This window comes from Propionimicrobium sp. BV2F7, from assembly GCF_000510445.1.
Taxonomy (GTDB): domain Bacteria; phylum Actinomycetota; class Actinomycetes; order Propionibacteriales; family Propionibacteriaceae; genus Propionimicrobium; species Propionimicrobium lymphophilum.
In genome coordinates this window covers 57,672-114,740 of sequence record NZ_AZIS01000004.1, presented here as the reverse complement: position 1 = coordinate 114,740, position 57,069 = coordinate 57,672, and the positions used below count along the sequence as shown (strand labels likewise).

Sequence of the window (57,069 nt, the reverse complement as noted above, 5' to 3'; positions counted from 1 at the left end):
CCCCGCGGGTGCGGGGCTCTTTTGCTCTGTGAAGCAAACCGGCAAAAACAATTTCAGGGTTAACTTGCGCTGAATTTGTTTATCAGTTGGCTCGTCGGCTAAATTAGTTCGTCGGCTGGCCCCGATAGCTCAGGTGGTAGAGCGCATCCTTGGTAAGGATGAGGTCCGCAGTTCAACTCTGCGTCGGGGCTCTGTTGGTGGCAGACCCGCAACCGCGTGGGTTAACCAAAAACCGCCCTTGCCGGGGCGGTTTAAGTTTCCTTAGGGATGTTGCCGGCAATGGCGGGATAGCTCAGGCGGTAGAGCAAGCGGCTCATAATCGCTGTGTCACGGGTTCGAGTCCCGTTCCCGCTACGAACGATTGAGCCGAGCAAAATGCTCAAGCTTGCTTGAGCATTTTCGAGGCGATTGAGTTCGTTTGAGTCGATTTAAGATGAGACACGAACGATTGAGCCGAGCGAACTGCTCAAGCTTGATTGAGTATTTCCGAGGCGATTGAGTTCGTTTGAGTCGCGAAGCGATGAGATACGAACAACAAAAGGCCAGATGCCCGGAGCGTTTGGCTAAAGCTCGAATCGCGGGGCTTGTGTCGGCAGGCTCTACGACGAAGGCATTTAGATAACGCAGACCAATAGAGAAGGTAACGATGGCTAAGAAGTCTGGGGACGTTCGTCCTAAGATCACGCTCGCTTGCACCGAGTGCAAAGATCGCAACTACATCACCAAGAAGAACCGTCGCAACACTCCCGACCGCCTCGAGGTGAAGAAGTTCTGCCCGCGTGACAACAAGCACACGCTGCACCGCGAGACTCGCTAAATAACTTTTTAAAAAAGCCGCCTTCGGGCGGCTTTTTATTTTGTCCAACCATCTAGTAGACGCTTACAGTCCGCAGTCTTTCGTCTCTGGCTAAACTGGCACACGTGGCTATTTCGTCAGAACACATTGGACGCTCGTACCCGTCCACTTCCGTATACGAGGTGAACGCCGAGAAGATCGCCGAATTTGCGACGGCTCTCGGTGACGATAATCCGGCATATTTCGGCGACGACCCCGTCGCCCCGCCAACGTTCCCCGCGGTCATCGCGTCCAAGGCCTGGGGGCCATTCTTCGACGACCCGGACCTGGGCTTGGCGTTGCATCGAACGATTCACGCCGATCAGCGTTTCGACTATGAGCGTCCGCTGCGCGCTGGAGATCGCGTGAGCGCAAAACTAACCATCACCAAGGTGCGCAACCGCGGCAACGTGAACATGGTCACCATCGACGTAGAGATTTCCGACGAGCAGGGTAAGCGTGTCGTGACCGCGACCAGCCAGTTGATCCACACCGCAGAGGAGCAGCAGTGATTGACGTTCAGATCGGCCAGGAACTGCCCTCGCTAGAGATCGAGGTCACCAGAACCACAGCGGTCATGTATGCGGGTGCGTCCGGGGATTTCAACCCAATCCACCACTCGGATCACGCCGCACAAGCAGTCGGCATGCCCCAGGTGATAATTCACGGCATGTGGACCATGGGTGCGGCACTTCGGGTGGTCACCGATTGGATCGGCGACCCGACCAGGGTGGTTAACTACTTCGTCCGCTTCACCAAGCCGCTTCCGCTCCCTGACGACGGAGTGGGGGCGAAGATGCTCGTCACCGCCAAGGTGAGCGCCGTCGACGAAGGCCTTGCCACCATCGCCATCGAAGCCAAGAATGGTGAAGAAAAACTTCTAGGAGCCGCGAAAGCGCAGGTGCGTCTTGACTAGCATCAATTTGAATTTCGATCCGTCCGATTCCAGCGCTTGCCACGTCGAGAGAGGCTCGGTGGAGAACCTGAGCCGTTGGCAGCCGTCCGCTGATTCGAGCCTGGCCGCTCGCACCACCACCAGGGTGGGCGGACCCGCGAAGAAACTCGTCGTAGCTAGAAGTTCCGAGGAGATCGTCGACGCGGTAAAGGCCGCAGACGAGGCTGGCGAGCCGCTGCTGGTTCTGTCAGGTGGCTCCAACATGCTAGTCAGTGACGAGGGTTTTGACGGCACTGTGGTGCAGGTTGCGTCCAGGGGCGTCACCTTCGATCAATCCGACTGTGGCGGAGCTATGGTTCGCGTCGCAGCGGGAGAGGTGTGGGATAACTTCGTCGAGTTCACGATCACCCAGGGCTGGGTGGGCCTCGAGGCGCTTTCGGGTATCCCCGGCCTGGTAGGCGCGACCCCGATTCAAAATGTCGGAGCTTACGGTCAGGAGGTCGCCACCACCATCGCCCGCGTTCGCACCTGGGATCGCCAGGCAGGGGAGCAGCGCACTTTCACCTTCGACCAGTGCGGCTTCGGCTATCGAGACTCGATGTTCAAGCGTTCCCTGGCAGAGATGGGCGAAGGAGCAGTGACCGGGCGGTACGTGGTGCTAGAGGTCTGGTTCCAGTTCGAGCTTGGCTCGATGTCCACCCCGATCGCCTATAAACAGCTGGCAGAAGCGCTGGGCGTCGAGATCGGACAGCGGGCGGACGCGCGCGAGGTTCGCGAGGCGGTTCTCAAACTGCGTGCCAGCAAAGGCATGGTGCTCGATGAGGCTGATCACGACACCTGGTCGACGGGTAGTTTCTTCACCAACCCGATCCTCTGCGCAAAAGACGCCGCGAAACTTCCTGACGAGGCGCCCAAATTCGAGCAGGCCGACGGATCCGTGAAATCTTCTGCCGCCTGGCTAATCGACCACGCGGGTTTCAAGCGCGGCTATCCAGGCGAGGGCGCGGCGACGCTGTCCACCAAACACGTCCTCGCCCTGACGAACAGGGGAGGCGCGAGCGCCACCGAGCTCGTCGAATTGGCGACGAAGGTGCGCGACGGAGTCGAAGAGACCTACGGCGTTAAACTCGTTCCCGAACCCGTCCTCGTCGGATTGAAACTGGGGTAGGCGAAGCGAAAATTGCAGCGCCGATGCAAGGTCCATTTTTCTGTTGACAAATTTGGCGCTAGACTACTGATCTTGGTGGCTCAGTTGCGGCTGTTTACAGCAGGCCGGGGCTGTAAACCACCCCTTGAATAGGGCAATAGCTCAACTGGCAGAGCAGCGGTCTCCAAAACCGCAGGTTGGGGGTTCGAGTCCCTCTTGCCCTGCAAAGCGGGGCGGATAAGTCTCGCACGCGGGTTTCGACTGAAACCCGCTTTTTAAGATCGAATAGCTTTCGTATCGGCTCCGATGCGAGACGCAGCGCAGATAAGGAAAACGGTGGCTGATAGCAACAAGCGTCCAGACGACTCGGTAGACGAGCCGTCCAAAAAGACGTCCCCTTCCGCCGAAGAAAAGACCTCAGATCTTGCTGCCGCCAAGCCGGTAAAACGCAAGCACACGCAGGCCCCTGTCAAGAAAGCCAAGCCAACCAAGAAGCGCGGCGAGGTAGCTGAGAACGAGAGCGTCGGCCCGATTAGGTTCGCCAAGCAGTCCGTTAGCGAGTTGAAGAAGGTCGTATGGCCGACCGGCGACCAGACACGCCAGTATTTCATTGTGGTTTTGGTCTTCGTTCTGTTCATCATGACTGTCGTCGCCGGGCTCGACGCCCTGTTCGGCTGGGGCCTCCTGCAGGTCCTGGGCCGCTGATTAGGAGATTTTCATGACTCAGACCCCTAACGACGATCAGGATTTCCTCGAAGACGGCCAGCTCGCTGGCGAGGTGAACGAGGAAACTGGCGAGGTGGACATCGATCTTTCGGCGCTCGGTCTCGGCGAAGAAGAGCCCGAGACAACCGAAGAAGCAGAGATCAACCTGAACTTCGACGCTGACGAGGAAGAGGAAACTCCCTCCGAACCCGAGATCAACCTCGATGCCCTTTCCGAAGACGAAGAGTCCGAAGAAGCCGAAGATGCGGACGACACCGAGCAGGCCTTGGAGCGCGAGCTGGCAGCCCTTGAGGACGAGCTTCGCACCAAGCCCGGCGACTGGTACGTCGTGCACACCTACTCGGGCATGGAAAACCGCGTAAAACAGAACATCGAGGCCCGAATCGTTAACTTCAACCTCGAGGACGAAGTCTACGAGGTCATTGTCCCGACCGAAGAGACCGTCGAGGTCCGCAACGGTCAGCGCAAGAACGTCACCCGCACATTCATGCCGGGCTACGTCCTCGTTCGCATGGACATGACCGACGAGGCCTGGCAGGTCGTTCGTCACACTCCGTCCGTTACGGGCATCGTTGGCTACGAGAACCAGCCGGTTCCGCTGTCCATCGACGAAGTGATGAACATGCTCAAGCCGCTTGTTGTTTCCAAGGTTGCTGCAGAGACGAACGCTCGCGCCAAGAAGGTCGACAAGATCGTTGTCGCCGACTACAAGGCGGGCGATTCGGTCATGGTCACTGACGGCCCGTTCGCTGGTGTTCACGCGACGATCGTGGAAATCAACGCCCACAATCAGAGGGTTCGCGCAAACGTCGAGATTCTCGGCCGTGAGACCCCTGTTGATCTGACTTTCGAGCAGATTCAGAAGGTTATCTAATCCGCCCGTCTTGCAGAGTTAGCTGGCAATGCTGCAATTGCTATTTTCGCTATCGCACTTTGGGTGCGTAAACTCTGTGTGTTCATAACTGAATAGAAGAAAAAGTAACTACTAGCAAGGACCCTAAAACATGGCCTCCAAGAACAAGAAGGTTGCGCAGGTCGTAAAGATCGCGATCCAGGCTGGTGCGGCTACTCCGGCTCCGCCAGTTGGTACCGCGCTTGGCCCGACCGGCGTCAACATCATGGAATTCGTCAAGGCGTACAACGCTGCGACGGAAGGTATGCGTGGATCGATCGTTCCGGCTGAGATCACGATCTACGAAGACCGCTCTTTCGATTTCATCACCAAGACCCCTCCGGCCTCTGACCTTCTGAAGAAGGCTGCTGGTCTGCAGAAGGGCTCCGGCGTTCCTAACAAGGAAAAGGTCGGCACCGTGACCAAGGATCAGGTGCGCGAGATCGCCGAAACCAAGATGAAGGACCTGTCCGCTAATGACGTTGAGGCTGCGATGAAGATTATCGCTGGCTCCGCACGTTCCATGGGCATCGTCGTAAAAGACTAACTTTTTAAACTCTGGGTCGGGCAGCGCGCCTTTACCAGAACTGGTGGAACAGCCTGCGAGGCTGTCGAGAAAGGAACCAGCATGAAGCGCAGTAAGCGTTATAACGAGTCGGCCGCTCTGGTCGACGGCTCTCAGCTGTACACGGCTGAAGAGGCAATTAGCATCATCAAGCAGTACGGTGTTGGCAAGTCCGACGAGTCCGTCGAGGTTTCCATGCGTCTGGGTGTAGACCCGCGCAAGGCTGACCAGATGGTTCGTGGCACTGTCAACCTGCCTCACGGCACCGGCAAGACGGCAAGGGTCCTCGTCTTCGCTCAGGGCGCCAAGGCAACCGAGGCTGAGCAAGCTGGTGCGGACGAGGTCGGTGCAGACGAGCTCGTCGAGAAGATCAACGGCGGCTACCTCGACTTTGACGCGGTCGTTGCTACCCCGGACATGATGGGTAAGGTCGGCCGTCTGGGTCGCGTCCTCGGTCCGCGTGGATTGATGCCGAACCCGAAGACTGGCACCGTCACCATGGACGTCGCCAAGGCCGTTTCCGACATTAAAGGCGGCAAGATCGAGTTCCGTGTCGATCGTCACGCGAACCTGCAGTTCATCATTGGCAAGCAGTCCTTCGATAAGGACGCATTGGTGGAGAACTACCGCGCCGCTGCAGGCGAGGTGCTGCGTCTGAAACCGACCAGCGCTAAAGGTCGCTACGTTCGCAAGATTGTGATTAGCACGACTTTCGGTCCGGGTGTCCCGATTCAGCCGACCGCTAAGGACGAGGCCTAAAACATTTTTGAAGGAGCGCAGCCTGCGGGCTGCGCTCCTTTTTTCTGCCAAACTCAACTCGCTAATACAGTGCTTCAGGCCGGAGTTTTGCGTTTGCCGTAGTCATAGAGTTTCGGATTATGGGGGCCATGCAGATTTCGTTTTGAGCGTTGAGTTTGGCAGAAGAATTAATTTGTCTATTGCCAGCTACGGCACTTCAAAGTTGAAGCGACTTGCTTGATCACTTCTTTGGGGGAGCGCCTAATGGCTCGCGGAGTGATGTGAAGGACTATCCACCCTTCTGCCGTGAGCAGGTTGTGTCGAGAGCGGTCCTCGTGAAAAGCGGTTTGGTTTAGGTGGTACTTTTCGCTGTCGATCTCGATCGCGACTTTCTGTTCTTCGAAAGCTATGTCGAGGATGAAATTCCTCCCAGAAATTTTTGTGGTTATGTTTCCACGCCATCCGGTTATCCCGAAGGCGCTCAGTAGTTCTTGCATTTCGAGTTCGGGCAACGACCACGGATTCCCGCGAGCTTTAGTTACGCAGTCAAGATTCCTCAGCGATGACCGTTCCGGCAGTCGTTGGTAGGCCTTGATTAGGGATTCTGCGCTCACGACCTTTCTTCTGAGCGCCTCGCAAAGCGCAGAGTAGTCGTCGTTTAGGGACATGTGAAAAACAGAGATTTCGGGAGCTGCAACGAAGCCTGATCCCCAGGAAGTCTTGAGGTCATCGGGTATGGATGCCCTCGTGAAGCGAAACTTTGGGTACTGTCTGGCAGAAAACTGCGCCGATTGGCAGGCTGCAGTTATGAGTTCTGGCTTGAGATCAGGCATGAATTGGAGCTTTGCTCCGATTTCACCAAGCAAGACAAAATTCGGGTTGTAGATGAGCGCTGCGGCCGCCAAAGTAAGCGGGTCGTCTTCGAGGTGACTCTGGCAGTAAACACCCGGGAGGATCTTCGTTATTTTCTTCGAAGCCGCGGCTTTTGCTAGCCCGTAGCGGGCAGCTCTGTTGTCTTTGCTGCGTAAAATACCGGGTGCTGCGTACGAAAAGTGCTTCTTCACGGCGTAACCATTGTTGAAAGCGTGAAGGAAAATTCACCGTGACAACACTGAAGCGATGCGGCCAATGTTTACCAAGATAGTTTTCCTGCCAAACTCAACTCGCTAACGCGACGCTACGGGCCGAAGTTTTACGTTTGCCCTAGTCAGAGAGTTTTTGGAGCGAAGCTGCTGCGCGGAGCCTCTTTTGAGCGTTGAGATTGGCAGAAAAACGTGGTGTTGCAGCAATTTTGTCCTGCCTGGCCTATGGGCTAATGTTTGTCGAGCCGTAGACCGCAGGTGGAAACTTAATGCGAAAGCGCCCGCGCAGGTGCCGTTCTTGTGACGTTTGGTCACAAATACCCGGGCATCTGTGCACCGGGTTTTCTTTTTTCCACTCGCGCAACGCGGCCTTAATGAAGTGGAAGGAGAACCAATGGCGAGGCCAGATAAGGCAGCTGCTGTTGCAGAGCTGAAGGAAAAATTTAGCAACTGCGCTGCTGCTGTGCTGACTGATTACCGTGGTCTGACCGTTGCTGAGATGAAAGATCTTCGTCAGCAGCTGGGTGCGGACACGAGCTACGCCGTTGCGAAGAACACGCTTGCTGCTATCGCTGCTAAGGAAGCCGGCATTGAGGGTCTTGACGACCAGCTGGCCGGCCCGACCGCTATCGCCTTCATCAATGGCGATATCGCAGTTGCTAGCAAGACTATGCGTAGCTTCGCAAAGGAACAGCCGCTTCTGATTGTCAAGGGCGCTGTGCTCGAGGGCAAGGTTATGGACGCCGACATGGCGAAGAAACTTGCCGATCTCGAGTCCCGCGAGGTGCTACTGGCCAAGCTGGCTGGCGGCATGAAGGCCAGCATGAGCAAGGCTGTTGCCACCTTCGCCGCTCCGCTTTCCAAGGCTGCACGCCTGGTTGGCGCCCTCGAAACCAAGGCCAAAGAAGACCCGTCGGTAATCGGCGGTGCAGGCGAGGCTGATCAGAAGCTGCAGGCGCAAGAAGCAAAAGAAGAATCTACCGATGTGGCGGCCGATTCCGCCGCGAGCGAATAAATACATCAAGAAAGGACGCCACAATAATGGCTAAACTGAGCACTGAAGAGCTGCTTGAGCAGTTCAAGGAAATGACCCTGATCGAGCTTTCCGATTTCGTGAAGGCTTTCGAGGAAGAGTTCGACGTTGAGGCTGCCGCTCCGGTTGCCGTCGCTGCTGCTGCCGCTCCGGCTGCTGCTGGCGGCGAGGCTGCTGCTGCAGACGACGCCGATGCCGAGGTTGACGTTATCCTCGACTCCTTCGGCTCCAACAAGATCGCCGTCATCAAGGAGGTTCGCGCTCTGACTGGTCTCGGCCTGAAGGACGCTAAGGACCTGGTTGAGGGCGCTCCGAAGCCTGTCCTCGAGAAGGCTAAGAAGGAAGACGCCGACAAGGCTAAGGCTGCTCTGGAAGAAGCCGGCGCAACCGTCTCCTTCAAGTAGTAATTACTTAAGAAATATCGCCCGACTTTTGTCGGGCGATATTTTTATATGCGATGGACGAATTCTTTTCCGGCAAGACGGTACTCATCACGGGTGCGGGCGGCAGCATCGGCGTTGAGCTTGCCGAGCGCTTGAGCGGGTGTTGCCGATTGGTTTTGTTAGACCGCGACGAGTCCGCGCTGCACGCCGCCCAATTGCGTCTCTATGGCAGGGCGAATCTTGCCGATGACGGCATCATCCTCGCGGACATTAGAGACGAGCAGACAATTTTCGACCAAATTGCGTCTCTTCGTCCCGATGTCGTCTTTCATGCCGCTGCGCTGAAGCATGTGGTCGCTTTAGAGAAGTTTCCTGCCGAGGCTTGGAAGACCAACGTTCTTGGCACGTTGAACGTTCTGCGTGCCTGCGTCGAGGCCGGCGTGGAAACGTTCGTCAATGTTTCGACGGATAAAGCCGCGCAGGCGTCCTCGGTTTTAGGTAAATCGAAAAGGATCGCCGAGGGACTGACCGCGTGGGCGGCTCGGCAGAGCGGTCGGCAATACCTCAGCGTCCGGTTTGCCAATGTATTGCACACTCGCGGATCCGTCTTCGACACCTGGAATGCGCAGATTTGTGCGAGCGGGCCGCTAACGCTAAGCGACGATGATGCCACGAGATTCTTTATCACGAAAGATCAAGCGGTCGAGGTACTTCTAGAGGTGGCCCGATCCGGAGCTGCCGGTGAGGTGCTGGTTTCGACCGACTCGAAAGAACTTCGGATGCTAGACCTCGCTCGCCAAGCCATCGCCGATAGCGGCAGAGATATCGAAATTATTCGGACCGGTCTCGGTGCGGGGGAGCGAATGCACGAGAGCTTGGTTGGGGTGGATGAGGTCGTCGTACCTTCTCCGGGTAAGGGGTATTTGCGCTTGGTGACAGAGCCTTTAGCTCCAGAAGATCTTCGCGTGGAGATGCTGAGCTAATAAGCAGATCGGCGCGAAGGTTCTCGGGGTTGCCAGAATCTAATGTGGACAGCGGAATTTCGTCGTAGCTCGGCTTTAACTTAAGCGATGCTTTTTCTGGCCTCACGAACCGGGCCCGTGAGACCAGACTAGGCGATGATTAAGTAATCAGGAGATGGGGATGAGAACCCTCTAATCTTGCGGCGGTCGTAAACGTAACGATTGTGAGTTCTAAGGCCTGAAATGCTTGGAAATGCGCCTAGTAGTCGCTACAGTCGTTAATGTTCAGTGATGAAACGGCCTCGCGATTTTAAAATAGTTCGGCGAGTCTCAACCGGCAGTGGAAACATTGTCGGCTACTTTTGCTATGTAGATTTGCCTACATGCCTAATTTTGGTTAAAGTCAATCCTTGCCCTAACGCTTTCACGTGCCCGATTTGACTCGGGTCGTTTAGCGTGCACTGAACCTTCTTGGAAGGATTGCATCTTGGCCGCCTTGCGCAATGCCTCGAAGAATAGAAATGTTATATCGCCTAGCGGGCGTATCTCCTTTGCGAAGATCGCTGAGCCGCTAGAGGTACCGAATCTGCTCGATCTGCAGATCAAGTCCTTCAACTGGCTGGTCGGTAATGCCGACTGGCAGGCTGAAGTGGACGAAGCCCTGGCACAGGGTCGTACCGACATCAATACAGTCTCAGGCCTCGAAGAAGTCTTCAAAGAGATTTCTCCCATCGAGGACTTTGCTCAGACAATGTCTCTGAGCTTCCGCGACTACCGCTTCGAAAACCCGAAGTACTCGGTTGAGGAATGTAAGGACCGCGACGCCACCTACGCGTCGCCGCTGTTCGTCACCGCGGAGTTCATGAACAACGAGTCCGGCGAGATTAAGAGCCAGACCGTTTTCATTGGCGACTTCCCGCTGATGACCGACAAGGGTACCTTCATCATCACCGGCACCGAGCGCGTGGTCGTTTCCCAGCTCGTTCGTTCGCCTGGCGTGTACTACGAAGTGCTGCCCGATAAGACCTCCGATAAGGACATCTACACGTGTAAGGTCATTCCTTCGCGCGGTGCCTGGTTGGAGTTCGAGATCGACAAGCGCGACACCGTCGGCGTGCGTCTCGACCGCAAGCGTAAGCAGAACGTCACCGTCCTGCTGAAGGCTCTCGGCTGGAGCGAGGATCGCATCCTCGAGGAGTTCGGCCAGTATGAGTCCATGCGCATGACGCTGGAGAAGGACACCGTCACCACAACCGACGAGGCCCTGCTCGACATCTACAAGCGTCTGCGTCCCGGTGAGCCGCCGGCGCGCGAGGCCGCTCAAACGCTGCTGAACAACTACTACTTCAACGACAAGCGTTACGACTTGGCAAAGGTTGGTCGGTACAAGATCAACCAGAAGCTCGGCCTGAACCTGCCGTTCGACAAGCGCGTCCTGACCATGGACGACATCGTCGCAGCGATCCACTACATCTGCGCACTCCACGAGGGCGTAGAGGAGGTTACCAACTCCGAGGGCGTCGACATCCTGGTTGAGGCCGACGACATTGACCACTTCGGCAACCGTCGTCTGCGTACCGTCGGCGAGCTGGTGCAGAACCAGCTTCGCACCGGCATGGGCCGCATGGAGCGCGTCGTTCGCGACCGCATGTCCACCCAGGACGTCGACTCCATCACCCCGCAGTCGCTGATCAACATTCGTCCGGTCACCGCTGCGCTGAAGGAGTTCTTCGGAACTTCGCAGTTGAGCCAGTTCATGGACCAGAACAACCCGCTGGCCGAGATGACCCACAAGCGTCGTCTTTCCGCGCTTGGTCCTGGTGGCTTGAGCCGCGACCGTGCGGGCATGGAAGTCCGTGACGTCCACCCGTCTCACTACGGCCGTATGTGTCCGATTGAGACCCCTGAAGGCCCGAACATTGGTCTGATCGGTTCGCTGGCAACCTTCGCCCGCGTCAACGCCTTCGGCTTCATCGAGACCCCGTACCGTAAGGTCGTAGACGGCAAGGTAACCGACCAGATCGATTACCTGACCGCAGCCGAGGAAGACCGCTACAACATTGCTCAGGCGAACTCGGAGCTCAACGCCGACGGCAGCTTCGTCGAAGACCGCGTTACAGTTCGCGTTCGTTTCGGTGACGTCGACGAGGTTCCCCCGAGCGAGGTCGGCTACATGGACGTTTCGCCGCGCCAGATGGTGTCGGTCGCAACCGCACTGATTCCGTTCCTCGAGCACGACGATGCATCTCGAGCTCTGATGGGTGCGAACATGCAGCGCCAGGCCGTTCCGTTGATCAAGACCGAGGCTCCTTACGTGGGCACCGGCATGGAGTACCGCACTGCTACCGACGTCGGCGACGTCGTCATGGCTAACAAGACCGGTACCGTCACCGACGTTTCGGCCGACATGATCGAGATCGCTAACGACGACGGCACTTACCAGACCTTCCGTCTGGAGAAGTTCAATCGTTCGAACGCGGGCACTTGCGTTAACCAGCGCCCGATCGTCCACGTCGGTCAGCACATCGAGCCGGGCACGCCTCTGGCCGATGGTCCTTCCACCGACAACGGCGAGCTCGCTCTCGGCCGCAACCTGCTGTGTGCGTTCATGCCGTGGGAAGGCCTCAACTACGAGGACGCGATCATCCTCAGCCAGCGCGTTGTTAGCGAAGACCTGCTCACTTCGATTCACATCGAAGAGCACGAGGTCGACGCTCGCGACACCAAGCTTGGCCCCGAGGAAATCACCCGCGACATCCCGAACGTCTCCGACGACATGCTCGCCAACCTCGACGAGCGCGGCATCGTCCGCATCGGCGCCGAGGTGACCACCGGCGACATCCTGGTCGGCAAGGTTACGCCTAAGGGCGAGACCGAGCTCACCCCGGAGGAGCGCCTGCTTCGCGCAATCTTCGGCGAGAAGGCGCGCGAGGTTCGCGATACCTCCATGAAGGTTCCGCACGGCGAGACCGGCATCGTGATCGGTGTTCGCGTCTTCGACCGCGACGAGGCCGACGACGAGATGCCCCCTGGCGTCAACCAGATGGTGCGCGTCTACGTCGCCCAGAAGCGTAAGGTTCAGGAGGGCGATAAGCTCGCTGGCCGTCACGGTAACAAGGGCGTCATCTCCAAGGTGCTTCCGGTCGAGGACATGCCGTTCCTCGAGGATGGCACCCCGGTTGACATCATTCTGAACCCGTTGGGTGTTCCTAGCCGAATGAACTTGGGTCAGGTGCTCGAGCTTCACCTCGGTTGGATCGCTCACTCCGGTTGGGACCTCGACGGCGTCGAGGGCGAATGGGCCGACCGCCTGCGCGAGGTTGGCCTAGGCCACGTCGATCCGGGTGCGCGAGTCGCAACCCCGGTTTTCGATGGCGCCAACGAGGAAGAAATCACCGGTCTGCTCGAAAACGGACTGCCCACCGAGGACGGCCACAAGCTGGTCGGCGCCAGCGGCAGGGCCACCGTTTACGACGGCCGCACCGGACGTAAGTTCCCGGAGCCGGTGGGTGTTGGCTACATGTACATGCTGAAGCTGCACCACCTGGTCGACGACAAGATCCACGCCCGTTCCACCGGTCCTTACTCGATGATTACGCAGCAGCCGCTGGGTGGTAAAGCCCAGTTCGGTGGCCAGCGTTTCGGCGAGATGGAGGTTTGGGCACTGGAAGCCTACGGTGCCGCATGGGCGCTGCAGGAGATGCTCACTATCAAGTCCGACGATGTCGCAGGCCGCGTGAAGGTCTACGAGGCGATCGTCAAGGGCGAGAACATCCCCGAGCCAGGCATTCCGGAATCGTTCAAGGTGCTCGTCGAAGAGATGAAGTCGCTGTGTCTGAACGTCGAGGTGCTCGGCAAGGACGGCCAGATCGTTGACCTTCGGGAAAGCGATGACGAATACCGCGCAAGCGAAGACTTGGGCATCGACCTGTCTAGGCGTCCCGGAGCTGATTCTTCGTTCGCTGTTGACGAAATCTGAGCCTCCAGCTCAGACCCTCAAACAACTTTTCGACTTCAGTAGGAAAAAGAGATAACTGTGCTGGATACCACTAATTACGATCAGATCCGAATCAGGCTGGCTTCGGCCTCCCAGATTCGGGATTGGTCCTTCGGTGAGGTTAAGAAGCCGGAGACCATTAACTACCGCACGCTCAAGCCGGAGCGCGACGGTCTCTTCTGCGAGAAGATTTTCGGCCCGACCCGCGACTGGGAGTGTGCTTGCGGTAAGTACAAGCGCGTCCGCTTCAAGGGCATCGTGTGTGAACGTTGTGGCGTGGAGGTTACCCGCAGCAACGTTCGTCGCGAGCGCATGGGACACATCGAGCTGGCCGCTCCGGTCACGCACATCTGGTACTTCAAGGGTGTGCCGAGCCGTCTGGGTTACCTGCTCGACGTCGCCCCGAAGGACCTGGAGAAGGTCATCTACTTCGCGGCATACATGATCACGAAGGTCGACACCGACGCCCGCGATCGCGATCTGCCGAGCCTCGAGGCTAAGGTTTCGACCGAGCGCAAGCTCATCACGAGCCGTCTCGACGCCGACATTGCCGAGCGCTCCAAGAAGCTAGAGGAAGACCTCGAACGTCTTGAAGAAGAGGGCGCAAAGTCCGACGTCAAGAAGAAGATCAAGGACGCCGGTGAGAAGGATCTGCGCGCCATTCGCAAACGTGCGCAGCGCGAAAGCGACCGCCTGGACGCCGTCTGGAGCAGGTTCAAGACCCTCAAGGTTCAGGACCTAGAGGGCGACGAGATCCTCTACCGCGAAATGAAGAAGCGTTTCGGCAAGTACTTCGAGGGCTGCATGGGCGCTGAGGCTATTCAGCGTCGTCTCGCGGATTTCGACCTCGACGCCGAATGCGAGAAGCTGCTCGAGATCATCAAGACTGGTAAGGGCCAGCGCAAGACTCGCGCACTGAAGCGTCTCAAGGTGGTTCGTGCTTTCCAGGGCAATTCGGATTCGATGCAGGGCATGGTTCTGGACGCCGTTCCGGTTATTCCGCCGGATCTTCGTCCGATGGTTCAGCTCGACGGTGGCCGTTTCGCAACGTCCGACCTCAACGACCTTTACCGCCGTGTCATCAACCGCAACAACCGTTTGAAGCGTCTGCTTGATCTTGGTGCGCCTGAGATCATCGTTAATAACGAGAAGCGCATGCTGCAGGAGTCGGTCGATTCGCTGTTCGATAACGGTCGCCGCGGCCGCCCGGTCACTGGACCTGGCAACCGTCCGCTTAAGTCTCTGTCCGACATGCTCAAGGGCAAGCAGGGTCGTTTCCGTCAGAACTTGCTGGGTAAGCGTGTTGACTACTCGGGTCGTTCCGTTATCGTCGTTGGTCCGCAGTTGAAGCTGCACCAGTGTGGCCTGCCGACGCAGATGGCTCTGGAGCTCTTCAAGCCGTTCGTAATGAAACGCCTGGTTGAGCAGAACTATGCGCAGAACATCAAGAGCGCTAAGCGCATGGTCGAGCGCCAGAGGGCCCATGTTTGGGACGTTCTGGAAGAGGTCATTAAGGAACACCCGGTTCTGTTGAACCGTGCACCTACGCTGCACCGTCTGGGTATTCAGGCGTTCGAGCCGCTGCTGATCGAGGGCAAGGCTATTCAGCTGCACCCGCTCGTTTGTGCCGCGTTCAACGCTGACTTCGACGGTGACCAGATGGCTGTTCACCTGCCGCTGAGCTCCGAGGCCCAGGCAGAGGCTCGTATCCTGATGCTGTCGGCTAACAACATTCTGAAGCCTGCGGACGGCCGTCCGGTTGCGCTGCCGAGCCACGAGATGATCATCGGCATGTACTACCTGACCATGGATCTCGACGGCCTGCCCGGCGAGGGACGTGCGTTCAGCAGCCCCGAAGAGGTCACCCTGGCCTACGACAGGAACGAGATTGACATTCGTTCGAAGATCAAGGTCAAGGTGCAGGATATGGTTCTGCCTGAATCGCAGGCCGACCGCAAGCGTGCAGATGGCTCTGCAGTCATCGACACCACAATGGGCCAGTTGATCTTCAACAAGGTTCTGCCGGAGTCCTTCCCGTTTGTGGATTACCTCTGCGGCAAGAAGCAGATCAGCGCCATCATCAACAGGCTGAGCGAAGAATACCCCCGCACGGTCGTCATCGAGACCCTCGACGCTTTGAAGGACCTCGGTTTCCGCTGGGGTACCCGTTCCGGCGTCACGATTTCTATCGGCGACGTCGAGACTCCTGGCAACAAGGCAGACATGATGGCCTCCTACGACGCCAAGGCAACCAAGATCGACAAGCTCTACGAGCGGGGTGCGGTTACAGACGACGAACGTCGTCAGGAGCTCATCCACATTTGGACTGACGCTACGACCGAGCTGACCAACGCGATGGAGAAGAACTTCTCCAAGACGAACCCGATCTTCATGATGGTGAACTCGGGTGCTCGAGGCAACATGACTCAGATGCGTCAGATCGCTGCTATGCGTGGTCTGGTGGCCAACCCGAAGGGTGAGATTATTGCTCGCCCGATTAAGTCGAACTTCCGCGAGGGCCTGACCGTTCTCGAGTACTTCATTTCGACGCACGGTGGCCGAAAGGGTCAGGCCGACACCGCTCTGCGTACCGCAGACTCCGGTTACCTGACCCGTCGTCTGGTCGACGTCTCGCAGGACGTCATCGTCCGCGAGAAGGATTGTGGCACAGAGCGCGGCCTGTTCAAGACCGTCGGTGTTCGTGGCGAGGATGGCGTGCTTCGTGCCGCAAGCAACGCTGAGACCTCTCTCGAGGCCCGCAACCTGGCCGTCGACGCAGTTGACGCCGAGGGTAACGTTGTTGTTCCGGCTGGCACCGACCTGACCTCTATCGAGGTTGCGAAGCTGCTGGCTGCCGGCATCGAGCGCGTCAAGGTTCGTTCGGTTCTCACCTGTGAGTCCCAGGTCGGCATCTGCGCCATGTGCTACGGCCGTGGCCTGGCGGACGGCAAGCTTGTCGACGCCGGCGAAGCCGTGGGTATTCAGGCTGCGCAGTCGATTGGTGAGCCGGGCACCCAGCTTACGATGCGTACCTTCCACACCGGTGGTGTTGCAGGTGACGACATCACGCAGGGTCTGCCTCGTGTTGTCGAGCTCTTCGAGGCCCGCGTGCCTAAGGGCAAGGCTCCGATCGCCGAGGCCGATGGCCGCGTCAAGCTGGAGGAGTCTGACCGTGGCCGCAAGCTGATCATCGTCCGTGATGACGGCCAGCCGGACATCGAGTACTCGATTCCGCGCCGTGCTCGCCTGGAGTTTGAGGATTCAAACCGAGTTCGTCACTCCATCAAGGACGGCGATCACGTCTCTGTTGGCGATCAGCTGACTGGTGGCACCATCGACCCGCACGACGTCCTGCGCGTTCAGGGTGTTCGCAAGGTTCAGGAGCACCTGGTGGCCGAGGTTCAGAAGGTGTACGCCACGCAGGGTGCGCCGATTCACGACAAGCACATCGAGATCATCATCCGTCAGATGATGCGTCGCATTACCGTCATTGAGTCGGGCGACACCGAGATGATGCCGGGTGAGCTGGTGGATCGTCAGCGTTACGAGCAGGAAAACCGTAAGGCTGTCACCGAGGGTGGCAAGCCTGCAGAGGGTCGCCCGGTGCTGATGGGCATCACGAAGGCCTCTCTTGCTACGGATTCCTGGCTGTCCGCTGCGTCATTCCAGGAGACCACCAAGGTTCTGACCGACGCCGCTATCAACGGCAAGTCGGATCACCTTGAGGGTCTGAAGGAGAACGTCATTCTCGGTAAGCTGATCCCTGCCGGTACCGGTCTGGATCGTTACTGCAACATCCGTGTTGAGCCCACAGCCGAAGCTAAGGCTGGCGCCTTCACGATGAGTTACGATCCGTTCGATTACGACTTCGGTGCTGGTTCCGGTGACGCGGTTCCGCTGGATGATCTCGACTTCAGCGATCTGCACTAAAGCAAATAACTTAACGGGCGTCGGTTATCCGACGCCCGTTTTGTTTTTGGTCAATTTTTCGCAGTTTGGCCGTATTTATCACGCCGGCCTTGCGGGATTAGTTTCCGTCTTTGGGCTCGTCTTTTAACTTAATCAGCGCTTCCGCGACTGAAGATAAGTCGTGGCTATTTGCGTCGTCGTACAGCGCATTGTCGAATACTTCGCTGTATCCCCAGTTGATCAGCAGTTTTCGAAGGGCGCGCGTGCCGATTTTAGAGTAGGCGTTGTTTGCCGTAAGTACCGAGTCGATGATGGCCTCTACCGCTTGCGCGATTTCCTTCAGGAGGCTGCGGATGGGTTTAGCGGGAGTGGGGTAGCGCAACGCGTATCCGCGCAACTCCTGCATCAGTAGATAGCTTTCTTGGTCATCTGGCAAAGCCTCAACTATCTGGCCAGCAATTTGGCCAAGTGTCTGCTGGCGCTTTGGCTGCCGCTCAATCCATTGTCCAAGTTTTTCCGCAAGCAGTTTGTTGACTTCCTCGATTTCGTCTGGAAGCTCTTCTTGTGGCTCTCCGATGCGTGCCAAAAGCGTCTGAACGATGTAGCGCCATAGCCCGCGTGTCAGGTCGACCAAAAAGCTCGGCATGTCAGAAAAGTTTGAGTAGAACGCACCTCGTGTGAAGCCGGCCTTTTTGCAGATGTCGCCGACAGAGGTGGCGCCAACGCCCTTTTCGACGATTAGTTTTCGACCAGCGTCAAGTAATTTGGTTTGAGTTTCTTTCCGTCGTTTGGAAGCGACCTCTGTAGCTAGCCGATCCAACATCTTTGCTCTACGGGCGCTGATTGTTTGGGCGGCCTTATTTCTCATGCTTCGATCCTAATCTGTGCAACAGCGATGACTCGTCATTTCATAGTTCGATACATATGTGTATTCTAGTTCTGTTCGTTTTGGATACACCTCTGTATTGAAGGTTTTGATGAAGAAAAGAAAGCATCTGGTTGCCAACACCGTTGTCGTAACAGCACTGGTACTGATTCCATTGCTGTACGCGAGCGTCCTGACTTCCGCTTACCACGACAACACTGCAAACATCTCTCGGGTTACAGCAGCAGTAGTCAACGAAGATGAACCCGCGCAGTTCGAAGGGCAGCGCTTGGCTGTCGGCCAAAGCCTCACCGAGAAACTCTTGGCGGGAGACGGCGGATTCAGCTGGAAGCAGATGGAAAGCCAAGAGGCAGACGATGCTTTGGCCGAAGGGAAGGTCCGGGCAGTGCTGAAGATTCCGGCCAATTTTTCTGCTGCGGTCGCAGGGTTGGGTGACTTCGAAAAAGAGCCCGAAGCGACGCAGCTATCACTGACGACGGATGACGGCGTCAACTATTTGTCTGGAACGCTGGCTGCGACTGTAGCCGCCAATCTGGAAAATTCCCTAACCTCAGAGATCGCAAGCCAGTACATCTATAACGTATTGAACGGATTCGGCATCGTCGACGAAAAGCTCGCAGACGCGCAGAATGGGGTTGCTCAACTATCTGATGGGTCTGCCAGGCTGACCTCTGGTCTTAGCGAGCTGGAAAATGGTGCAGTTCGTGCTGACGCAGCAGGCGTGCGTCTCGCCGATGGAGCTACCAAAATCCAAAATGGCGCCGACTCGTTGGCCAATGGATCGGTTCAACTACGTGACGGCCTCCAGGCGTCGGCGCCTGGTGCCGAGAAACTCGCCGATGCATCTGGTCGGCTTGCCCAAGGCACTCAGACTATGAATGGCTACATGCCCGAGCTGGTTTCCGCGACTGACCGACTTGCGAGCGGTAGCGCGAAGCTGGTGGGCGGCTTGGCTTCGTTCGCCGAAGCCCTTTCTCGCTATACCACTGGCGCGGATCAACTGGCAGCGGGAATTGGTGAACTGAACGCAAAAATGCCCGCTCTGCAGGAGGGTGCTGCGAAATTAGGGCAGGGCTCCGCAGACTTGAACTCAGGACTCGCCTCACTTAGCGATAATTCAGTTGTCTTGGCCCAAAAACTGGGTCAGGCTAAAGCAGGGGCGTCAGAGCTGCAAACCGGAGTCACCCAAGCGGCTAACTCGATACAACAGCTGAGCAATGCGTGTGCCGCCTTGCATACCGGACAAGATCCGATATGCGTCTCGCTCGCTAATCTCAACGAGCAGCTTCCGCAAGCGGTTGCAGGCACTCAGAAACTGACTTCAGGGGTGGCTCAGGCATCCCAAGCGGCAGGCCAGTTATCTGCCGGAGCAAAATCTCTGTATTCGGGAAGCGAGGCGTTGAATCAGGGGGTCCAGTCGCTTGTAGTGGCTATTGGTGGCGAGGACGACAGTCTTGTCGGGGGCGTTAACAGACTAAACGTAGGTGCTAACAAGCTGGTCGGACCCTACGACGAACAAAACAAAACGAGGCTGAACTCTTCGGCACTGATCGCTGGATTCAGTGAGATATCCGATGGCTCAAGCGAACTGGCTTTTGGCATGAAAGCGCTAGATTCGAAGGTCCCCAGATTGGCAAACGCAGCAAACGCGTTAGGTAGCGGAAGCCAGCAGATAGCTTCCGGCAGCGCGGCTCTCGCATCAGCGCAGACCAGATTGCTCCAGGGAGCTAACGACCTTGCGGCTGGACAAGGTTCTCTGTCATCCGGGGTAGGCGAGCTTTCGTTCGGTAGTCGGACGCTGTCCGAAGGATTGACTTCCCTTAAGCAGGCGAGCTCGACCGCCAAACAAGGCAGCGGAAAAATCGATGATGGTCTAAATTCCCTCAAAGATGGCATTCAAGAGGGTCGCCAAAGCCTTCCCAAGGTTTCTGCCGAGCAGGCTCAGGACAGAGCAGACGTAGCGGCAAGCGCTGCCCAAGTGAATGCCTTGCGAAACAATCCGGTCAACTCGAATGGCGCTGGGTTCGCCCCGATGTTCATGACGCTGGCCATGTGGGTTGGTGGAATCGGCATTTTCATGGTTATCCCAGCGGTCGATCGGCGCTTGAAGAATAAGCCGTGGCGCATCGCTGTGGGACGAACCACAGGTACGGCAATCCTGCTTGGCGTGGCCCAGGCAGTATTGATCAGTCTTGGATCGAATTGGCTTTTGGGGCTGGGGACGGAAAACCTGCCTGCACTCGTCGCCGTATGTCTGGCCGGCTCGCTGGCATTCGTCATCTTCAACCAGGCGTGCGTGGCAGTGTTTGGGTTCAGGGGACGCTTCATCTCGCTGGTGCTTATCGTCCTGCAGATCGGATCGATGGGAGCTACATTCCCCATCGAGACCAGCCCGCAATTCTTCCAGGTGATCAGGCCTTGGCTGCCTATGACATACGTGAGCCAGGGGATCCGGGCTGCGATCAGCGGAGGAGGAGCTAACAACGCGATATCACTGGCGCTTTTGTTCTCTGCCGGCATGTTGCTTATGTCGATAGCTCTAGTGTCGCTCGCAACTTGGCGTCGCTGGCGCTACGCCGACAAGCAAGAGAAGCTAGCCGTCGCCTCCTGAGACGCTGAACGCGGGCCTCAAGCTAAGCCTGGTGGTTACTCGTCGTACTCGCCGCCGAACAGCTTGACGCCCGTGTTCAACCAGTCGCTATCAGGGCGGCTCACCAGGCGGGCGTTGTTGTAGGCCATGCGCATCGTGAGGATGGTGTGGCCGACATAGACGCCCGTGGGCATCAGCTCGGAGACAAGCGCGACGTCGGGACGCTCGTCGTCGGTCAGGTCTAACGGCAACAAGAGGGTCATGGTGCCCTTAGTGGGGTAGTAGGCGGGAACTGCGGTGCGGTAATTCCACTGCGCGCGTTTCTGCGCCAACTCGATGGCGTCGTTGAGCCGGTTGGTTAGCCTGCGCATGTACTTCGGCTCGTTTTGGATTAGCTCGGCGAGATCGGAGAACTTGTCTTTGCGCACCCGACGGTCAGCTGTTGAGTAGATGTTTTCCAGAAACGAGGACGCCTCATTGAAGCCGCGTAACTCCTCGGATAGGAAGGCATCCGGCAGACGGTCGATATTGTCCAGAAGAATGTGCTCGCGATCGGCGTCAAGACGTCGGGTGCCGTCGAAAACCAAGTCTTCAAGACGCTTCACATACTTCGCTCTCGGCGGCAGCGGGTTAAAAGTGGAAACCAGTTTTTTGCCGGCACCCGACTGCCCTGCATAGCAAAACTCTTGGAAAATCCAGGGCTGCGGGCCCCTCTCGTTGGCTGTAAAGCAGGCGTAAATCGCTTCGTAGGTTTTGTCCACCAGGCCGGTGTTAAACGCGGCGAATTGCGCATCTTCGTCCTCGAAGACCATGCCGTCGCTCTGCAGTTTGTAGAAGGTGTACGTAAGGTAGCTGCGCAGAATGCTGTACGGTTTCCTGCTGTTACCGCGCTCCTCGATGAAATCCCAACTCTCATCCAAGGCCAAATCTGCAAGCGGAGGAAGGATTGTTTCCCAGCCACCAGGGAAGAAAGCCCAATCCCATAACGCGTTTGCCGGGTTCGAGTACGTTTTGGAGTGCTTGTGCGTCACATATGCCATGTACCAGGGCAGTCCCTCGGGACGAGAGCTACGCCTGATGGATGCGACGATCGGCTGGCCGTCGTCGGTGAGATCGTGAAGCGGAAAAGTGACGGTATCGGGGCTGAACATGTACACCGCGCCCAGTTGCTTGGCGGCCTCCCAGTCGGCGTTCAAGTTCGTGAACCAATTCTGGTCTTGGCCATAGACGTCGGTCAGCGTCCGTTGCTGATGGTGAGGCACGAAAACCAGGTCTGTGATTGGGCCGAGGAGCTCTTGGCGCATTTCAAGCGGAACGGGGCTATCTTGCGCCCCTTGTTTTTGAGCAGACTGCCTGATGACGTCAATTTGTTCGGCGGTAAGCTCAATCATGTTTAATCCTCGCATTTGGTGGTTTTACAACCATTCTAAATAACCTGACTGACAAAATTTATCCTCAGCTATCGGCCCTCGTTGGGCAACAAGACGCATTCGCTAGCGAATTCGGCTCAAACAGCACAGTATTGATGTACAGGCCAAAAAGCGAGGAGGCTTTTCGTGACATACCCTGAGGTCGTTCAAGAACTAGTTGATTTCGAACCGACGAAGGAGTTCTTCGTCGGCATCGACTCTGATGGCTGTGCCATGGATGCGATGGATATTAAGCATCAGGAATGTTTTACCCCCTGCTACATCAAGCACTGGGATCTACAGCCAATCTCCACGCTCGCCAGGCAGACGGCGCTCTTCGTAAACCTAGGCTCGATCACTCGCGGGTTGAACCGTTGGCTTGCTCTAAAGCAGCTGCTCGACCTGCTTCGCGACCGTGTCGAGGTGGCAGAGCGTGGCGTCACCATTCCGGAGTATCCAGAACTTACAGATTTCACCCAGGCGCCCGATTATCCGCTCTCCGATAAAGGCATAACTGCCTACTACAAGGATCACCCGTCCGAGACGATCGAACGCGCGATTCGTTGGGGCGACGCGGTGAACGATTCGATCGCAGACATGGTTCACGGCTGCGGCCCGTTCCCCGGAGTCCGCGAAGCCATCGAGGCCATGCAGGCTGATGTCGACACCATGGTCGTTTCAGCCACACCGGTCCATGCGCTCGAATATGAATGGAATGCGCACGGCCTGGCCCCTTACATGAAGATGATCGCCGGCCAGGAGCAGGGATCCAAGGCGGAGCACGTCCAGTACGCTGCCAGCGGCAAGTACGATCCCGAAAAGATCATGCTTATCGGCGACGCACCAGGCGATCGTGACGCGGCTAAGAAGGCGGGTTGCCTTTACTACCCGATCCTGCCCGGCAACGAGAAATACTCCTGGCAGCGTTTCAAAGACGAGGCACTAGACAAATTCTTGAAGGGCAAGTACTCGGGCAGCTATCAGGAGAAACTCATTGACGAGTTCAACAGCTACCTGCCAGACAAGGTTCCGTGGGAGACGATCTCCGGTAATAAAGACGTTCCGATGCCAAAGGTGAAGTAGAGATGGCTGAACTAGTTGATTTAACCGCTGCTCCGTACAACCTCGATGAGGGGCAGATTAAATGGGTGGAGGATACTCTGGCTTCGATGACGCTCGATGAGCAGGTTGGTCAGCTTTTCACCAATCTCTTCCATTTCGGAGCCGATACCTTCTCCGGCAGCGATTACACCGCCGAGGAGATCCTGGAGCGTTACCACATCGGCGTCGCCCGCTATCACGGCGGCACCTCCGAGCAGGTTCAAGAACTGCTGAATCGTCTGCAGAAAGCCTCCAAGATTCCGCTTTTGGTTGCCGCCAACTGCGACTCGGGCGGCAACGGCGCCATGAAGGACGGCACTTACATTGCATCTGGCGCGCAGACCGAGGCCAGCGGTTCCACGGAGGTGGCGTTCAATGCTGGCTATGTTTCTGGCCGCGAAATGAGCGCTATTGGCGCAACCGTTAACTTCGACCCGTGCGTAGATATTTTGTTCAACTGGCGAAACACCATCGTCAATACCCGGGCTTATGGCACCAACGCCGACGACGTGATCAAGTACACGATCCCGTTTGTGCAGGGCCAGCGTGAGTCGGGCGTCATCACCTGCGTCAAGCACTGGCCGGGTGACGGCACCGAGGAACGCGATCAGCACCTGGTGCTCGGTGTCAACGAGTTAAGCCCGCAGGAGTGGGAGGACAGTTTCGGCAAGGTTTATCGCGCGCATATCGAAAATGGTGTCGAGATGATCATGGCTGGCCACATCGCTCTGCCTGAGTACCAGAAGAAGCTGAATCCGGAGCTGGAAGACAAGGACATCCTGCCTGCAACCCTGGCACCGGAGCTGATCAACGATCTGTTGAAGACCAAGCTTGGCTTCAACGGCATGGTCATCACCGACGCCTCGCACATGCTCGGCATGACCTCCGCCATGCGTCGTGAGGACTACGTACCGGCCGCTATCGCCGCTGGCTGTGACTGCTTCCTGTTCTTCAACAACCTCGACGAGGACTTCAACTTCATGAAGGCCGGTGTCGAGAAGGGCATCATCACCAAGGAGCGCCTGGACGACGCCAACCGACGCGTCCTCGGCCTGAAGGCCAAGCTGCGCCTGCACGAGAAGAAAGCCAACGGCACTCTGCTGAAGAAGAAGGAAGACCTGGCGGTTGTCGGTTGCGAGGAGCACCTGGCAATGCGCAAGGACGCCGCGGACAAGGGCATCACCCTGGTCAAGAACACTCTCGATCAGCTGCCGCTCAACCCGAAGGATAACAAGCGCATTCGGCTGTACTACCTTTCGGGTGAGGTCGGCGGTATTTATGACGCCGGCGACGCAACGGTCCAAAAGTATATTGACGAGCTCACCAAGCGCGGCTACGAGGTGACCGTAAACGACGGCACCACTAGGGTGAAAGGCCCGACGCTGAAATACCGCGACGAGGTTGATGCGGCACTTATTGTTGCCGAGGTGGTCGGTTATGGCGCTCAGAACAACTACCGGATTCAGTGGAAGACCGCGATGAGCAATGAGTGTCCCTGGTATGTCTGGGAGGTGCCTACGTTCATGGTTAGTCATAACTTCACCACGCACCTGCACGATGCAACGATGGTTAAGTGCTACGTGAACGCGTACCACTCCAACGAGGACAACATCGTCGCGACGATTGACAAGCTGGAAGGCAAGAGCGAGTTCAAGGGCAAACCAAACGACTTGGTCTGGGCAAATAAGTGGCAGGCGAAACTATAGTCAAAAAGGCATAAGTAATTATCGGTTTGACCATATTAGGGGCGGGAGCCTGAGGCTTCCGCCCCTAATTATGTTTTTAAACGTTCACTAGCTTCAATGTTCGTTCAAAAATGGTTAACGCATCGCATACATATACATGTGTATGAACTCGTAGGGACTATCTTTCGAGCGCAGTTGTCACTCAGGTGATCTTCGTAGAGTCAGCCTTTTGGGGTTTAAGCTATCCCGCAACTCCAAACAAACTAGGGAATTCAGTTGTCCCCATGGACGTCTGGCTCTTCGAGAACGATCAACGCATCTGCTCTGACGATTCAGGCATGGTCAGGATTTGGGATCTGAATGCAGCTATGGCTAAACAAGAGGTGTGCCAGATGTCATCGTCGCCATCGATTATTTCGGTCCGTGCGAAACATAAAATTAATTAAAAATAAAAACTGTTCTCAATTTTTGAAAAAAATAAAGTGCAACAAAAAATTCGAAATTTATTTGAAATGTAACATTCTGCTTTAATTTCAACATGGTCTTGCGGGCTATTGCGCAGCCATCTGGAAGGGGAAAGGCGTACCTAGCTATTATGGATAACGTGTCTAAAAACAAGTCTAAAGCTAAGCGGATCACGCTGTGGGCGACTCTGGCAGTAGTTCTGCTGCTGGTGCTGTCCGTCGTGGCGTACTGCTTCTATTTCTCGGGCAAGGGCTTGCCGCGCACGTCCGTTGCAGGTTTCTCTATCACCGGCAAGAGCAGGCCAGATGTGGCCAAAGAGATGACTCAAAGGCTGAACGATACGAAAGTCAACGTAGAGGTCAACGGAGAGCAGAACTCTTACGCTCTCAGCGATCTTGGTGTGAACGTCGACGTCGACGCTACCGTTAAAGAGGCCTTCGCCAAGAACTCCAACTTCCTGAACTCGCTTGGCGCTTTGTTCAAGAGTCGGAACGTCGAGCCGGTTACCACCACCGATGAGGCCAAGCAGAAGGAAGCTCTGGATGCGCTGATCGCCAAGACGGGCGTCCCCGCCGAGAACCCCGCAGTCAAGTTTGATGAGGCCGAGGGCGTGTTCAAGGCTGGCGAGGGCAAGAGTGGCAACGCTATCGACGTCGATAAGGTCAAGGAAACCCTCGACAAAGCTATCGATTATTTGAGCACTCAAGATATTTCGCTGACCACTTCTCAAGTTGAGCCGTCGATCAGCGTGGAACAAGCCACCGAAACGGCAAATAAAGCTAACGAACTGTTGAAGCTTTCTGCTTCCATCCAGGGACGTGCGCAGGCTTACGAGGCGAATGCTGCGACCAAGGCCGGCTGGGTGCAGATCGAAGCCGAAGACGACGCATACGCAGCCCCGAAGCTGAACGGCGACAAGATCACTGAGTGGGTGAACGAGGTTGCCGCGGCCGAAAAGGTTGAGCCCAAGAACGGTGTCCGAAACGTTTCGGAAAGCGGCGACGTCTTGGCAGTTGCAGTCGAGGCAGTGGATGGCTACACCGTCAAGAACGCCGATGCAGTCGCTAACGAGGCCGTGGCGAAACTGCAAGATGGCCAGAACTACGCAGGCAAGTTCGAGTTCGACGTCACCAAGGCCGAGCACGAAGATAAGGTTGTCGCGGAAGGCGCGGAGAATCTTGCGTATGCAGCTGCTCCGGGAGAAAAATGGCTTGAAATTAATTTGGGTAATAACACGAGCACAGCTTATGAAGGTGCAACCCTGGTCCGCGGTCCGATGCTGATTGTTCCCGGAATGCCTGGCGCAGAGACCGTCACCGGAAAGTTCAATGTTTATCTGAAATACAATTCGCAGACCATGCGCGGCACCCATCCGGATGGCTCGCGTTATGTCGTACCGAATGTTCGCTGGGTTACCTACTTCCACGGTAGCTATGCATTCCACTACGCACCCTGGCAGACGAGCTTCGGATGGAGCGGACCCGGCGGCTCCAACGGCTGCATTAACATGAACGAGGCTGATTCAAAGTTCATCTACGACTGGGCGCCGATGGGCACGGTTGTGGTCAGCCACTACTAGGTCTCCAATTCTTGTGGTGCCCGGGCATACCGGGCACCACAATTTTGTTTTCTGAAAAACCTAACTTTTCTCTGTCAATCTGATTGGGTGTTCTTATAAAATTTTGGGAATCAGATAGACATTCTCAGGTTATCTCCAAGATGTCGGCGCAAAAGTTGCTTGCCACTTTTAAGCCGCTAGTGCCTAGGGAAAAGGTGACTAAAGTGCGTTTTGAACAGTTAGAGCAGATAATCAAAATCGCAGAGCTTGGCTCAATAACGCAGGCATCTTACGAGTTGTTCACTAGTCAGCCCAGTCTAACGAAATCTGTTGCGGCTCTTGAGCAAGAATTCGGAACTAAAGTTTTTCTACGAACACCTCACGGAGTGCAGCTAACAGCGGACGGAAAAGAATTTTTGCGTCAGGCTCGAAGCATAGTTGCTTTGGTGGACCACCTTCGTGCGTCTTTAGGCAATAATGAAAACGCACGCGTCCAGAGCCTAAATGTGACTAGTCAACAGTTCGATTTTATCTCTGGACTTTTTCTAGAACTATTTCTTGCGCACAAGCAAGATTCCTTGTGCTTCAACCTGCAGCAGGTTGACCGAAATGAAGTAATCGAAAGTGTTGTCGAAGGTAAATCATCTTTCGGCATTCTGGTTAGAACTGATCTGGATGATAAGTCGTTCATGTGGCCTGCAGATATTCGCTCTTTGGAGGTCACTACGCTGGACACCGGCCCGATATATGTTTGCGTGGGCCCGAAATCTGATTACTACGACGCTGACACTGTTCCTCGAAGCGAAATCGAAAGCGGTAGATTGCTCGTTTTAGATATGCGTATCAGCGACTTCCCTAACAGATATTTCTCTACGGAACAGCTCGTGGCCTTCAACTCTGTCAACGCCTGCCAGGAGTTTCTCACACAGACTGATGCGTTGCTTTTCGTTTCAAAATGGACTCGTGGATGTTTCCCAGAACCGCTGCGCTGCGTCCCAGTAGTACCTAGCTCCGACGCCGAGACCCAGCTGATTGCGGTCCGGCGTCGAAGCGAGGAACTTTGTGCCGTGGAACAGGAATTCATGGATCTGCTGCATCGACACTTTGGTAAAAAATAGCTCTCAGGACGCTTTAGTCTTGCTGAATTCTGGGATAAAACACAATGCCCCGGTGATCACCAGCGCGCATAGGCTGCCCAGAATGAAGATGAGAGTGAAATTTCCCCCACTGACGGGAGTAATGATCCAGGTTGGAATGGCGAACGCGCCTGCCATCTGGACCGTTGAGATTAGTCCTCCTGCCGCACCAACAGACTGCGGTGTGACCTTTGGCAACTGCGAGGGGCCAGACATGATTACCGTCATGGCCATGGCCAACGCAATACCGCCCAAAGCGAGGAAAATAATGAAAAATGCGCTAGGTGCAATGAACCAGGAAAGTAGCAGGAAGAGTGCGCCAGCTAGTCCGCTGATTATTATCACGGGCTTGGACAGGCCGCGAGAAAGTTTTAACGCTATCGGTGCCCCGAGGCTTCCTAGTAGCGAGCCAAGCATGATGGCCGACGAAGCAACGCCGGACTGGTCGGGGGTCATGGCTTTGTCCGCCTGCAATCCCACCGGTAGCAGAGATGAGTAGGTCATATTTGCTGCCGTCAGAAAGGCCATTCCGGCGCCAAGCAACCAGACATTTGGAAGCTTGATAACATGCTTCAAACCTGCGATGGGGGATGCTGCTGGAGGTGGAGGCTCCTCGCCTTCTGGGCGTTCTTTGATTAATAGCACCCAGGCAATTAGAACTGCCAGCATAACAAAAGCCGAGACCCAAAAGGCGTATACATAACTTGGGAAAAGACGGGCAACTGCCATGCCGGCAGTAGAGCCAAGTCCACCTCCAGCCATGAAAATTCCAAAGGCTAAACCTAAAGATTGTGGCTTAAACCACGCACTTAATATCTTTGGAGAATTCGCCATCGCTAGCGTGCCCGATGCGCCAGACAAGAACATGCTGGCAAACAGCAATACGTAGGAATCCGCCCAGATTCGAAGGAAAACGCCAATAGTTGCGATAACAAGCGCAACAGCTAGCACTTTCTTAACCCCGAAGCGGTCGGCGAGTGTACCACCGGGCAGACTCAGAAGTACTCCCACGATCATTGGAGCTAGGACTATGCCGGCAATATCGGTTGCATCGAATCCTAAATCTGTAGAGATTTCGACTCCCCAAGGTGACACCATGAACTGTGTAAAACCGCCGACAAAAACCGCCAAACTTACAACAGCTAAAACTACCCATCTATAGGGTGATTCGTTGTTCATAACTATCTCTTTTCGTTTTTGGCCACCAAGCTGCAAGCTGGAGGCAAAGAAGACGGAGGGGCAAAAATTAGTATTTGCCCCTCCGGATGTGATGATTTAGCCCTTCAGTAGCTTGCGCGCTGTGGCGGCAATTCCCTTACCGTCCATGCCGTAGTGGGGGTACAGCTCTTCGGGATATCCGAAGTTGACGAATTCGTCCGGAATGCCGATCTTGGTCAGCGGCTTGTAGATGCCGGCCTCCATCAGCACGTCCGCCACGATGGAGCCAAGGCCGCCCAAAACGTTGTGGTCCTCGATAGTCACGATCGCGCCGGTTGACGAAGCAACCCTGCAGATCGTTTCCTTATCGATCGGCTTGATCGTGTGCATGTCGATCACGCCGGTGTCGAAGCCTTCCTTCTCGAGCTCCTTGGTGGCCTCAATCGCGCCGCGCACGCCCATCCCGGCGGCGATGAACGTCAAGTCCTTGCCAGATTTGAGCTCGATCGCTTTGCCAATCTGGTAATCGAGGTCCTGGTCGTAGATGATCGGCTCTTCGCCGCGTGGGATCCTGATGTAGATCGGCTTGTCGTATTCCAGGGACGCCCGCAGCACCTTCTTACACTGGGCGGCGTCTGCCGGAGCGATCATAGTCATGTTCGGGATCGAATTCATGATGCCAAATTCCACGATCGTGTTGTGGGTTGGCCCGTAGCCAGACGAGATTCCGGCGTGGGTTCCGATCAGACGAACGGGGTAGTTGTTGTATGCGACGTCGTTGTGAATCTGGTCGAGAGCGCGTACGCAAAGGAACGGCCCGAAGGTCTGGACGAAGGGAATGTACCCCTCCTTCGCCAAACCTGCGGCGATTGTGACCATGTTCATCTCTGCGATGCCCACGTCCAGAACCCTGTTGGGATACTTGTGCATCAGCTCGCCCATGCGCCCGGTCTGAATAGTGGCGTCGGAGTTGATGTAGGAGACGCGCTTGTCCTCCTCGATCATGTCGAGAATTTCAGCAGTTACAGTGCCCTTGGATTCCATCATGGAGCCCATGTCACCGGAACAAAAATTGAAACCTGCCATTTCTACTTAACCTCCGCCAGCCGCTGTGCTGTGTATTCATCGATTTGTTTTAACGCCAATTCCAGGTGCTCGTCGTCGAGCCCGCCGATATGCCATGCGACGGGACGGTCGGACATGAACTTGATGCCCTGCCCCTTGATCGTGGAGCTGACAATCACGTTTGGCTTGCCTTGCAAGGTGACTTCCGGAAGCGACGAAAGGGCCTCGTCGATCTCGTTCATGTTGGCCCCGTCGATAACCTTGGCGTTCCAGCCGAACGCGCGGAAGCAATCGGCTAGACCCTCCGGGCCGCCTTTCTCGCCCCAGTGCATGTTCTCGCCGGCCTTGAACGCTGCCGAGGCGTGGTTGTAGTCGACAACCGCGACGATGTTGTCCAGACCCTTCGAGGCAGCGTAGAGGATGGCCTCCCAGTTGGAGCCCTCCTCCATCTCGCCGTCGCCCAGCAGGGTGAATACCCGAGATGTGATATCCCGGTCTCGGTTCGCGGTTGCGATTCCACAGCTCCAGGACAGGCCGTGGCCGAGCGATCCGGTGGAAACCTCGATTCCCTTCACGGTGGTGTGGTTGGGGTGGGCGCCGAAGGGGTGGCCGATTGTGTTGTAGGTGTCTAGCAACAAATCCCACTCGTACATCCCCATATCGCAGAAAATGGTGAAAAGCAGAATTCCGTTGTGGCCCTTGCTTAAAATGAATTGATTTCGGTGTGGGTCTTCCAAATTATCCGGGTCAAATTCCAGGTATTTATAGTAAAGGGCAACCGCCACATCCGTCGCGGAAAGCGGCCCGCCGATATGCACATTTCCGATGCGTCTTGTGCCTAGTGCGAGTTTGCGGCGAATTTCGCCTGCCTTCTCAACCAATTCTTTGACGCTGTCGATTTTAATTACAGACATCTATTCTCCTTTTTAATAAATTGAATATCCGCCGTCGATAGGAATGTTTATTCCGGTGACGTAGGCGGATGCGTCGCTGGCCAGGAAAAGTAGGGCACCCTGCAGGTCTTCAGTTAGGCCGAAGCGCTTAATGGGCACAACCTCCAGGCACATGTCGTGACCCTGCTCGTTCATCACGCCCTCGTGAATCCCAGACCACACGTAGCCGGGTGAAATTGTGTTGACGCGAATGTTGTGCGGGGCCAACGCTGCCCCCATGTAGCGCGCCAGCTGCGATATCGCGGCCTTCGTGGCCCCGTAGGTGTAGACGGGCGATGGGCCGCCTCCGATGAAGTTGGCGTTGTATCCCGATAGTGAGGAAGTGAAAATGATCGACCCGCCGTGGCCGTGCTCGCGCATCACCTGCTGGGCTAGCTGGCCGGTCAAATGGGCTCCGGTTAGGTTAATCGCGACGGTCTTGTTCCACACGTCTAGCGGCACGTCGACGTCGTCGCCCATTAGGCAAACCCCAGCATTGATGTGGGCTACGTCTATCGTGCCCATCTTGTCAACCAGGTCCTTGCGCAGGTGAGCCACCTGCTCTGGTTCGGAGACGTCGCAGAAGAAGGGCTCAACCTTAACCGAGAACTTCTCGGACATCTCGGCGGCAAGCTTTTCCAGCCGTTCTTTACTGGAGGGGATATCAACTAAGGCCACATCGGCCCCCGCAGCCGCCCAGGCCGCCGCCGTGTTGCGACCGATACCGCCGCCGCCACCGGTCACCATGCCGACCTTGCCGGCTAGTGAAAATTTCTTGTACATGTCAAAGTCGGGCTCGCGCCAGGCATCCTTGACATAGTGGTCATAAAAATTGGACATTACCATCCTCTCGCCATTAAGAGATTGTCCAGCAAAATAGTTGCTGCCGCATCAACTCTGATGCGATAGTGCAAATATAATTGAATAAAAATATTATTTCTAATAACAATAATTTATGACACGGATATTCGTTTAATGAATAGCTTTTACTTGAATTAAATTTTCGAATAATCTTAATGAATTATGAAGTATTTATAAAATCAGCTTAACTGGCGTGCCGGGCTAGATTTATTATTATTTTTTCGAAAAATCCAGATCTAGCTTTTTAGCCTCCTTTTCGCTTTAATTTAGCCAAAGTGTTGACGGTGACTTTTGTGAGACCCTTCGCCTGGTTGCTATCCGAATCAAATTGAATGTTAGGTGTCAGACGACCTCAGGGTTGAATCGACTGTTGCACCGTTCTGCCCCACTTTTGACCCGCTTTGTGCTGCGGGGTATCCTGTTCAATTGTGTTCGGTGTGTTGCTACCCGAATACAAGCGCCCTGGCATGGCGCGGGACACCTAAACGTTGCGAGGAGCCCGCGAGTGTGAAAGGCCGCACAACGATTTTTGACGTCCGTGTGAGATGCTTGAATGGCTACGGTTTTATCGCCGACCAAGGCAGGCTCCATGTGATTTCAGGCCGTGATCTTCCTGGATGAACGGTGGTTCAGGCCGGCTTGACGAAAATTGTTAATGCTTAGGGAAACCCAAGACAACGAAAGAGAACCGAAAAGGTGCCTACAATCCAACAGCTGGTGCGCAAAGGTCGCACCGACAAGACTAAGGCGAGCGCGACCCCTGCGCTGAAGGGATCTCCGCAGCGCCGCGGCGTTTGCACGCGCGTTTACACCACTACCCCGAAGAAGCCGAACTCTGCGCTCCGAAAGGTCGCTCGTGTCAGGCTGTCCTCGGGCATCGAGGTCACCGCTTACATTCCGGGTGAAGGCCACAACCTGCAGGAGCACTCGATGGTGCTCGTGCGTGGCGGTCGTGTTAAGGACCTGCCTGGCGTTCGCTACAAGATTATCCGCGGTGCGCTCGACACCCAGGCCGTCAAGAACCGTAAGCAGGCTCGTAGCCGCTACGGCGCGAAGAAGGAGAAGTAATGCCACGTAAAGGCCCAGCCCAGAAGAGGCCAGTGGTAGTCGATCCGGTTTACGGATCTCCGCTGGTTTCGCAGTTGGTAGCAAAGATCCTTCGTGACGGCAAGAAGTCCGTCGCTCAGAAGATCGTTTACACCGCCCTTGAGGGCACTCGTGAGAAGACCGGTGTCGAGCCGCTGCAGACCCTGAAGAAGGCTCTGGAGAACGTTCGTCCGGCAGTCGAGGTTCGTTCCCGACGCGTCGGTGGCGCCACCTATCAGGTGCCCGTCGAGGTCAAGCCGGCTCGCGCTAACACGCTGGCCATGCGCTGGCTCGTCTCCTTCTCGCGTGATCGTCGCGAGAAGTCGATGTCCGAGCGTCTCATGAACGAGATCCTGGACGCCAGCAACGGCCTTGGCGCTTCCGTCAAGCGTCGTGAGGACGTTCACAAGATGGCGGAAGCCAACCGCGCTTTCGCTCACTACCGCTGGTAGATTTTTTCTGGTCGCCCATCGTCAGCCGGTGGGCGACCTTAAAACGCTTACTGAACTTTTACGCAGGGTAACTACAAAACGAAATCTTGGTTACGGGCTTGCCCGCCTTGCCAAGATCATTCCTTTAGTCTCGATCGCATCGGGTGCAAAAGGGATGTGGCCCTGCGGGGCAATAAAACTATTCACTCAACTAGAACTTAGGGGAACACGTGGCCCTCGATTTGCAGACCGACCTTAAAAAGGTGCGCAATATCGGCATTATGGCGCACATCGATGCCGGTAAGACCACCACTACAGAGCGCATCCTGTACTACACCGGTATTAACCACAAGATCGGTGAGACGCACGATGGCGCCGCAACCATGGACTGGATGGAGCAGGAGCAGGAGCGTGGCATTACCATTACCTCCGCTGCTACCACCTGTTTCTGGAACAACTACCAGATCAACATTATTGACACCCCAGGACACGTCGACTTCACCGTCGAGGTGGAGCGTTCGCTCCGTGTTCTCGACGGTGCAGTAGCCGTTTTCGACGGCGTCGCCGGCGTTGAGCCGCAGTCGATGACCGTTTGGCGTCAGGCCAGCCGCTACAACGTTCCACGTATCTGCTACGTGAACAAGCTGGACCGCACCGGCGCCTCCTTCTCGCACGCTGTCGACACCATCCGCGAGCGTCTGCACGTGGTTCCGGTAGTTCTTCAGCTGCCGATCGGCTCCGAGGCCGACCTCATGGGCATGGTCGACCTGGTCGAGATGCACGCCAAGACCTACCGCGGCGAGACCGACCTGGGCGAGCACTACGAGGTCGAGGAAATCCCGGCCGACATGAAGGATCAGGCCGAGGCAGCTCGCACCGAGATGCTCGAGACTCTGGCTGAGAACGACGAAGAGTTCATGGAGAAGTACCTCGGTGGCGAGGACATCTCCGTTGCAGACATCAAGGCTGCGATTCGTCGCGGCGTTCTGTCCAACGCTTTCACCGCGGTTCTTTGTGGTTCCTCCTTCAAGAACAAGGGTGTTCAGCCGCTACTGGACGCCGTCGTTGACTACCTGCCTAGCCCGCTAGACGTTCCGGCCATCGTCGGCTTCAAGCCGGGCGACGAGTCGGTCGAGATCGACCGCGCTCCGAGCAAGGAAGAGCCGCTGGCTGCGCTGGCATTCAAGATTGCTGCAGATCCGCACCTCGGCAAGCTGACCTACGTCCGCGTTTACTCCGGCGTTCTGAGGGCTGGCACCCAGGTTCTGAACTCCGTCTCCGGCAAGAAGGAGCGCATCGGCAAGATTTACCAGATGCACGCCAACAAACGTAACGAGATCGAGGAGTTGCCCGCGGGTAACATCTGCGCGGTCATGGGCCTGAAGGCAACCAGCACCGGTGACACCCTGTGTGACGCCGACCAGCCGGTTCAGCTCGAGTCCATGGACTTCCCGGATCCGGTTATCGAACAGGCTATTGAGCCGAAGTCGAAGGCCGACCAGGAGAAGCTGTCCGTCGCTATTCAGCGTCTGGCTGAAGAGGACCCGACCTTCCGCGTTCACACCGACGAAGACACCGGCCAGACCATCATCGCTGGTATGGGCGAGCTCCACCTCGACGTTCTGATCGACCGCATGAAGCGCGAGTTCCACGTTGAGGCCAACATTGGCAAGCCGCAGGTTGCATACCGCGAGACCCTCCGCAAGGCTGTCAAGGGCGTTGAGTACACCCACAAGAAGCAGTCCGGTGGTTCCGGTCAGTACGGTAAGGTCATCATCGACCTCGAGCCGCAGGAGCCGGGCGCTGGTTACGAGTTCGTCAACGCAGTTACCGGTGGACGCATTCCGCGCGAGTACATCCCGTCGGTCGACGCTGGTATCCAGGAGGCCATGCAGTTCGGTGTGCTAGCCGGTTACCCGGTTGACGACATCAAGGTCACCCTTACCGATGGTGCTTACCACGACGTCGACTCCAGCGAGCTGGCGTTCAAGATCGCCGGTTCGATGGTGTTCAAGGAAGCCGCCCGCAAGGCCGACCCGGCCCTGCTCGAGCCGCTGATGGCCGTTGAGGTTACCACTCCAGAGGACTTCCTAGGCACCGTTATTGGCGACCTGAACTCTCGTCGTGGTCAGGTTCAGTCGATGGACGAGGAGCACGGCTCCCGTGTCGTTCGCGCTCTGGTTCCGCTGTCCGAGATGTTTGGCTATGTTGGCGACCTACGTTCGAAGACTTCCGGTCAGGCCACCTACACCATGGAGTTCGACTCCTACGGTGAGGTTCCGAAGGCTATCGCCGATGAGGTCATCGCAAAGGCTAACGGTGGCGAGTAAATAGCTACTAAAAAATTGCCGGTCAGGATATCCTGGCCGGCAATTTTTTTGGGTGAAAGCCAAGCTTTCCTGTCGAATTTGTATTTGCCCTATCCGCAGCCGATATCGAGTGGTGACTTAATTATTCGGTAAACAAGTACGGATGTTCGGCATCTGTCGATTTGGCGTGTGCTAGCGTTATTTTTCGCGTGGCCATGCCTCGCTAATTACTTATTCACATGTCTTGGAAGAAGGGGCGTATGTCGCAAGACTTTTCTCCGGAGGAACAGAAACCCGGATCAGACGTAAACCAGGAGAATTTCTCCCAGGAGAATTTCCAGGAAGGCGCAGCGCAGGAGCCTCAGGGGTATCAACAGGGCGGCGATGCAGGCCAGTATTACGCTAACCAGCAGTATGGGCAGCAGCCCAATTACGGTTATGACCAGTATGGCAATCCGCTACAGCCTCAGCAGGGGTACGCAGAGCAGGGTAATTATCAGTACCCTCCGTCGAATAATGAGCCAACAGTAGCAATCGGCCAGTACGGCGATCCGTATGCGCAGCAGTCCCAGGGCTACCAGGGCTACTATCCGGAAAATGGCCAGTACGCCCAGCAGGGTTATTACCAGCAGGGTTATTACGGTAACCAGCCGCAACAGGGCTACTACGGTAACGGGCAACAGTCCCAGCAGGGCTTTGATCCTGCCGTAAGCCAGCAGGCCCAACAGATAGCTCAGCACATCGGAAACGTCTCTGCTTCCGCTCAGTCTTTCTTCGGAAAGTCCTGGAAGGCCTTCCAGCATGTACTAAGCGGTGCTCCAGAGAAGGCGCTAGAGATCGCTGAATCTTCTAAAAACTTCGGTTTGATCGCAGCGGGCGTGATGAGCGTACTATTCGGTTTCGCTTTCGCGAACCAGCGTTGGCGCGCTTCGGACGCGGCTGATAGCGCCTTGAGTGAAGTATTTGGTGGCTACACTTACTTCAGCTTCAACTTCGGTACCTGGCTGGTCACCTTGATCACGGCAGCTATCTGCTTCTTCATCATCGCGATGCTTCGTCCTTTGACCATCAAGTGGGTGTTCGGCCTTCGTCAGCGCAGTGCAGATTTCCGTTCGATTCTTTCTTTGTCTTCGGTTTCCTACCTGCTGTCGGGTGCTGTTCTTGCCATTACTGGAATTCTTTGGTTGATTCCGAATGGCGCTACCTTCGCGCTTGGCCTTATTTTCTTCGCGCTAGCGATGCCATTCACGATGTTTGTAGCAGAGCTGCTGATCTTCTCTACAATGAGTCAGAAGGGCAACTTCGATAAGTCCCCCATCATCCCGCACGCCCTCTTCACGGGTCTGTGGATGATCTTCGTTGCGCTGACTGTTGCCTTCGAGCTTTGGTTCGTGTTTGAAATGATGAGCTAGAAAAGCTGATTTAGCGATCGGCCACCATGGGATAGTCCGTGGTGGCCGATTTCTTTTTATAACCAGACGTATTGCCTGATTTGGGCCTTGAAATGGTGGGCTACTATTGTGGAGTTGGTTTAATATCCATGACTGCGTAGGCAACATAGCAGGCGGCATTTGTGCTGCCAGTTTGACTATCGGCGCCAGCAAAGCAAAAATGGATAGAGTTCGTGGGCAATGCCCCGCGCCTTTAGCCGGACGACGAAGCCAAACCGGGCTCCGTAAGTTCTTGAGCTTGGGCCGGCAAAACCCGCAACCACAGACAAACTGTCTTGGGGGACGACGAACGATCGTGGTTTCGCACTGACAGTTGAAAAAGATAGGTCGAGGGTCTTTAGTCCCCGACGAAGTCCAGATGAGCCTCGCAACCAGCGAGGCGATAATCCGTAAAGGAGCCCAAGTGGCAAAGGCCAAGTTCGAGCGGACCAAGCCGCACTGCAATATCGGCACCATCGGCCACGTCGACCACGGTAAGACCACCTTGACCGCGGCGATCACCAAGGTGCTGCACGACAAGTACCCGGATCTCAATGAGGCATCTGCCTTCGAGAACATCGACAAGGCGCCGGAAGAGCGCCAGCGTGGTATTACCATTTCGATTTCTCACGTTGAGTACCAGACTGAGAAGCGTCACTACGCACACGTTGACTGCCCAGGTCACGCTGACTACGTAAAGAACATGATTACCGGTGCTGCTCAGATGGATGGCGCCATCCTCGTTGTGGCCGCTACTGACGGCCCGATGGCTCAGACCCACGAGCACATTCTGCTGGCTCGCCAGGTTGGCGTTCCGGCCATCGTCGTTGCACTCAACAAGTGCGACATGGTTGACGATGAGGAGCTCATTGAGCTCGTCGAGATGGAGATCCGTGAGCTGCTCAGCTCGCAGGACTTCGACGGCGACAACTGCCCGGTCGTTCGCGTTTCCGCCCTGAAGGCGCTGGAAGGCGACGAGAAGTGGGCAGAGTCCATCATGGAGCTCATGAACGCCATCGACGAGTACGTTCCGCAGCCGGAGCGCGACCTCGACAAGCCGTTCCTGATGCCGGTTGAGGACGTCTTCACCATTACCGGTCGTGGCACCGTCGTTACCGGTCGTATCGAGCGCGGTGTTGTTCACACTGGTGACACCATTGAGCTCGTCGGCCTGGCCCCGACTCAGACCACCACCATCACCGGTGTTGAGATGTTCCGCAAGATCCTCGACGAGGGCGAGGCTGGCGACAACGTCGGTCTGCTGCTCCGCGGCACCAAGAAGGAAGACGTTGAGCGCGGCATGGTTGTTACCAAGCCTGGCTCGACCGAGCCGCACACCGAGTTCACCGGTAGCGTCTACGTTCTGAAGAAGGAAGAGGGTGGCCGTCACAAGCCGTTCTTCTCCAACTACAGCCCGCAGTTCTACTTCCGCACCACCGATGTCACCGGCACCATCAACCTGCCGGAGGGCACCGAGATGGTTATGCCTGGCGACAACACCGAGATGGATGTTGTTCTGCAGAAGCCGATCGCTATGGAAGAGGGCCTCAAGTTCGCTATTCGCGAGGGTGGCCACACCGTTGGCGCAGGCCGCGTAACCAAGATCGTCAAGTAACGATTTTTTAGTCAGTGATGCCCCGCATTTTTTGCGGGGCATCACTTTTTCTAGCCAAACTCAACTGAATAATCGTGTAGCTGCTGCGCACTTTTGTGTTCTCCCTTGTCGGAGCGTTTTGCAGTTTTTGATCCAGCCCCTGGGCGAATTTGAGCGTTGAGTTTGGCAGAATTTTTTCGGGCGCTCTTCAACGTGGCTGCCCCGCGTAGGTGAGGGTTACTGTTTAGCCGGGGTGTTTTTCTGCGTGGTCGCGGGTCTCGGTTTCTTGCGGATGGACCTCTGTTCTACGCTTTAGCTATGACCAATCAGCCGATTTCGCAAATGTCAGGATGGCAGCCGTATTTTGAGCCGTTGATCGATGATCCAACATCTGTTGCGCTTTCTGCGCGTGGCCTAACAAAGCGCTTCGGCGAACTTGTTGCTGTCGATCGGCTGACGATGGACGTCCCCAAAGGCTCAATTTATGGACTAGTTGGGCCGAATGGCGCCGGCAAGACTACAGCTATTTCCATGTGGACGGGTCTGACGCGTCCCGATGCGGGCGACGTCTGGCTTGATGGACACGATGTGTGGCGTGATCCTCAGGCGGCTAAGGCGTCGCTCGGGCTACTCGTCGATGGGCTTCCAGTCTTCGATAGGTTGAGCGGTTCGGAACTTCTTTACTACTTAGGCGCCATTCGAGGTTTGGAACAGGAGACCGTTAAGGTCAGGTCCGGGGAGCTTCTCGAGGCTCTGGGGCTAACGGACGCCTCGGATAAACGGATTGTGGATTACTCGGCAGGCATGACTAAGAAGATCCTGCTTGCCGCTGCTTTGTTGCACAACCCCGCTGTGTTGATTCTCGACGAGCCGCTGGAGGCGGTCGACCCGGCTTCCGGCAGGATTATCCAGCAGATCCTGCGAAGCTATGCAGCATCTGGCGGAACCGTAATTTTGAGCTCTCACGTCATGGAGATCGTGGAGGGGCTTTGCGATCACGTCGCAATCATTGGCCGTGGCCAGGTGCTGACGTGCGGACCGACTGAGAGCGTTCGCCAAAACCATTCTTTGACCGACGTGTTCATTAATCTGGTTGGCGGTGGCCAGCTGGGGGAGGGATCGCTCGGATGGCTGGGAACGAAGTGATGCAGAGGCCCAGCACCCAAATCAAATCCGCTGGTTTATCGGAAAAGCAACTGGCGAGTCAGCGGGTCAAAGCACTCATCGGGCTGCAAGCGAAGCTGTGGTGGCGCTCACTGCGTGCCAACACGGCAGGCATGATCTTCAGCGTGTTTGTTCTGCTTTACGGAGCAGGCTTCATGTTCGTCGGTGCTTTCGCCGGGTTTGGCCTGGTGGCTGAATCGGCGATGCCGGAGGCGCTCGGCGCATTGTGCGCGTTAGGTACCTTGGGTTACTTGTTTTTGGGTCTGATGTTGGCCGCAGCCGAGGGCAGGTTTTTTCCAGAGCAATATTCGTTCTTGCCGTTGCGGACAAAAGACATCAAGGTACCTGCCTTGGTTTGTTCGCTATTCCAGGTCAGGGCTGTGATCGCGATCCTGATCACATTTGCTACGACGTGGGGTGGCTGCTTCGGTTTGGCTAGCGCTGGAAAAGCGCTCTGGATAATCGCTTTTCTTCCGGCGATGGCAGCTACTTTGGTCTTTACCATCTTGCTCGGAGAGGTTTTTGCGCTTTTTTCCATGTCTTTCGCCAGTAGGGGATCGAGGGAAAAGAGGGGGCTGATCTCGTTCCTCGGCTTCATGGCTTTGACGATCGTGTTTGGCTGCTGGGGCTTTTGGATGCAGCGGGTTGAGGAATCCGGCGGCGACTTTGGCTTCGCTATGCAGGTGCTCAACGTCCTCGTGGTAATCGGGGCTTGGACCCTTGGCGCTCTCGTAGCGGGTATCATCAATCTGGCTTTCTCCGTCACACTCGTCGGTGTCGCTCAAGTTCTCATCGGTTGTGCTCTGCTGGTGGCAGTCGTCGTGGCCTGGCAGCGGCTTCTGATGCGCAGCCTCGTCGAGCCGATCAGGGAAAGTGTCTCGAAGAAGAAAAAGAAGCGATCGTCGGTCGGCGTTCCGCTTTTGCTTCGGGGGCTGCCCTGGGGAGCTGGCCCGATGATCCTGTCTAGGTCGCTTCGCTACTTCATTCGCGATACGCGACTTTTGATGAGCATCATTTTGTATCCGCTGCTATTGGTTTACGTAGTATTCATGCCTTCTAACGGCATGGAGCTGTTTTTCCTGCTGTTGTTCACCGTGACTCCCGCGCTGCTGGGCAGCAACGACTTCGGGTACGACGGCCCATCGAACTGGCTGCATATTTCGAGCCCGTTGCCTGCCAAGACTCTGGTGTTTTTTAGGCATTGTGCCTCGCTCTTGCCTTCGCTTGCATTATTTGTATCGGGCTTCACGGTCTGCCTGATTTTTTCGCCCAAGCGTGACGTCATTGCCGAGCTTCTGGTGCTCTATGTGGGCGTATTCCTTGGTTCGGCAGGCGTGGGAGTTTTGCTGAGCGCATTCAACCCTTATCCGATGGCTAGGCCAGGAACTAACCCGTGGAAGGATAAGAGCGGATTCTCTGGCGGCGCGTTCATCGCGTCGATGGCCTCGATGTTCGGATCTTTGCTGCCTATCCTTGCGGGTGGAATTTGTTTCCTCATCGGATTTTTGAACGGTAACCAGACGTTGAAGATCGTCGGTGGCGTGCTGGCCCTTGTCGTCCCGTTGATCCTCTACGTGTTCTTGCTGCGGGCAGCCGTGAAACGCGTCGAAAACCACTACCCGGAGATCTTCGCCAAAGTTAGAAACTACGTGTGACGGGTTTGTGGGGTAGCATGGTTTGCCGTGATTGAAGCTCGTACTCGTGTTGCCCCAAGCCCAACTGGTGATCCGCACGTCGGCACCGCCTACATGGCCCTGTTCGACAAGGCGTGGGCGGAAAAAACCGGCGGAAAGTTCGTTCTGCGAATCGAAGACACCGATCAGAACCGTCTAGTTGAGGGTTCCGAACAGCAGATCTACGACATGCTGGATTGGCTCGGTCTGGATCCAGACGAGTCGCCGATTCTCGGCGGGCCATATGAACCCTATAAGCAGTCCGAGCGGCTGGACACGTACAAGCCTTACGTCGAGAAGCTAATCGAAGACGGCCACGCCTATTACTGCTGGTGCTCCGCAGAGCGGTTGGCTGACATGCGTGCTGAGCAGGCGAAAAGCAAGCAGGAAAACACCGGTTATGACCGCATGTGCCTAGGTATGACCCGCGAGGAGCGCGCTAAACTGCCTGGCTTCTCCGAGACTCCCGTCGTGCGAATGCTGATTCCCGACGACGCACCCACCATGTTTGACGACCTGATCCGTGGCCACGTCAAGGCGCCTTTCCCCGACGACCAGGTTATTTTGAAGGCAGACGGCTTTCCGACATACCACATGGCCGTCGTGGTCGACGACCACTTGATGAATATCTCCACCGTCGTTCGCGGCGAAGAGTGGATCAGCTCGACCCCCAAGCACATGCTGCTATACAAGTGGCTCGGCTGGGACGTTCCTCAGTTCGCCCACATGCCGCTACTGCGTAACACAGATCACTCCAAGATTTCCAAGCGCAAGAACCCCGCAGCGCGCCTAACCTGGTTCCGTGAGCAGGGCTATCTGCCCGAGGCGCTGCGCAATTTCCTGCAGCTGCTGGCCTATCCGCCGACAGACGACAACGAGGTGGAGAGCTTCGAGTCGTTCGTCGAAAACTTCGATTGGGCTAAGGTCAACACCGTAGGGCCGGTTTTCGACACCAAGAAACTCGATTGGTTGAACGGCGTCTACATCCGTTCCCTAAGCGATGATGAGCTTGCATACCGAATCATCGAGCACGCTAGGTCGAACGGAAAGTGGGAGCCGATGCACGAGGGTCATGAGGACGTCGTGCGCGCAGCCACCCCGATCATCAAGGAGCGTCTGGTCACTCTAGACGAGGCCCTTGAAAAGATCCGTTTCCTCTTCATCACCAACGAAGAGTTGACCTTCGACGAGACAGCCGTCTCGAAGCTGAAGGAGAACGCCGGTGAGGTTGTCGAATCTGCGATCTCGGTTCTCGACACCATCGACGACTGGACAACCGAAAACATCGAGGCAGCGCTTCGAGAGGACCTGGTTGGCAAACTTGGCATCAAGCCGCGTTTTGCTTTCAACCCGGTTCGTCTCGGCACTAGCGGCCAGCAGGTTTCTCCGCCGCTGTTCGAGTCTCTGGATATTCTCGGCAAGGACGAGTCGCTAGCGAGGCTGAAGAAGTTCGCGGCTTTCTTGAGTGAACGCTAGTAATTGCAATAACTTTTTGCCCGGTTCAGGATCTTTTCCTTACAGATCTGGATTGGTAGTAACTAGCGGGTGCTTGGAACTTACTTTCCGTGCACCCGCTATTTTCAGGGATTTCAAAGCAACAAAATGTCTAACTGGTGGCAGGTTGAATGAAAACGCGTCGAGTCCCGTAAAATCGCTCTAGTTTCTTAGGAGTCAAATGAGCGCAAAAGGCCAAAACCATACCCTGCAACGGGGACTGAAGAATCGTCACCTGCAGCTGATAGCCATCGGTGGCGCGATCGGCACCGGCCTTTTCTTGGGCTCGGGACGAACCATCAGCATCTCTGGGCCGTCGATCATCCTTGTGTACTGCATTATTGGTTTCTTCCTTTTCTTCGTCATGAGGGCGATGGGTGAGCTTCTGCTTTCCAACCTTGCTTACAAATCCTTCGCCGATTTCGCCACGGACCTGATCGGTCCAGCCGCCGGCTTTTATATGGGCTGGACGTATTGGATGTGCTGGGTGGTCATTGCGATCGCCGATACGTGCGCGATCTGCGGATACTTAGAGGTTTGGTTTCCGGACGTGCCAAAGTGGATTCCGGCATTATGCGTAGTCCTGCTGTTGACTGGCCTGAATATGGTGGCCGTGAAGGTCTTTGGCGAACTTGAGTTTTGGTTCGCGATGATCAAGATTGCGACGATAGTCGCGCTCATCATGGTGGGGCTCTTCCTGGTTCTGATCAGCTTTCAGCCCGATACTGTTGGCGCGCCGCCGGCTTCGGTGACACACATGTGGGATAGGGGAGGATTCTTCCCTAACGGACTGCTCGGTTTCGTGGGTGGCTTCCAAATCGCCATCTTCTCTTTCCAGGGCATCGAGATGGCTGGCACAGCAGCGGCTGAGACCGCGGACCCCGAACACAACTTACCTCGCGCGATTAATTCGATTCCAGCCAGGATCCTGATTTTCTACGTTTTGGCGCTAACCGCCATCATGTCGGTTCAGCCTTGGGACCTGATCGATCCCGATAAGAGTCCATTTGTTGAGATGTTCGGATTTATCGGAATCGGAATCGCATTTCACGTTGTTAACTTCGTAGTTCTGACGTCTGCCGCAAGCTCCGCCAACTCTGGTGTCTTCTCAACCTCCAGGATCATGTTCGGGCTGGCTCGCGAAGACAATGCCCCCAGGTATCTCGGCAAACTGAACCGCAGGCACATTCCGCAGAATTCTTTGCTCCTCACCGCGATCTGCATCGCACCGGCCATCGGAATCGTGATGCTGTCCGATTCGGTGATGGACGCCTTCAACATGGTGGCTGGCGTCTCTTCGATCCTCTATCTATCAGTTTGGGGCCTGATCATGGTCTGCTATTTGAGGTATTTGAAGAAATTCCCAGAGCGTCATGCCGAATCGAATTTCAAAATGCCCGCCGGGAGGTTGATGGCGTTGGCGACGATCGGTTTCTTCGTTGTTGTCCTGGTCTTCTTGGCTCTGGACGCTCATTCGCGCATGGCGATCGCTGCTGCGCCCGTGTGGATTGTGGCCATGCTTATCGTCTACCGGATGCTCGCTCCGACCAGGACCAAGGCCGAACCGATCGATTTCGATGCCTTGCGTCAGCCCGCGTACGAGGCGGTGCAGCAACACGTTTCAGAGGAAGGTCTGGAAGCAAAACGCAAGGGCAGGAAGCGCTAGCTAAAGCAGGCTCGGCAAGTGGTTTTATAGGTGGCTAGCTTTTATAGTTGTCGCATGCCTGAAAGTGTTAACGAACTCGACGCAGTGCAGATAGTCGAGCGTACCTTGCCTTATCTCGCTCATCACGATGTGCGATTTGGTGCGCCTGAGACGGATAATCCTGTTTACCCGGCTGTTGAGCTATGCGATCCAGCGTCGGGTGCTGCACGAAAAATGATTGAAGCGCATTGCGAAATGCGCGGGCTACCTTTCTGTAAAGAAGGCGCCTCATTGATTTTTCAGCGTTACTGCCACAGGCTTTGCGGCTTGGCGAGCGCTAGTGCGCTAATCACCGGCTCTGTGCCATTGTTAACCTCTGGCAACGTTTCTATGTCACTTGTTAACGGCACTCCGAAGACGATGTGGCTGGCTGAAAACAAAACCATCGATAATCCTAACTTCGATGCTCTGACAGCAATGCTTCTGGACGGCCACCTTCTTGAAATGGCATCTAATTGGAAGCACATAGTCGGGCCTGGCATAAGAAATCTGCATGGAAACATTGCGGCGTCATTGGCTTTGGGAGTTAGGAAAGTCGCAGATCAGGTGGGGCTTGAAAAAGCCAAGTTCTTTGGTGAAGAACTTTTGGCTAGCAGAAAAGAGCTTCGAGGCCTGGGGGAGTACGAGATAATCAGTGCATACGGGAAAACGGGATTGTTCTTCCACCGCAGGTCATGTTGCCACTGGTATGCCGCAAGGAACGGAAAGTACTGTTCCTGGTGCTCCAAGCGCACCAAGCAAGAACGAGTTGCGGTATTCAAAAACCAGATGAAGCCCAAGGGCTGAGTTGGACAGTGACTAAAAACCGGTTTCATCCCTCGATTTGAATCTTGGCGGCCATCGTGAGATTATTTACAGGTTGCTCCAGCACCTTGGAGTGTGTCCAACAGCTAGAAAATCAGTCGAATTCGTTCGCTGATTCGAAAAAGGCAAGCGACACGCCCGACCTCGGGTGTCGGAGTAGCGCGGCGTTGACTAGGCCGAATGGTCTTTTCTGAAGCCGGACATGAAAAGCAGGATATGGCTCAAACAGGGTCAGCAACTGCAAAAAACAGCATCGTGGCGGGTTAGGCTCCATCTCAAAAGCCACCCGGGTAGCCCTTAAGGCAGCGAGAGCGTGTGTCGTGTCCGCCAGAAACCAATCGAGCCAAGCCGGCTCCGGTTAACTGCACTTGAGGGTTCAGTAGAAACTGAATTCAGTGGAAACTGAGGGTGGAAGCCCGAAGGCGAAGACTCTGCGGCTAAGGCTCGTAGGTCTGGTGCAGTGGACTGGACGAGCAGCCTCGAATGAGGCGGCAGCGCCAACACAAGACCGAGGGTCGCGAAAGCGACCAAGTAGCAGACCGAATCGGTTCTGACCGGACGAAAGTTCGAGACTGAATCGATGTGAGCGAAAAAGAGGAACCTAACGTGGCGGGACAGAAAATCCGCATCAGGCTCAAGGCCTATGACCACGAGGTCATCGATACTTCGGCGCGCAAGATCGTCGACACGGTGACACGTACCGGCGCAAAGGTTGCCGGCCCGGTGCCGCTGCCTACCGAAAAGAACGTGTGGTGCGTCATTCGTTCGCCCCACAAAGACAAGGACAGCCGCGAGCATTTCGAAATGCGTACCCACAAGCGGCTCATTGACATTCTCGAACCCACTCCGAAGACGGTTGATTCGCTGATGCGTCTCGACCTTCCGGCTGGTGTCGATATTGAGATCAAGCTTCCGTGAGGCAGGCAATAATGACCGAACGCAATTTGAAGGGTGTGCTGGGCACTAAGCTCGGTATGACCCAAATGTGGGATCAGGACAACCGCGTCATTCCGGTGACTGTCATTCAGGCCGGCCCGTGCGTTGTCACGCAGATCCGTACTCCAGAAACTGACGGCTACTCTGCCGTCCAATTCGGCTACGGCGCCGTGAAGGCTAAGGCTCTTACCAAGCCTGCAGCTGGTCACTTCGCCAAGGCCAACGTTACCCCGCGCAAGCACCTCGTTGAGCTGCGCACCTCCAACGCCAGTGAATACGAGCTTGGCCAGGAGATCACCGCTGACATCTTCGCCGACGGCGAGTTCGTCGACGTTACCGGCGTAACCAAGGGCAAGGGCACCGCTGGTGTCATGAAACGCCACGGTTTCCGCGGTATCGGCGCAGGCCACGGTGTTCACCGTAAGCACCGCGCACCGGGCTCCATCGGTGGTTGTTCCACCCCGGGTCGCGTGCTCAAGGGCATGCGCATGGCTGGCCGCATGGGTAACAAGAACAAGACCGTCCAGAACCTGCAGGTTGCTGCTGTTGACGCAGAACGCGGCCTGATTCTGGTTCGCGGAGCCGTCCCCGGTAACAAGGGTGGCCTCGTCGTTGTACGTAGCGCCGCCAAGAAGGGTGATGCCAAGTGAGCAAGGTAGACGTTTTGGGTGCAGACGGCAAAAAGGTTGGTTCCGCTGACCTGCCCGCCGAGATCTTCGACGCCCAGGCAAACATTCCGCTTATGCACCAGGTTGTTGTTGCCCAGCTAGCAGCTGCTCGTCAGGGCACTCACGACACCAAGACCCGCGGTGAGGTTTCCGGCGGTGGCCGTAAGCCTTGGCGCCAGAAGGGCACCGGTCGTGCACGTCAGGGTTCGACCCGCGCTCCGCAGTGGACCGGTGGTGGCGTCGTCCACGGACCGACCCCGCGTAGCTACGCACAGCGCACCCCCAAGAAGATGGTGGCCGCTGCACTGCGTGGTGCACTTTCCGACCGTGCTCGCGACGGCAAGCTGTTCATCATCGGCTCGATCGTGACCGACGCTCCTTCCACTAAGAAGGCAGCCGCTGCTCTCGCCGCTCTTGGCGATTTCAAGCGCATCCTCGTTGTCCTCGACCGCAAGGATGAGGCAGCTTGGCTCAGCGTCCGCAACCTGAACAACGTTCACGTCATCGCGTACGACCAGCTGAATGCTTACGACGTTCTGGCAAGCCAGGCAGTCGTCTTCAGCAAGTCTGCGTTCGACTCTTTCGTTGCTGGTCCGGCCAAGGGCAAGTCGGTTAAGGCTGTTGCCACCGAGACTGAGGCTGAACAGGAGGCCACCAAATGAGCGAAATTAAGATCGCCGATCCGCGCGACATCCTGATCGCGCCGGTCGTGTCTGAAAAGAGCTACGGGCTCATTGACGAGAACAAGTACACGTTCATCGTTGATCCCCGCGCCAACAAGACCCAGATCAAGATCGCCGTTGAGCAGGTCTTCGGCGTCAAGGTGCTCTCCGTGAACACCATGAACCGTCAAGGCAAGACTCGCCGCACTCGCTTCGGCATTGGCAAGCGCGCTAACACAAAGCGTGCGATTGTCAGCGTCGCTGAGGGTCAGCGGATCGATATTTTCGGTAACTGATCTCAAGAAGACAAGGACGAAGAAACCTAATGGCTATTCGTAAGTACAAGCCGACGACGCCGGGTCGCCGCGGGTCGAGCGTGTCAGACTTCTCTGAGGTCACCCGCTCGGTTCCGGAAAAGAGCCTGGTTAAGTCGAAGTCGAAGACTGGCGGTCGCAACAACTCCGGCCGCATCACTACTCGTCACATCGGTGGTGGCCACAAGCAGGCCTACCGTCTGGTTGACTTCAAGCGTTACGACAAGGATGGTGTTCCGGCAAAGGTTGCTCACATCGAGTACGACCCGAACCGCACCGCTCGCATCGCACTTCTGCACTACGCAGACGGTGCCAAGCGTTACATCATCGCTCCCGAGGGCCTGAAGCAGGGCGTCCAGATCGTTTCTGGCGCCGACGTTGACATCAAGCCTGGCAACAACCTGCCTCTGCGCAACATCCCGGTCGGTACTACCGTTCACGCCGTGGAGATGCGCCCGGGCGGCGGCGCCAAGCTTGGCCGTTCCGCTGGCTCGTCGATTCAGCTCGTCGCTCGTGAGGGCAAGCACGCCACGCTGCGTATGCCTTCCGGTGAGATGCGCATGGTCGACGTTCGCTGCCGCGCAACCGTTGGTTCCGTAGGCAACGCCGAGCAGTCCAACATTCACTGGGGCAAGGCCGGCCGTATGCGCTGGAAGGGCGTTCGCCCGTCTGTCCGTGGTGTTGTTATGAACCCGCACGACCACCCGCACGGTGGTGGTGAGGGCAAGACCTCCGGTGGCCGTCACCCGGTTAGCCCGTGGGGTCAGCTCGAGGGCCGTACCCGCTCGCCTAAGAAGGCCAGCAACAAGATGATCGTTCGCCGCCGCAAGAGTGGCAAGAAGCGCTGATTGGGAGATTAAGAAATGCCACGCAGCCTTAAAAAAGGACCGTTCGTCGACGACCATCTGCAGAAGAAGGTCGACGCACAGAACGAAGCCGGCACGCACAACGTCATTAAGACTTGGTCGCGCCGTTCGATGATTACCCCCGACATGCTTGGTCACACTCTGGCTGTGCATGACGGACGCAAGCACGTTCCCGTGTTCGTGACCGAAGCAATGATCGGTCACAAGCTCGGTGAGTTCGCTCCCACGCGAACTTTCCGTGGTCACGTTAAGGACGACAAGAAGAGCCGCAGGCGTTAAGCCCGCAGAAGGAATTGATGATGAGCAAAACTAACGAGCGACCAAGCCGTCGCCTCGCCCTGCTCGGCGATCGACCCGGCTCGTACGCTATCGCCCGCCACGTGCGCATGAGCCCGATGAAGGTTCGTCGCGTTGTGAACTTGGTTCGCGGCATGGACGTCACTGACGCCCTCGCGACCTTGAAGTTCGCTCCGCAGGCGGCCAGTGAGCCGGTCTACAAGGTAGTTGCCTCTGCGGTAGCTAACGCTGAGGCCACCGAGTCGCTTGGCGCCGAGGACCTCTACATCTCCACTGCTTTCGTGGATGAGGGTGTCACGCTCCGCCGCATTCGCCCCCGTGCGAAGGGTTCGGCTAGCGCCATCCTCAAGCGCGGCAGCCACATCACTGTGGTTGTCGAGCCGAAGGAAGCCCGCGAGATCGTGCACAAGCCTGCGCCACAGCAGGGTAAGGCTAAGAAGCCGGCCGACGTCGCAGCAGCTGCCGAGACCAAGGTCGAGGCAAAGGCAAAGGTTGAGGAAAAGCCGGCGGCCAAGAAGCCTGCTGCTAAGAAGCCGGCAGCGAAGAAGACCGCTGCTAAGGCTGAAAAGCCGGCGGCCAAGAAGCCTGCCGCTAAGAAGCCGGCAGCGAAGAAGACCGCTGCTAAGGCTGAAAAGCCGGCGGCCAAGAAGCCTGCCGCTAAGAAGCCGGCAGCCAAGAAAGAAACCAAGCCCGCTACTGATAAAGAGAAGGAGGCCTGAGCGTGGGTCAGAAGATCAATCCTAACGGCTTCCGTCTCGGCGTCACCACCGATCACACCGCTCGCTGGTATGCGGATAAGAAGTACTCGGACTTCGTTGCCGAGGACCAGAAGATCCGTGAATGGCTGCAGAGCCACCTCGAGCGCGCTGGCGTCAGCTCGATCGAGATTGAGCGTCGCAGCGACGAGCGCGTGACCATCTACCTGTCGACTGCCCGCCCGGGCATCGTCATCGGTCGTAACGGTACCGAGGCAGAGCGCATCCGTGGCGAACTGGAGAAGCTGACTGGAAAACAGATTCAGCTGAACATTCTCGAGGTTCGCAACACTGAGACCGACGCGCAGCTCGTTGCTCAGGGCATTGCCGAGCAGCTCGGCGCCCGCGTCGCTTTCCGTCGCGCAATGCGTAAGGCCCAGCAGTCCGCTATGCGCGGAGGAGCAAAGGGTGTTCGCATCAAGTGCTCCGGTCGTCTGGGTGGCGCTGAAATGAGCCGCTCCGAGGGCTACCGTGAGGGTCGTGTTCCGCTACACACCCTGCGCGCTGATATTGACTACGGCTTCTACGAAGCTCGTACCCAGTACGGCCGCATTGGTGTGAAGGTCTGGGTTTACAACGGTGACGTCACAGGCACCCGCGCTGAGCGCGCTGCTCAGAAGGCTGCTCGTGAGCAGGCTCCTGCGCGTGGCCGTGGTGGTCGTGGCGGCAATCGTCGCCCTGGCCGCGGTGGTAACCGCCGTTCCGACCAGGCCCGCAAGCAGCAGGCCAACGCCGGTAGCGCTACCAAGGCGAGCGCTGAAAGCGCCGCCCCCGAAACTCAGAACGCAGGAGCTTAATTATGTTAATTCCTCGTCGCGTTAAATACCGCAAGCAGCATCGCCCTGGCCGTTCCGGCCTCGCAAAGGGCGGCACGACGCTCGCATTCGGCGATTACGGCATTCAGGCTGTTGGTCACGGTTACCTTACTAACCGTCAGATCGAGGCCGCTCGTATCGCTATGACCCGTCACATGAAGCGTGGCGGTAAGGTTTGGATCAACGTGTTCCCAGACCGTCCGCTTACCAAGCACCCCGCAGAAGCCCGTATGGGTTCCGGTAAGGGTTCCCCGGAGTTCTGGGTAGCCAACGTAAAGCCGGGTCGCGTGATGTTTGAACTTTCGGGTGTTTCCGAAGAAGTTGCTCGTGAGGCGTTGCGTCTTGCTATCCACAAACTACCCATGAAGGCGCGTTTCATCGCGCGTGAGGCAGGTGAAAACTGATGGCATCCGCTAACAAGGCCGCTGACCTGCGTGGTCTCAGCGCTAAGGAGCTCAACGACCAGGTCGTTGCTCTCAAGGAGGAGCTGTTCGGCCTTCGTTTCCAGTCGGCCACCGGCCAGCTGGAGAACACCGCGCAGCTTCGTGAGGTCAAGAAGAATATCGCACGCATCTACACGGTGCTGCGTGAGCGTAGCCTCGGCATTATCGAGGATCCGGACGCACAGGAGGCCGCAGAATGAGCGAGCAGGTAAACGAGAAGGCTGCAGAGCGCGCCGGTCGCAAGGTTCGTACCGGTATCGTCACTTCGGACAAGATGGATAAGACCATCGTTGTTCGCATTGAGGATCGCGTTAAGCACCGCCTTTACGGCAAGATCATGAACATGAGCACCAAGCTTCACGTTCACGACGAAAACAACGAGGCCGGCATTGGCGACCGAGTCCGCATCATGGAGACTCGTCCCACCTCTGCCACCAAGCGTTGGCGCCTACTCGAAATCGTCGAGAAGGCGAAGTAAAAACCTTTTAGAAGAGCCCGGTTCCTTATGGAACTGGGCTTTTCTTTTGCAAATAATGTCCCCGAAATAGCAGCCCAAACCTGCAAAGAAAGCCAAGGCAAAAGGCCTGCCCATTATCGGTGCTGGCGGCTGCGCTATCTCGTATTGCTGAGGGTGCGACTGCCGATGGAATCAGAGCCGCTAGGAAACGCAAGAACTAAGTAAATGAAGAGAAAAGGCCCTACGCAGCTTTTGCGTCGGGCCTTTTTGTAGGCAAGTTTTCCGGTAATCATCTTTCGACTAGGCATGGTTAAATTAAATTCATGAGGGCCGATGAAGAATTCAGTTGGGCTAACCCACCCGATGTAAAGCAAGCGGGCAAGCTCGACGAATTTTCGAGCGATGGGTTGCCAGAAAAACGCAAGCAATCCGTGCTGGTAAAAGCCCTCAAAGGATTCGCCGCAGGTTTGGCGCTGGTGACCGCTGGTGTTCTCGCAGGAACGCTGATCTTTGGCGGGGTTAAGAGCTCAACTATTGAAGAGCCACAACCGCCCGAACAACATGTGGTCGAAATTGGTCCCGACGATAAGGTGGTGGCGTCGTCGACTCTCGACGGCAAAAAATTTTCCGTAATCGAGAGCGACTGCGCAATGGCTAACAGCTGCAAGTATGAATTTAAATCGAGCGATTTAGCCGAACCCGTAGCCATCGCTGAGGGGCGGACATTTTACGGATTCCAGATGTTCGACCAACAAAGCGGCGTCGTTGGTTTTGCGCCGGACGATGGTCCGCAGATAATGCTTACAAACGACGGGGGAGCGACCTGGCATCTGCTTGATCTTCAAGTCCCCGATGATTGGCCAGTTGAAGCAACTTTTCTGCAGTCGGCCCAAACATCCGGCACGCCAAGTCGGCCTATTTACGAATTCACGCTGAACTATCCAAGCTGGGAAGATAGAGGAGACAAGGGTTTGACGTTCCGCTCCAGAAATCTTGGTCAGAGCTGGGAGCTAGTCGGCAGACCGTGACAAAACGTGGCCGCTCGATTGAAGCCTTGAGAGATATCTGAGCGGGTCTTTCTGCAGTATTGCCACTTTCCCCTCGTTGAGCGACCACGTTTTGTCACAGAAAATAAGAACAACTTTTCAACTGTGCAAGGTTTTCAACGACGATTTCGCCTGGGGTCGCCCGTGTTGTACCCTATAAAGGTTGCCTGAGGTCTGAGCCTGCTTGTAACCATTCTTTTGCTGGAGACAGCAGGGACCTTTCCTCGGGATCAACACCCCAGAAATGGGGCTGTCCTCTGGCAAAATCCAGCGGGCATCGTAGGTTGCGGACTAGAAAACCGCAAACGCATGAGTAGCTCCGGCACCCCCGGGGCGAAGGAGAAAAATGATCCAGCAGGAATCGCGACTAAAGGTCGCCGATAACACCGGCGCGAAGGAGATCCTTTGCATCCGTGTTCTCGGTGGCTCCGGTCGACGCTACGCGGGCCTCGGTGACACCATTGTGGCCACCGTTAAGGACGCCATTCCTGGCGGCAACGTCAAGGAAGGCGAAGTAGTTCGCGCAGTTATCGTCCGGGCAGCAAAGGAAACCCGTCGCAAGGACGGTTCCTACATCCGTTTTGATGAGAACGCCGCTGTAATCGTTCAGACTAATGGCGAGCCTCGCGGCACCCGTATCTTCGGACCGGTTGCTCGTGAACTGCGTGACAAGCGCTACATGCGCATTGTTTCGCTAGCACCGGAGGTGATCTAAGTGAAGCTCAAGAAGGGCGACCGCGTAAAGGTCATCGCAGGTAAAGATAAGGGCGTCATTGGCGAGATTATCGCCATCGACCGCGAGCGTGAACGCGTCACCGTGCAGGGCGTAAACATCGCCAGGCACCACGTGCGCGACACCGCAAACCCGGCAACCGGCGCCACCGAGAAGGGTGGCATCGTCAGCACCGAGGCAGCGCTGCACGTTTCCAACGTTCAGCTTCTGGTCAAGGACGAAAACGGCAAGGAAGTTGTCACCCGTATCGGCAAGGAGCGCAAGAAGGTTACCAAGCGTCGCGCTGACGGTTCCGAGTACGAGGGCACTCGTGGCGTTCGTATCGCCCGTAAAACCGGGAAGGAGATCTGATGGCTAGGGCAACTGCACCTGCAATCAAGGTGGCTGAGAAGGCTCGCAACGCAGCCGATAACATGCCGCGCCTGAAGAAGAAGTACCGCGAAGAAGTTCGCAAGTCGATGAACGAAAAGTTCAACTACGCTAACCCGATGCTGATTCCGGGCCTGACCAAGGTCGTCGTGAACATGGGTGTTGGCCAGGCTGCGCACGACTCCAAGGTGCTCGACGGCGCTATCCACGATCTCACCCTGATCACCGGCCAGAAGCCGCAGGTGACCAAGGCTCGCAAGTCGATCGCATCGTTCAAGCTGCGTGAGGGCCAGGCTATTGGCTGCCACGTAACGCTTCGCGGCGACCGCATGTGGGAGTTCGCTGAGCGTCTGCTCGCGCTGGCTCTTCCCCGAATCCGTGACTTCCGTGGCCTGAACTCCAACCAGTTCGACGGCAACGGTAACTACACCTTCGGTCTGAGCGAGCAGGTTATGTTCCTCGAGATCGATCCGGACAAGATCGACCGCACCCGTGGCATGGACATCACTTTCGTGACCAGCGCCACCAACGACGCGGAGGGTCGCGAGCTGCTGGCTCAGCTCGGATTCCCATTCAAGGCTAAGGACGACCCGAAGAAGCCGAAGCGTCGTGGTCGTTTCTACCCGGGCAAGAAGAGCAAGTGAGGCTAACTAATGGCTAAGAAAGCTTTAATCGTAAAGGCTGCCCGCAAGCAGAAGTTTGGTGTACGTTCCTACACCCGCTGCCGCGTTTGCGGACGTCCCCGTAGCGTCTACCGCAAGTTCGGCCTGTGCCGAGTTTGCCTTCGTGACTTGGCTCACAAGGGCGAGCTGCCGGGCGTAACCAAATCTTCCTGGTGATTATTCACCAAACCAAACCGACGCAGCAGGTCCATCAAGGAAACCGCTGCGAGAAAGAGGGCTAGGCAGCCATGACAATGACTGATCCCATCGCAGACATGCTTACTCGTCTGCGTAACGCCAACCGTGCGTTCCTCGATCAGACTTCCATGCCGCACTCGAAGATCAAGGCCGGCATCGCCGAGATCTTGAAAGAAGAGGGCTACATCGAGGAGTACGAGGTCCGCGAACCCGAAGAGGGCAAGGCTGGCAAAACTCTAAACATCACGCTGAAGTACGGCGAAGATCGCCAGCGCTCCATTGCGGGCCTGCGGCGCATCTCGAAGCCGGGTCTGCGCGTCTACGCCAAGTCGAACAACCTTCCTAAGGTTTTGGGAGGTCTTGGTATCGCAATCATCTCGACCTCTCACGGTCTGATGACTGACAAGCAGGCTATGGAGAAGTCCGTGGGCGGCGAAGTGCTCGCCTACGTCTGGTAACGGAAAGAGAAGGAGTAGATAAATGTCTCGTATTGGCAGGCTCCCGATCACCGTTCCCTCCGGTGTCGAGGTCAAAATCAATGAAAACGACGTCGAGGTAAAGGGCCCGAAGGGGACCCTGAGCCACCACGTTGTTTCGCCGCTAACCGTTGCTACCGACGACGAAGGCCGCATCGTAGTTTCGCGTCCGGACGACGAGCGCGAGAACCGCTCGCTGCACGGTCTGACTCGTAGCCTCATCAACAACATGATCATTGGTGTCACCGAGGGTTACTCGAAGACGCTGGAGATCGTTGGTGTTGGTTACCGTGTCATCTCCAAGGGCCCGAAGCAGGTTGAGTTCAACCTGGGCTTCAGCCACCCGGTTATCATCGATGCTCCGGAAGGCATCTCGTTTGAGGTTGAGAACCCCACTCGCATGCACATCTCCGGCATCGATAAGCAGCAGGTTGGTGAAGTTGCTGCGAACATTCGCAAGCTGCGTGCTCCTGAGCCTTACAAGGGCAAGGGCATCCGCTACCAGGGTGAGCACGTGCGTCGCAAGGCTGGAAAGGCTGGTAAGTAAGCATGGCTATTTCGCTTAAACACAACAAGCACCTCGCTAAGAGGACTGCTTCTCGCCAGCGCCGTGCACTGCGCGGCCGTAAGAAGATCTTCGGTTACCCGGAGCGTCCTCGCATGGTCGTCACTCGCAGCTCGCGTCACATCCTGGTTCAGGTAATTGACGACGTTGCTGGCAACACGCTGGCTTCGGCTTCCACCATGGAGCCGGATCTTCGCAAGCTGGACGCCAACAAGACCGAAAAGGCGAAGAAGGTTGGCGAGCTCATCGCTAACCGTGCTAAGGCTGCTGGCGTCGAAAAGGTCGTGTTCGACCGTGCAGGTAACAAGTATCACGGCAGGATCGCCGCGCTGGCTGACGCAGCCCGCGAGGCCGGTCTAGGACTCTGACGGAAAGGTAGGAGACGATGAGTGAAACACAGAACCGCGAACGCGGTAAGTCCGATCGTCGCGGCCGGGACAACCGTCGGGGCCGTGGTCAGGACGATCGCAACAAGAACGATTTCCTCGAGCGCGTAGTAACCATCAACCGAGTTTCTAAGGTTGTTAAGGGTGGTCGTCGCTTCAGCTTCACTGCTCTGGTAGTGGTTGGCGACGGCAACGGCACTGTTGGTGTCGGCTACGGCAAGTCGAAGGAAGTTCCGACAGCAATCAGCAAGGGCGTCGAAGAGGCCAAGAAGAACTTCTTCAGCGTTCCGCGCATTCAGCGCACCATCCCGCACCCGGTTCAGGGTGAGGCTGGCGCTGGCGTTGTGCTGCTTCGCCCGGCTTCCGCCGGTACCGGTGTTATTGCCGGTGGCGCGGCTCGTGCAGTGCTCGAGTGCGCTGGCGTTGGTGACGTGCTGGCGAAGTCGCTTGGTTCCCCGAACCAGGTGAACGTCGTTCACGCCACTGTCGCTGCTTTGAAGATGCTGGAGGAGCCCGAAGACGTGGCTGCCCGTCGTGGCAAGTCTGTCGAGGACGTTACCCCTGCCGCTCTTCTGCGTGCACGCAAGGAAGAGGTGGCTTCGTAATGGCGAATCTAGTTATCAAGCTGGTCAAGTCGTCTGCTGGTGAAAAGCCGGCTATCCGCGATTCCGTTCGCTCGCTTGGCCTGAAGAAGGTTGGTGACGAAGTTAAGCACGCCGAC

The 57,069-nt window shown here is 56.4% G+C and carries 55 protein-coding genes, 3 tRNA genes and 1 pseudogene (1 of these 59 cut by a window edge); 52 read left to right on the top strand and 7 right to left on the bottom strand.

The genetic code is table 11. The features are described 5' to 3' along the window. Positions 1 to 118: 118 nt before the first annotated feature. The 11 genes from HMPREF1255_RS04890 to rplA all read left to right on the top strand — a co-directional run bounded on the left by HMPREF1255_RS04890 (position 119) and on the right by rplA (position 5,819). Positions 119 to 191 (top strand) — tRNA-Thr (locus HMPREF1255_RS04890). A 90-nt stretch (positions 192 to 281) separates the two neighbouring features. After that, a tRNA-Met gene (locus HMPREF1255_RS04885) sits at positions 282 to 354 on the top strand. 292 nt (positions 355 to 646) lie between these two features. Next, positions 647 to 817, top strand: a complete 171-nt coding sequence (rpmG, locus tag HMPREF1255_RS04880; protein ID WP_016455329.1) for a 50S ribosomal protein L33 — start codon at positions 647 to 649, stop codon at positions 815 to 817. Between the two features lie 104 nt (positions 818 to 921). Further along, positions 922 to 1,347, top strand: coding sequence for a MaoC family dehydratase N-terminal domain-containing protein (locus HMPREF1255_RS04875; RefSeq protein ID WP_024111026.1), 426 nt, complete (start codon positions 922 to 924; stop codon positions 1,345 to 1,347). After that, positions 1,344 to 1,751 carry a MaoC/PaaZ C-terminal domain-containing protein gene (locus HMPREF1255_RS04870; protein WP_016455331.1) on the top strand — a complete coding sequence of 136 codons (408 nt, stop codon included), beginning with the start codon at positions 1,344 to 1,346 and terminating at the stop codon, positions 1,749 to 1,751. Before HMPREF1255_RS04875 ends, HMPREF1255_RS04870 begins: the two co-directional genes overlap by 4 nt. Positions 1,752 to 1,809: 58 nt before the next feature. Beyond that, positions 1,810 to 2,898: a UDP-N-acetylmuramate dehydrogenase gene (locus HMPREF1255_RS04865; RefSeq protein WP_231376328.1), complete on the top strand. Its 1,089-nt coding sequence runs from the start codon at positions 1,810 to 1,812 to the stop codon at positions 2,896 to 2,898. 130 nt (positions 2,899 to 3,028) lie between these two features. Beyond that, a tRNA-Trp gene (locus HMPREF1255_RS04860) sits at positions 3,029 to 3,101 on the top strand. Positions 3,102 to 3,213: 112 nt separating this feature from the next. Continuing rightward, the gene (secE, locus tag HMPREF1255_RS04855; RefSeq protein ID WP_016455333.1) at positions 3,214 to 3,582 is read left to right on the top strand and encodes a preprotein translocase subunit SecE; all 369 of its coding nucleotides are present in this window, start codon (positions 3,214 to 3,216) and stop codon (positions 3,580 to 3,582) included. Between the two features lie 13 nt (positions 3,583 to 3,595). Further along, a complete protein-coding gene (gene nusG / locus HMPREF1255_RS04850; protein ID WP_016455334.1) occupies positions 3,596 to 4,477 on the top strand; it encodes a transcription termination/antitermination protein NusG in 882 nt (293 codons plus the stop codon). A 130-nt stretch (positions 4,478 to 4,607) separates the two neighbouring features. Beyond that, positions 4,608 to 5,042: a 50S ribosomal protein L11 gene (gene rplK / locus HMPREF1255_RS04845; RefSeq protein ID WP_016455335.1), complete on the top strand. Its 435-nt coding sequence runs from the start codon at positions 4,608 to 4,610 to the stop codon at positions 5,040 to 5,042. A gap of 81 nt (positions 5,043 to 5,123) precedes the next feature. Then, positions 5,124 to 5,819, top strand: coding sequence for a 50S ribosomal protein L1 (rplA, locus tag HMPREF1255_RS04840; protein ID WP_016455336.1), 696 nt, complete (start codon positions 5,124 to 5,126; stop codon positions 5,817 to 5,819). A gap of 176 nt (positions 5,820 to 5,995) precedes the next feature. Here rplA and HMPREF1255_RS04835 read toward each other — a convergent pair whose 3' ends face one another. Further along, positions 5,996 to 6,862, bottom strand: coding sequence for an endonuclease domain-containing protein (locus HMPREF1255_RS04835; RefSeq protein WP_024111258.1), 867 nt, complete (start codon positions 6,860 to 6,862; stop codon positions 5,996 to 5,998). A gap of 412 nt (positions 6,863 to 7,274) precedes the next feature. Between HMPREF1255_RS04835 and rplJ the strand changes: the two genes are divergently transcribed. The 5 genes from rplJ to HMPREF1255_RS04810 all read left to right on the top strand — a co-directional run bounded on the left by rplJ (position 7,275) and on the right by HMPREF1255_RS04810 (position 17,185). Next, positions 7,275 to 7,895: a 50S ribosomal protein L10 gene (rplJ, locus tag HMPREF1255_RS04830; protein WP_024111220.1), complete on the top strand. Its 621-nt coding sequence runs from the start codon at positions 7,275 to 7,277 to the stop codon at positions 7,893 to 7,895. Between the two features lie 26 nt (positions 7,896 to 7,921). Next, positions 7,922 to 8,317, top strand: a complete 396-nt coding sequence (rplL, locus tag HMPREF1255_RS04825) for a 50S ribosomal protein L7/L12 (RefSeq protein WP_016455339.1) — start codon at positions 7,922 to 7,924, stop codon at positions 8,315 to 8,317. 53 nt (positions 8,318 to 8,370) lie between these two features. Continuing rightward, on the top strand, positions 8,371 to 9,279 hold the full coding sequence (locus tag HMPREF1255_RS04820; RefSeq protein ID WP_024111189.1) for a polysaccharide biosynthesis protein: 909 nt from the start codon (positions 8,371 to 8,373) through the stop codon (positions 9,277 to 9,279). Positions 9,280 to 9,745: 466 nt separating this feature from the next. Beyond that, the gene (locus HMPREF1255_RS04815) at positions 9,746 to 13,237 is read left to right on the top strand and encodes a DNA-directed RNA polymerase subunit beta (RefSeq protein ID WP_024111255.1); all 3,492 of its coding nucleotides are present in this window, start codon (positions 9,746 to 9,748) and stop codon (positions 13,235 to 13,237) included. 57 nt (positions 13,238 to 13,294) lie between these two features. Continuing rightward, positions 13,295 to 17,185 (top strand): DNA-directed RNA polymerase subunit beta', encoded by a 3,891-nt coding sequence (locus HMPREF1255_RS04810; protein ID WP_016455342.1) that lies wholly within the window; start codon positions 13,295 to 13,297, stop codon positions 17,183 to 17,185. Positions 17,186 to 17,282: 97 nt separating this feature from the next. Here HMPREF1255_RS04810 and HMPREF1255_RS04805 read toward each other — a convergent pair whose 3' ends face one another. Then, on the bottom strand, positions 17,283 to 18,032 hold the full coding sequence (locus tag HMPREF1255_RS04805) for a TetR/AcrR family transcriptional regulator (RefSeq protein WP_024111219.1): 750 nt from the start codon (positions 18,030 to 18,032) through the stop codon (positions 17,283 to 17,285). Between the two features lie 109 nt (positions 18,033 to 18,141). Between HMPREF1255_RS04805 and HMPREF1255_RS04800 the strand changes: the two genes are divergently transcribed. Then, positions 18,142 to 20,661 carry a YhgE/Pip domain-containing protein gene (locus HMPREF1255_RS04800; protein ID WP_036917175.1) on the top strand — a complete coding sequence of 840 codons (2,520 nt, stop codon included), beginning with the start codon at positions 18,142 to 18,144 and terminating at the stop codon, positions 20,659 to 20,661. Positions 20,662 to 20,696: 35 nt separating this feature from the next. Here the strand turns inward: HMPREF1255_RS04800 and HMPREF1255_RS04795 are convergent, their stop codons facing one another. Then, a complete protein-coding gene (locus HMPREF1255_RS04795) occupies positions 20,697 to 22,031 on the bottom strand; it encodes a DUF3825 domain-containing protein (protein ID WP_024111118.1) in 1,335 nt (444 codons plus the stop codon). A gap of 165 nt (positions 22,032 to 22,196) precedes the next feature. Here HMPREF1255_RS04795 and HMPREF1255_RS04790 point away from each other — a divergent pair, with 165 nt between their 5' ends. The 4 genes from HMPREF1255_RS04790 (at position 22,197) to HMPREF1255_RS04775 (ending at position 27,976) form a co-directional block, all read left to right on the top strand. Continuing rightward, positions 22,197 to 23,132, top strand: coding sequence for an HAD family hydrolase (locus tag HMPREF1255_RS04790; RefSeq protein ID WP_024111268.1), 936 nt, complete (start codon positions 22,197 to 22,199; stop codon positions 23,130 to 23,132). A gap of 2 nt (positions 23,133 to 23,134) precedes the next feature. After that, positions 23,135 to 24,856: a glycoside hydrolase family 3 protein gene (locus HMPREF1255_RS04785; protein ID WP_024111207.1), complete on the top strand. Its 1,722-nt coding sequence runs from the start codon at positions 23,135 to 23,137 to the stop codon at positions 24,854 to 24,856. A 583-nt stretch (positions 24,857 to 25,439) separates the two neighbouring features. After that, positions 25,440 to 26,879: a L,D-transpeptidase family protein gene (locus HMPREF1255_RS04780; protein ID WP_197016978.1), complete on the top strand. Its 1,440-nt coding sequence runs from the start codon at positions 25,440 to 25,442 to the stop codon at positions 26,877 to 26,879. A gap of 203 nt (positions 26,880 to 27,082) precedes the next feature. Then, positions 27,083 to 27,976, top strand: a complete 894-nt coding sequence (locus HMPREF1255_RS04775; RefSeq protein ID WP_196801430.1) for a LysR family transcriptional regulator — start codon at positions 27,083 to 27,085, stop codon at positions 27,974 to 27,976. A 3-nt stretch (positions 27,977 to 27,979) separates the two neighbouring features. Here the strand turns inward: HMPREF1255_RS04775 and HMPREF1255_RS04770 are convergent, their stop codons facing one another. From HMPREF1255_RS04770 to HMPREF1255_RS04755, 4 genes are all read right to left on the bottom strand, one after another. Then, complete coding sequence (locus tag HMPREF1255_RS04770; protein ID WP_024111213.1) at positions 27,980 to 29,173, bottom strand: nitrate/nitrite transporter; 1,194 nt, start codon at positions 29,171 to 29,173, stop codon at positions 27,980 to 27,982. A gap of 96 nt (positions 29,174 to 29,269) precedes the next feature. Next, on the bottom strand, positions 29,270 to 30,238 hold the full coding sequence (locus tag HMPREF1255_RS04765) for a transketolase family protein (RefSeq protein ID WP_016455355.1): 969 nt from the start codon (positions 30,236 to 30,238) through the stop codon (positions 29,270 to 29,272). A gap of 2 nt (positions 30,239 to 30,240) precedes the next feature. Next, positions 30,241 to 31,131: a transketolase gene (locus HMPREF1255_RS04760; protein ID WP_024111003.1), complete on the bottom strand. Its 891-nt coding sequence runs from the start codon at positions 31,129 to 31,131 to the stop codon at positions 30,241 to 30,243. Positions 31,132 to 31,143: 12 nt separating this feature from the next. Next, positions 31,144 to 31,989: an SDR family NAD(P)-dependent oxidoreductase gene (locus HMPREF1255_RS04755; RefSeq protein WP_024111275.1), complete on the bottom strand. Its 846-nt coding sequence runs from the start codon at positions 31,987 to 31,989 to the stop codon at positions 31,144 to 31,146. 717 nt (positions 31,990 to 32,706) lie between these two features. On the opposite strand from HMPREF1255_RS04755, the gene rpsL reads away from it, so the two are divergent. The 31 genes and pseudogenes from rpsL to rpmD all read left to right on the top strand — a co-directional run. Continuing rightward, entirely contained in the window at positions 32,707 to 33,078 is a 372-nt protein-coding gene (rpsL, locus tag HMPREF1255_RS04750) for a 30S ribosomal protein S12 (RefSeq protein WP_016455358.1), read from the top strand. Beyond that, a complete protein-coding gene (gene rpsG, locus HMPREF1255_RS04745) occupies positions 33,078 to 33,548 on the top strand; it encodes a 30S ribosomal protein S7 (protein ID WP_016455359.1) in 471 nt (156 codons plus the stop codon). Before rpsL ends, rpsG begins: the two co-directional genes overlap by 1 nt. Positions 33,549 to 33,757: 209 nt before the next feature. Then, positions 33,758 to 35,857 (top strand): elongation factor G, encoded by a 2,100-nt coding sequence (gene fusA, locus HMPREF1255_RS04740; RefSeq protein WP_024111006.1) that lies wholly within the window; start codon positions 33,758 to 33,760, stop codon positions 35,855 to 35,857. A 239-nt stretch (positions 35,858 to 36,096) separates the two neighbouring features. Continuing rightward, positions 36,097 to 37,248: a hypothetical protein gene (locus tag HMPREF1255_RS04735; RefSeq protein WP_016455361.1), complete on the top strand. Its 1,152-nt coding sequence runs from the start codon at positions 36,097 to 36,099 to the stop codon at positions 37,246 to 37,248. Between the two features lie 442 nt (positions 37,249 to 37,690). Further along, positions 37,691 to 38,881: an elongation factor Tu gene (gene tuf, locus HMPREF1255_RS04730; RefSeq protein ID WP_024111097.1), complete on the top strand. Its 1,191-nt coding sequence runs from the start codon at positions 37,691 to 37,693 to the stop codon at positions 38,879 to 38,881. 297 nt (positions 38,882 to 39,178) lie between these two features. Further along, a complete protein-coding gene (locus HMPREF1255_RS04725; RefSeq protein ID WP_024111262.1) occupies positions 39,179 to 40,006 on the top strand; it encodes an ABC transporter ATP-binding protein in 828 nt (275 codons plus the stop codon). Further along, a complete protein-coding gene (locus HMPREF1255_RS04720) occupies positions 39,988 to 41,679 on the top strand; it encodes a hypothetical protein (protein WP_024111035.1) in 1,692 nt (563 codons plus the stop codon). Before HMPREF1255_RS04725 ends, HMPREF1255_RS04720 begins: the two co-directional genes overlap by 19 nt. 93 nt (positions 41,680 to 41,772) lie before the next feature. Further along, positions 41,773 to 43,173, top strand: coding sequence for a glutamate--tRNA ligase (gltX, locus tag HMPREF1255_RS04715; protein WP_231477454.1), 1,401 nt, complete (start codon positions 41,773 to 41,775; stop codon positions 43,171 to 43,173). A 199-nt stretch (positions 43,174 to 43,372) separates the two neighbouring features. Next, positions 43,373 to 44,857 carry an amino acid permease gene (locus HMPREF1255_RS04710; protein WP_024111014.1) on the top strand — a complete coding sequence of 495 codons (1,485 nt, stop codon included), beginning with the start codon at positions 43,373 to 43,375 and terminating at the stop codon, positions 44,855 to 44,857. A 30-nt stretch (positions 44,858 to 44,887) separates the two neighbouring features. Continuing rightward, a complete protein-coding gene (locus HMPREF1255_RS04705) occupies positions 44,888 to 45,682 on the top strand; it encodes a hypothetical protein (RefSeq protein WP_155948481.1) in 795 nt (264 codons plus the stop codon). A gap of 624 nt (positions 45,683 to 46,306) precedes the next feature. Next, positions 46,307 to 46,618 (top strand): 30S ribosomal protein S10, encoded by a 312-nt coding sequence (rpsJ, locus tag HMPREF1255_RS04700; protein WP_024111134.1) that lies wholly within the window; start codon positions 46,307 to 46,309, stop codon positions 46,616 to 46,618. Positions 46,619 to 46,629: 11 nt separating this feature from the next. After that, positions 46,630 to 47,286: a 50S ribosomal protein L3 gene (gene rplC, locus HMPREF1255_RS04695; protein ID WP_024111224.1), complete on the top strand. Its 657-nt coding sequence runs from the start codon at positions 46,630 to 46,632 to the stop codon at positions 47,284 to 47,286. Beyond that, positions 47,283 to 47,966 carry a 50S ribosomal protein L4 gene (rplD, locus tag HMPREF1255_RS04690; protein ID WP_024111123.1) on the top strand — a complete coding sequence of 228 codons (684 nt, stop codon included), beginning with the start codon at positions 47,283 to 47,285 and terminating at the stop codon, positions 47,964 to 47,966. The genes rplC and rplD overlap by 4 nt, the downstream gene beginning before the upstream one ends. After that, on the top strand, positions 47,963 to 48,262 hold the full coding sequence (rplW, locus tag HMPREF1255_RS04685; RefSeq protein ID WP_016455371.1) for a 50S ribosomal protein L23: 300 nt from the start codon (positions 47,963 to 47,965) through the stop codon (positions 48,260 to 48,262). The genes rplD and rplW overlap by 4 nt, the downstream gene beginning before the upstream one ends. A 29-nt stretch (positions 48,263 to 48,291) precedes the next feature. Next, on the top strand, positions 48,292 to 49,128 hold the full coding sequence (rplB, locus tag HMPREF1255_RS04680) for a 50S ribosomal protein L2 (RefSeq protein ID WP_016455372.1): 837 nt from the start codon (positions 48,292 to 48,294) through the stop codon (positions 49,126 to 49,128). Positions 49,129 to 49,143: 15 nt separating this feature from the next. Then, positions 49,144 to 49,425, top strand: a complete 282-nt coding sequence (gene rpsS, locus HMPREF1255_RS04675; protein WP_016455373.1) for a 30S ribosomal protein S19 — start codon at positions 49,144 to 49,146, stop codon at positions 49,423 to 49,425. A 20-nt stretch (positions 49,426 to 49,445) separates the two neighbouring features. Continuing rightward, positions 49,446 to 49,925 (top strand): annotated as a pseudogene (gene rplV / locus HMPREF1255_RS04670) (50S ribosomal protein L22); the annotation flags it as partial. 239 nt (positions 49,926 to 50,164) lie between these two features. After that, positions 50,165 to 50,995 (top strand): 30S ribosomal protein S3, encoded by an 831-nt coding sequence (gene rpsC, locus HMPREF1255_RS04665; protein WP_016455375.1) that lies wholly within the window; start codon positions 50,165 to 50,167, stop codon positions 50,993 to 50,995. A gap of 2 nt (positions 50,996 to 50,997) precedes the next feature. After that, complete coding sequence (gene rplP / locus HMPREF1255_RS04660; protein ID WP_016455376.1) at positions 50,998 to 51,417, top strand: 50S ribosomal protein L16; 420 nt, start codon at positions 50,998 to 51,000, stop codon at positions 51,415 to 51,417. After that, positions 51,417 to 51,656 carry a 50S ribosomal protein L29 gene (gene rpmC / locus HMPREF1255_RS04655; RefSeq protein ID WP_016455377.1) on the top strand — a complete coding sequence of 80 codons (240 nt, stop codon included), beginning with the start codon at positions 51,417 to 51,419 and terminating at the stop codon, positions 51,654 to 51,656. The genes rplP and rpmC overlap by 1 nt, the downstream gene beginning before the upstream one ends. After that, positions 51,653 to 51,934 (top strand): 30S ribosomal protein S17, encoded by a 282-nt coding sequence (rpsQ, locus tag HMPREF1255_RS04650; RefSeq protein WP_016455378.1) that lies wholly within the window; start codon positions 51,653 to 51,655, stop codon positions 51,932 to 51,934. The genes rpmC and rpsQ overlap by 4 nt, the downstream gene beginning before the upstream one ends. 302 nt (positions 51,935 to 52,236) lie before the next feature. Further along, on the top strand, positions 52,237 to 52,941 hold the full coding sequence (locus HMPREF1255_RS04645) for a hypothetical protein (RefSeq protein ID WP_024111160.1): 705 nt from the start codon (positions 52,237 to 52,239) through the stop codon (positions 52,939 to 52,941). A 364-nt stretch (positions 52,942 to 53,305) separates the two neighbouring features. Next, positions 53,306 to 53,674: a 50S ribosomal protein L14 gene (rplN, locus tag HMPREF1255_RS04640; protein WP_016455380.1), complete on the top strand. Its 369-nt coding sequence runs from the start codon at positions 53,306 to 53,308 to the stop codon at positions 53,672 to 53,674. Continuing rightward, positions 53,675 to 54,043: a 50S ribosomal protein L24 gene (gene rplX / locus HMPREF1255_RS04635; protein ID WP_024111114.1), complete on the top strand. Its 369-nt coding sequence runs from the start codon at positions 53,675 to 53,677 to the stop codon at positions 54,041 to 54,043. Beyond that, positions 54,043 to 54,705, top strand: a complete 663-nt coding sequence (gene rplE / locus HMPREF1255_RS04630) for a 50S ribosomal protein L5 (RefSeq protein WP_016455382.1) — start codon at positions 54,043 to 54,045, stop codon at positions 54,703 to 54,705. Before rplX ends, rplE begins: the two co-directional genes overlap by 1 nt. Positions 54,706 to 54,714: 9 nt before the next feature. Continuing rightward, positions 54,715 to 54,900 carry a type Z 30S ribosomal protein S14 gene (locus tag HMPREF1255_RS04625; RefSeq protein ID WP_016455383.1) on the top strand — a complete coding sequence of 62 codons (186 nt, stop codon included), beginning with the start codon at positions 54,715 to 54,717 and terminating at the stop codon, positions 54,898 to 54,900. Positions 54,901 to 54,971: 71 nt separating this feature from the next. Beyond that, positions 54,972 to 55,379: a 30S ribosomal protein S8 gene (gene rpsH / locus HMPREF1255_RS04620; protein ID WP_016455384.1), complete on the top strand. Its 408-nt coding sequence runs from the start codon at positions 54,972 to 54,974 to the stop codon at positions 55,377 to 55,379. Positions 55,380 to 55,401: 22 nt separating this feature from the next. Then, positions 55,402 to 55,944 (top strand): 50S ribosomal protein L6, encoded by a 543-nt coding sequence (rplF, locus tag HMPREF1255_RS04615; protein ID WP_024111138.1) that lies wholly within the window; start codon positions 55,402 to 55,404, stop codon positions 55,942 to 55,944. A gap of 2 nt (positions 55,945 to 55,946) precedes the next feature. Further along, complete coding sequence (rplR, locus tag HMPREF1255_RS04610; protein WP_024111218.1) at positions 55,947 to 56,330, top strand: 50S ribosomal protein L18; 384 nt, start codon at positions 55,947 to 55,949, stop codon at positions 56,328 to 56,330. Between the two features lie 17 nt (positions 56,331 to 56,347). Beyond that, positions 56,348 to 56,953 carry a 30S ribosomal protein S5 gene (gene rpsE, locus HMPREF1255_RS04605; RefSeq protein WP_016455387.1) on the top strand — a complete coding sequence of 202 codons (606 nt, stop codon included), beginning with the start codon at positions 56,348 to 56,350 and terminating at the stop codon, positions 56,951 to 56,953. Next, a protein-coding gene (rpmD, locus tag HMPREF1255_RS04600) for a 50S ribosomal protein L30 (RefSeq protein ID WP_016455388.1) crosses the window boundary here: on the top strand, positions 56,953 to 57,069 show its 5' portion. The gene runs 66 nt beyond the window's last position; the window shows 117 of its 183 coding nt (coding positions 1-117); its start codon is at positions 56,953 to 56,955; the stop codon falls past the right edge of the window. Before rpsE ends, rpmD begins: the two co-directional genes overlap by 1 nt.

Excerpts from the sequence above, each read along its gene's own strand:
- rpmG (WP_016455329.1), top strand. The coding sequence starts at position 647 with ATGGCTAAGAAGTCTGGGGACGTTCGTCCTAAGATCACGCTCGCTTGC.
- nusG (WP_016455334.1), top strand. The coding sequence starts at position 3,596 with ATGACTCAGACCCCTAACGACGATCAGGATTTCCTCGAAGACGGCCAG.
- rplK (WP_016455335.1), top strand. The coding sequence starts at position 4,608 with ATGGCCTCCAAGAACAAGAAGGTTGCGCAGGTCGTAAAGATCGCGATC.
- rplA (WP_016455336.1), top strand. The coding sequence starts at position 5,124 with ATGAAGCGCAGTAAGCGTTATAACGAGTCGGCCGCTCTGGTCGACGGC.
- rplJ (WP_024111220.1), top strand. The coding sequence starts at position 7,275 with ATGGCGAGGCCAGATAAGGCAGCTGCTGTTGCAGAGCTGAAGGAAAAA.
- rplL (WP_016455339.1), top strand. The coding sequence starts at position 7,922 with ATGGCTAAACTGAGCACTGAAGAGCTGCTTGAGCAGTTCAAGGAAATG.
- HMPREF1255_RS04820 (WP_024111189.1), top strand. The coding sequence starts at position 8,371 with ATGGACGAATTCTTTTCCGGCAAGACGGTACTCATCACGGGTGCGGGC.
- HMPREF1255_RS04805 (WP_024111219.1), bottom strand. The coding sequence starts at position 18,032 with ATGAGAAATAAGGCCGCCCAAACAATCAGCGCCCGTAGAGCAAAGATG.
- HMPREF1255_RS04800 (WP_036917175.1), top strand. The coding sequence starts at position 18,142 with ATGAAGAAAAGAAAGCATCTGGTTGCCAACACCGTTGTCGTAACAGCA.
- HMPREF1255_RS04795 (WP_024111118.1), bottom strand. The coding sequence starts at position 22,031 with ATGATTGAGCTTACCGCCGAACAAATTGACGTCATCAGGCAGTCTGCT.
- HMPREF1255_RS04785 (WP_024111207.1), top strand. The coding sequence starts at position 23,135 with ATGGCTGAACTAGTTGATTTAACCGCTGCTCCGTACAACCTCGATGAG.
- HMPREF1255_RS04770 (WP_024111213.1), bottom strand. The coding sequence starts at position 29,173 with ATGAACAACGAATCACCCTATAGATGGGTAGTTTTAGCTGTTGTAAGT.
- HMPREF1255_RS04765 (WP_016455355.1), bottom strand. The coding sequence starts at position 30,238 with ATGGCAGGTTTCAATTTTTGTTCCGGTGACATGGGCTCCATGATGGAA.
- HMPREF1255_RS04760 (WP_024111003.1), bottom strand. The coding sequence starts at position 31,131 with ATGTCTGTAATTAAAATCGACAGCGTCAAAGAATTGGTTGAGAAGGCA.
- HMPREF1255_RS04755 (WP_024111275.1), bottom strand. The coding sequence starts at position 31,989 with ATGTCCAATTTTTATGACCACTATGTCAAGGATGCCTGGCGCGAGCCC.
- rpsG (WP_016455359.1), top strand. The coding sequence starts at position 33,078 with ATGCCACGTAAAGGCCCAGCCCAGAAGAGGCCAGTGGTAGTCGATCCG.
- HMPREF1255_RS04735 (WP_016455361.1), top strand. The coding sequence starts at position 36,097 with ATGTCGCAAGACTTTTCTCCGGAGGAACAGAAACCCGGATCAGACGTA.
- HMPREF1255_RS04725 (WP_024111262.1), top strand. The coding sequence starts at position 39,179 with ATGACCAATCAGCCGATTTCGCAAATGTCAGGATGGCAGCCGTATTTT.
- HMPREF1255_RS04720 (WP_024111035.1), top strand. The coding sequence starts at position 39,988 with ATGGCTGGGAACGAAGTGATGCAGAGGCCCAGCACCCAAATCAAATCC.
- gltX (WP_231477454.1), top strand. The coding sequence starts at position 41,773 with ATGGCCCTGTTCGACAAGGCGTGGGCGGAAAAAACCGGCGGAAAGTTC.
- HMPREF1255_RS04710 (WP_024111014.1), top strand. The coding sequence starts at position 43,373 with ATGAGCGCAAAAGGCCAAAACCATACCCTGCAACGGGGACTGAAGAAT.
- rplC (WP_024111224.1), top strand. The coding sequence starts at position 46,630 with ATGACCGAACGCAATTTGAAGGGTGTGCTGGGCACTAAGCTCGGTATG.
- rplW (WP_016455371.1), top strand. The coding sequence starts at position 47,963 with ATGAGCGAAATTAAGATCGCCGATCCGCGCGACATCCTGATCGCGCCG.
- rplB (WP_016455372.1), top strand. The coding sequence starts at position 48,292 with ATGGCTATTCGTAAGTACAAGCCGACGACGCCGGGTCGCCGCGGGTCG.
- rpsS (WP_016455373.1), top strand. The coding sequence starts at position 49,144 with ATGCCACGCAGCCTTAAAAAAGGACCGTTCGTCGACGACCATCTGCAG.
- rplP (WP_016455376.1), top strand. The coding sequence starts at position 50,998 with ATGTTAATTCCTCGTCGCGTTAAATACCGCAAGCAGCATCGCCCTGGC.
- rpmC (WP_016455377.1), top strand. The coding sequence starts at position 51,417 with ATGGCATCCGCTAACAAGGCCGCTGACCTGCGTGGTCTCAGCGCTAAG.
- rpsQ (WP_016455378.1), top strand. The coding sequence starts at position 51,653 with ATGAGCGAGCAGGTAAACGAGAAGGCTGCAGAGCGCGCCGGTCGCAAG.
- HMPREF1255_RS04645 (WP_024111160.1), top strand. The coding sequence starts at position 52,237 with ATGAGGGCCGATGAAGAATTCAGTTGGGCTAACCCACCCGATGTAAAG.
- rplN (WP_016455380.1), top strand. The coding sequence starts at position 53,306 with ATGATCCAGCAGGAATCGCGACTAAAGGTCGCCGATAACACCGGCGCG.
- rplE (WP_016455382.1), top strand. The coding sequence starts at position 54,043 with ATGGCTAGGGCAACTGCACCTGCAATCAAGGTGGCTGAGAAGGCTCGC.
- HMPREF1255_RS04625 (WP_016455383.1), top strand. The coding sequence starts at position 54,715 with ATGGCTAAGAAAGCTTTAATCGTAAAGGCTGCCCGCAAGCAGAAGTTT.
- rpsH (WP_016455384.1), top strand. The coding sequence starts at position 54,972 with ATGACAATGACTGATCCCATCGCAGACATGCTTACTCGTCTGCGTAAC.
- rplF (WP_024111138.1), top strand. The coding sequence starts at position 55,402 with ATGTCTCGTATTGGCAGGCTCCCGATCACCGTTCCCTCCGGTGTCGAG.
- rplR (WP_024111218.1), top strand. The coding sequence starts at position 55,947 with ATGGCTATTTCGCTTAAACACAACAAGCACCTCGCTAAGAGGACTGCT.
- rpsE (WP_016455387.1), top strand. The coding sequence starts at position 56,348 with ATGAGTGAAACACAGAACCGCGAACGCGGTAAGTCCGATCGTCGCGGC.